Source organism: Rhizobium sp. Leaf371, assembly GCF_001424045.1.
Taxonomy (GTDB): Bacteria; Pseudomonadota; Alphaproteobacteria; order Rhizobiales; family Rhizobiaceae; genus Ferranicluibacter.
Genome location: NZ_LMQB01000028.1, coordinates 1 through 57,671, shown reverse-complemented (window position 1 = coordinate 57,671; position 57,671 = coordinate 1). Strand labels below are relative to the sequence as shown.

The following is a 57,671-nucleotide window of genomic DNA, read 5'->3' as shown; positions in this document are numbered from 1 at the left end:
TACAAGGGTCGGCGAGACGTCTGCCTGTCGTCCCGAGGAGCTCCCGGTGCACAACGTCGCCTTTCCCAACAAGATACTGCCCTACCTGCTGGTCGCCCCGCAGATCATCCTCACGGTGATCTTCTTCTTCTGGCCCGCAAGCCAGGCGCTCTATCAGTCCGTGATGCGCGAGGACCCGTTCGGCCTGAAAAGCGGCTTCGTCGGCCTTGCCAATTTCCGTTCCGTGCTGTCGGATCCGAACTATATCCACGCGCTGCAGGTGACCGTGGTCTTCAGCATTCTCACCGCTCTCGTCTCCATGGGCGTGGCGCTGTTGCTGGCGACCGCCGCGGACAAGGTGGTGCGCGGGCAGACCTTCTATCGCACGCTGCTGATCTGGCCTTATGCCGTGGCGCCGGCCGTCGCCGGCATGCTCTGGCTCTTCATGTTCAACCCGGCCATGGGCACGTTTGCCTATCTCTTGCGCCGAAACGGTTTTGGATGGGACCCCTTGCTGAACGGCGATCAGGCCATGGGGCTCGTCGTGGTCGCGGCCGCCTGGAAGCAGATCAGCTACAATTTCCTGTTCTTCGTCGCCGGGCTGCAAGCCATTCCGAAATCGCTGATCGAGGCGGCATCCATCGACGGTGCCCGTGGCGCACGGCGGTTCTGGACCATCGTCTTTCCGCTGCTGGCGCCGACCACCTTCTTCCTGCTGGTCGTCAACACGGTCTACGCCTTCTTCGACACGTTCGGCATCATCCATTCCGTCACCGGCGGCGGACCGGCAAAAGCCACGGAAACGCTGGTCTACAAGGTCTACAATGACGGCTTCGTCAACTTGAACCTCGGCTCTTCGGCGGCGCAGTCCGTCATCCTCATGGTCATCGTCATCGCGCTGACGGCGTTCCAGTTCCGCTTCGTCGAAAAGCGGGTGCATTATGGTTGAGGCCCCGAGATGATCGAAAAACGCCCCATTGCCAACTTCGTCAGCCATGTCATCCTGATCCTCGGGATCATCGTCGTCGCCTTCCCGATCTATTATACGTTCATCGCCTCCACGGCGACGTCGGAGGCGATCATCCGCCCGCCGATGTCGCTGCTGCCGGGCGGCCATTTCGTCGAGAACTACACCGAGGCGATGACCGGCGGCGTCGAGCGCGTCGTCGGCGTCAGCCTCGAACGGCTGCTGTTCAACTCCTTCGTGGTCGCCGTGGCGATCGCGGTCGGCAAGATCGTCATCTCGTTCCTGTCGGCCTTCGCCATCGTCTTCTTCCGCTTTCCCTTCCGCATGGCCTTCTTCTGGATGATCTTCGTCACGCTGATGCTGCCGGTCGAGGTTCGCATCCTGCCGACCTACAAGGTGATCGTCGATCTCGGGTTGATCGATACCTATGCGGGGCTGACCCTGCCCCTGATGGCCTCGGCAACCGCGACGTTCCTCTTCCGTCAGTTCTTCCTGACCATACCCGGAGAGCTCGTGGAAGCCGCGCGCATCGACAATGCCGGACCGTTCCGCTTCATGCGGGATATCCTGCTGCCGCTGTCGAGCACCAATATCGCGGCTCTGTTCGTGATCCTGTTCATCTATGGCTGGACGCAGTATCTCTGGCCGCTGCTCGTGACCAATGATGCGAAGATGAACACGGTCATCATCGGGCTGCGGCGCATGGTGGATTTCACCGATGCCTCGACGCCGTGGAACTATGTGATGGTCACGGCGATCCTTGCGATCATCCCCCCCATTCTCGTCGTGGTGCTCATGCAGCGCTGGTTCGTCAAAGGTCTCGTGGAGACGGAAAAATAATGGCCAATATCGTCCTCAACGACGTCCGCAAGAAATATGGCAATGTCGATGCCATCAAGGGCATTTCGCTCGATATCGCCGACGGCGAGTTCCTCGTGCTCGTCGGCCCGTCCGGCTGCGGAAAATCGACGCTGCTGCGCATGATCGCGGGCCTCGAGAGCATTACCGGCGGCGAGATCTCGATCGGCGGGCGTGTCGTCAACACGCTGGAACCTTCCGAGCGGGACATCGCCATGGTGTTCCAGAACTATGCGCTCTATCCGCACATGACGGTGCGCCAGAACCTCGCCTATGGCTTGAAGAACCGCAACACGCCGCAGGCCGAAATCGATCGTCGGATATCCGATGCGGCCAAGGCGCTGGAAATCGAGCCCTTTCTGGAGCGCAAGCCCCGTCAGCTCTCCGGCGGCCAGCGCCAGCGCGTGGCCATGGGCCGCGCGATCGTGCGCGAACCCGCTGCCTTCCTGTTCGACGAGCCGCTGTCGAACCTCGATGCCAAACTCCGTGTGCAGATGCGCGTCGAGATCAAGCGGCTGCAGAAATCGCTGAAGACGACGAGCGTGTATGTGACGCACGACCAGATGGAGGCGATGACGCTCGCCGACCGGCTCGTGGTGCTGAACGGCGGCGTGATCGAGCAGGTGGGAACGCCGATCGAGCTTTACGAAAAACCGGCGACCACCTTCGTCGCCACCTTCATCGGGTCGCCCTCCATGAACCTGCTGCCCGGCCTCTCGAGCCCGGCCTGGAGCCTGGGCTCGAACGTCGCGCTGCCAGCGGGAAGCGCGACGCTCGGTATCCGTCCGGAGGACCTGCATCTGTCGGAGGCAGGCACCGCGAATGACGCGTTCCACGCGGATGTGAAGGTTGCGGCCGTCGAACTGGTCGGCGCGGAAAGCTATGTTCACGGACATCTGACGGACGGCCAGCCGATCATCTTCCGCGTCGCCGGCCGGTCCCGCATTCTGATGGACGATATCGTGCCGGTTGCTGCCAGCCGGCAGGCGCTGCATGTGTTCGACGCGATCGGCCGGCGCAAGGACGGCTGAGCCGCGGTTCAGCCGATCCGGGAAAACGCGGCGAGAACGGTTCGCTCCGACTGGGTGAGGTAGACCTCCAGCATGCCGGCAGCCTCCTGCGTCCGTCCGGCTTCCAGATGGTCGAGGATCGCAGCGTTGAGATCGACATAGGGCGCGTGGAGCAGTTCGGGATCGGCGAGCAGGCCGAAGCTCAGGCGAAGCTCGGCGGCGATCTGGGCATAGAACGCGTTGAGCCGCTGGCTATCGGCCAGTTCGACGATGCCGGTGTGGAAGATCATGTTCTGGCTGCCGACCAGTCCCCATTGCTTCTCATCGCGCGCGATTCGTGCCGCCTCGACCGCGCCGCGCATGCGGGCGACCGCCGGATGGTGCGGATAGGCCTTGGCCAGAGCCTGACACTCGATCATCCTCCGGACACGGTAGATATCGATGATCGAGGCCATGCTGGGCGTAGCGACGAACATGCCGCGATTGGGCTCGTGGCGCAGAAGCCCTTCCTTGGTCAACAACCGGAAGGCCTCCCGCAGCGAGTTTCGCGACACGGCGAAATCCGCGCTGAGCGCCGCCTCCGACAGGCGTTGTCCCGGCTTCAGCTCGCCGGCGATCAACCTGCCCCGTATTTTTTCCGCAAGCCGTGGTGCCAGCGCCGATATCGTGTCCTGCTCTGCCATCGAAAATGCGGTCCCCCGGGCGCCCATCCTCTACGGCGCACTTTGGCCGCAGCGATATCGCGGATCCCATCGGAGGGAAACCTCTCCATGACCTTTACAAGGCGCCTTCGCTTCGATTTCGGCGACACGCCATCCAGGTCGCGGAGCCGAGCGGCAGACGACGGGTAACGGAGCGCCTAAAAGATGCGCTTCGACCGTCGTTTCCTGCTCGTTCGCTTGGCACGCTGCCGCGGGAATGAACAGTTTAAGTGAACGAAACAACAAAATCGTTGAACGATATTGACAGGATTGTGAAACGGAGAGACCTTGCTTTTATAACAGCCGCTCGACCCCACGCTCAGGGGGCGAAGTGGTCAACAAAGAGGGTAACAATGGCCGACACATCAGCATCTCCATCCGCGCCGTCCCAAGGCAGTCCCGTGCCCGGAGGCATGTCCGCGAAAACCCGCCGTGCCGCTCTCATCGCCGCCATCTTCCTGATGGCGACATCGGCCATCGGCCCCGGCTTCATCACGCAGACCGCGACCTTCACCACCAAGCTCGGCTCGGCCTTCGCCTTCGCCATCCTCGCCTCGATCGTGATCGACTTCGTCGTCCAGCTAAACATCTGGCGGATCGTCACCCTGACGAAAATGCGCGCGTCGGACATCGCCAATGCGGCCATCCCCGGCACCGGCTATCTTCTCGCCGTCCTCGTCATCGTCGGCGGGCTGTTCTTCAATGTCGGCAATATCGGCGGTGCAGGCCTCGGCCTGAACGCGATGCTCGGATTGGATCCGAAATGGGGCGGCGCCATCAGCGCGTTGATCGCCATCGCCATCTTCCTGTCCAAGAAGGCCGGCGTTGCGATCGACCGCCTCATCGTCGTTGCCGGCATTCTCATGATCGTGCTGACGCTCTATGTTGCGATCGTCTCGGGCCCGCCGGTCGGAGATGCACTGTTCCAGACCTTCCTGCCGAGCACGATCGATTTCGCGACCATCACCACCATCGTCGGCGGAACGGTCGGCGGCTACATCACCTATTCCGGCGCGCATCGCCTGCTGGACAAGGGTACGGTCGGCGTCGAAAATCTCGGTGCGGTCAATCGCGCGGCCCTGACCGGCATCGCCGTCACCGGCCTGATGCGCTACGTGCTGTTCCTCGCGATCCTCGGCGTGGTCGCGAGCGGCACCGTCATCGACATCTCCGGCAAGGGCGCAAATCCGGCGGCACAGGCGTTCCAGGCCGCGGCGGGCGACGTCGGCTACCGCATCTTCGGTGCCGTTCTCTGGTTCGCCGCCATCACCTCGGTCATCGGGGCGGCCTACACGTCGGTGTCGTTCATCACCGTCTTCAAGCAGGACATCACCGAACGCGCCCGCAATATCGCGACCGTCATCTTCATCGGCGTCTCGTTGATCGCCTATGTGCTCATCACGACCCCGCCCGCACAGATGCTGGTGTTCGTCGGCGGCCTCAACGGTCTCATCCTGCCCATCGGCCTGTCGATCTTCATCTACGCCGCCTGGGCGCGGTCGGACCTCATGGGCGGCTACCGCTATCCGCGCTGGCTCCTTGTGCTGGGCGTGCTCGCCTGCGCGCTCACATGGTACATGGGCTACAAGTCGATCGGCCCGATCTTCGCGCTGCTGACCGCGTAAGCCCGTGACTTTTCCGGGCGAAACACGATTTTCGCCCGGACCCGAGCGGGCTGCTCATGAACAAGGGAGAGACTGACATGAAATCCATCGATCTCAACAGCGATCTCGGCGAAAGCTACGGCGCCTGGGGCATGGGCGACGATACGGCGATGCTCGCCATCGTCTCCAGCGCCAATGTCGCCTGCGGCTTTCATGCGGGCGACCCCTCGGGAATCCTGAGGACCGTTCGCGCCGCCGCCGAAAAAGGCGTCGCGATCGGCGCTCATGTCTCCTATCCCGACCGCGTCGGCTTCGGCCGGCGCGATATGGACGTGACCTCCGACGAGCTTATCGCCGATGTCATCTACCAGATCGGTGCACTGAAGGGCATTGCCGCTGCCGCAGGCACGACGGTGCGCTACGTCAAGCCGCATGGCGCCCTCTACAACCGGATCGCCAACGACGCGAAACAGGGCCAGGCGGTCATCGACGGCATCAAGGCGGTCGATGCCTCCCTCGTCCTGATGGGCCTTGCCGGCACCCCGATCCTCGATCTCGCGAAACGCGCCGGCCTCGCCGTCGTCGCGGAAGCCTTCGCCGATCGCGCCTACACGCCGGAGGGCCAGCTCGTTTCCCGCCGGGAAGCCGGGGCCGTGCTTCACGACCCTGAGACCATCGCGCAACGCATGGTTCAGCTCGCGCGCGACGGCACGCTCACCGCTATCGACGGCTCCACCATCCGCATCGAGGCCCAGTCGATCTGCGTCCATGGCGACAGCCCGGGCGCGGTCTCCATCGCCCGGGAAATCCGCAGCGCCTTCGAGGCGGACGGGCTTCGGGTCACGTCCTTCCTCGCGACCAACGAAGAGACGAGGGTATCGGCATGATCGCCATCGAACATCTCCGCCATGTCGACGCAGCCCCGGCGCGAAGCGCCCGCGCGCAATACCGCGCCGGCAGCGTCGCGCCGACATCGGGCGTGGCGCCCGGCTTTACCCAGGCCAACATGATCGTGCTGCCGCGCGACTGGGCGTTCGACTTTCTGCTCTACGCGCAACGCAACCCGAAAGCCTGCCCGGTTCTGGACGTGTCCGACCCGGGTTCGCACAGGACGCTGCTCGCACCGGACGCCGATCTGCGGACCGACCTGCCGCTTTATCGCATCTGGCGGGACGGGACGCTTGCGGAAGAAACCGCCGATGCCAGCGCCGCCTGGGCCGAACATCCCGATCTCGTCAGCTTCCTCATCGGCTGCAGCTTCACCTTCGAGACGCCGATGCTCGATGCCGGCATCGAGATCCGCCACATCACCGACGGCTCCAACGTGCCGATGTACCTGACCAACCGCCCCTGCCGTCCGGCAGGACGCCTGCACGGCAATCTCGTCGTCTCGATGCGGCCGATCCCGGCCGGTCGTGTCGCGGATGCGGCAACCATCTCCGGCCGCTTCCCGGCCGTCCACGGCGCACCCGTTCATATCGGCGCGCCGGACGAGATCGGCATCGCGGATCTTGCCAAACCGGAATTCGGCGATGCCGTGCGGATCGAACCGGGCGAAGTCCCCGTGTTCTGGGCCTGCGGCGTGACCCCGCAAGCCGCCGTCATGGCCTCCGGCGTGCCCTTTGCCATCACCCACGCGCCGGGGCACATGTTCATCACCGACATTCCGGATTCGGCCTACCACGCCTGAGGTTCACGATGCGCTTTCTTCCCGTCAGCCTGACCACTCTGCTCGTCGAACTTGCCGACCTCCAGGAAACGCTGGCGCTGTTCGCCTCGCTGGAGGCCGACCCGGTGCCCGGCATCGTGGATATGGTGCCGGCCGCACGCACGCTGATGATCCGGTTCCGTCCGGGCGCGACGACGCCCGAGGCGCTGGCGCGCGCGGTGGCGACGCGCGATCTCTCCGCCCGCATCGCGCCGTCCGACAGGCTCGTCGAAATCCCCGTGCGCTACGACGGCGAGGATCTGGCCGACGTCGCCGAACTCACCGGCCTGTCCGTCGCGGAGGTGATCCGCCGGCATGTGGAAAGCGAATTCACCGTCGCGTTCTGCGGCTTTGCGCCCGGCTTCGGCTATCTCGTCGGCGGAGATCCCGCTTTGCAGGTGCCGCGCCGCCAGAGCCCGCGCACGAAAATACCAGCCGGTGCCGTGGCACTCGCCGGAGCCTTCAGCGGCGTCTATCCGCAGGAAAGCCCCGGCGGCTGGCAGATCATCGGCGTGACGCCGGAAAAAATGTGGGACCTCTCGCGCGATCCGCCGGCCCTTTTCCAGCCGGGATACCGGGTGCGGTTCCATGATCTGGCAAAACGCGCCTATGCCGCCGCCTCACCGGCGCCATCGGACATCGCCGCCGCATCGACTGAGGAGACGAATGGCGTTTCCTTCACCGTGCTTGCCGCCCCCATGCCCGCCCTCTTCCAGGACGCGGGCCGCTTCGGCCAAACCGGACAGGGTGTCTCGTCCGCCGGCGCACTCGACCAGGGTGCCTTCAGCGCCGCCAACCGCGTCGTCGGCAATTCCCCCGGCGCGACCTGTCTCGAAATCACGCTCGGCGGCTTCTCGGTTGCGGTTTCCGGCCGCACGGTCATCGGTATCACCGGCGCCCCCTGCCCTATCGAAATCCGCGACGCGGAGGGTCGGGTTCAACAGGCCGAGACATACCGCCCGATTTCCCTCGAGCCCGGCGACACCGTCACGCTCGGCCAGGCGCCCAAGGGCATGCGCAGCTATCTCGCGGTGCGCGGCGGCTTCGATGTCGCGCCGGTTCTCGGCAGCACGTCCACCGATACGCTCGCCATCGTCGGGCCGGACCCGGTTTTAAGAGATGCTGTTCTGAGAGCCAGGGCCGACACGGTCGGTCTCACATCCGTGTCGCTCGAGGAGGCGCCGGCCTTCGCGCATCCCGCAGCCGACGAGGTCGTGACGCTGGACGTCGTCATGGGCCCGCGCAGCGACTGGTTCACGCAGGCGGGTATCGACACGCTCTCGTCCCAGCTCTTCCGCATGACGCCGCAATCCAACAGGGTCGGCATCCGTCTCTCCGCCGATATCCCGCTGGAGCGCAAGGACAAGGCGGAGCTGCCGAGCGAGGGCACGGCAACCGGCGCGATACAGGTGCCGCACAGTGGCCAGCCGGTGCTGTTCCTCGCCGACCATCCGCTGACCGGCGGTTACCCCGTCATCGCGACGGTGGCCGACTATCATCTCGATCTTGCCGGTCAGATCCCGGTCAATGCTCACATCCGGTTCCGGCCGATCGCGCCGTTCGCCGACATCGTGCCGGCCAAGGCCTGACGCGCAGGCTCGTGTCCGCATCGTCGGCCCATCCAAAGGGAGGATACTCATGAAGAAAGTTCTGATCGCCAATCGCGGCGAGATCGCCGTCCGGATCATCCGCGCCTGCCGCGACTATGGCGTCGGCTCCGTTGCGGTCTATGCCGATTGCGATATCGACGCGCTGCATGTGCGTCTCGCGGACGAGGCCCACGGCCTTGACGGAAACCGCCCCGCCGACAGCTATCTCGACATCGACAAACTGATCGCGGTTGCGAAACGGTCCGGTGCCGACGCCGTGCATCCCGGCTACGGCTTCCTCTCGGAGCGTGCCGAGTTCGCGCGCGCCGTGCAGCAGGCCGGCCTCATCTGGATCGGACCCGACCCCCACGTCATCGAGGCACTCGGCGACAAGGTCGAAGCGCGGCGGATTGCGACCAGCGTCGGGGCGCCGCTCGTGGCCGGCAGCGACGGCCCGGTGGAAACCGCGGCGGAGGTCATCGCCTTCGCCGACGCCCATGGCCTTCCCGTCGCCATCAAGGCGGCCCATGGCGGCGGCGGGCGTGGCCTGAAGGTCGCGTGGAAACGCGAGGAGATCGCCGATCTTTACGAGTCCGCCGTGCGCGAAGCCACCGCCGCCTTCGGACGCGGCGAATGTTTTCTCGAACGTTTCCTCGACCGGCCGCGTCATATCGAGGCGCAAGTGCTCGCTGACCGCCACGGCCATGTCGTCGTGCTGGGCACGCGCGACTGCTCGCTCCAGCGCCGCAACCAGAAACTGGTCGAGGAGGCCCCGGCCCCCTTCCTCAGCGACGCCCAGCGCACCGAGATCCATCAGTCCGCGGCAAAGATCTGTAAGGCGGCCGGCTATACGGGTGCCGGCACCGTCGAGTTTCTGCTCGGCGTCGATGGCACGATTTCCTTTCTGGAGGTCAATACGCGCCTGCAGGTCGAGCATCCGGTGACGGAAGAAACCACCGGCATCGACCTCGTGGTCGAGCAACTCCGCATCGCAGACGGGCTTCCGCTCGGCGTGACGGAGACACCCGAGCCGCGCGGCCATTCGATCGAGTTCCGCATCAATGCGGAAGATCCAGGTCGCGGCTTCCTGCCCACCCCCGGCACCATCACCGACTTCAGCCCACCCTCGGGCCCCGGCATTCGCCTCGACAGCGGCGTCGTCACCGGATCGACCGTGCCCGGCACGTTCGATTCCCTCACGTCGAAGCTGATCGTGACGGGTGCGAACCGCGAGCAGGCGCTGGCGCGCGCGCGGCGGGCACTGGCCGAGTTCCGCATCGAGGGCATCGCCACGGTGCTGCCTTTCCACCGCGCCGCCATCGACACCGCCGACTTCCGCGGCAATGACGGCTTCAAGGTGCATACGCGCTGGATCGAGACGGATTTCGCAGCCCTCCCCGACGCCGCCCCCCGCCCCCTGCAGCCGGCGCCTGCGGGCATCCTGCGCACGCATATCGAGATTGACGGCCGCCTCCACGCCGTGGGCCTGCCGATGGCACTGCTTGCGGGTCTGGGCGCGGGAAATGGCGCAGCCGGCGAAACGCCCGCAGCGGCACCGTCCGAGATCGACCCCGCAACCATCTCAGCCCCCATCTCGGGAACGCTGCAGGTTTGGAAAGCGGCGGACGGCGATGCGGTTCGGGAGGGCGATCTGATCGCCGTGCTCGAAGCCATGAAGATGGAGACGCAGGTGACCGCCCACCGCTCGGGCCGCCTGCGCATCACGGCCGAACAGGGTGCCTATCTCGCCTCGGGGACGGCGATCGGTTCGATCGCGTAACGGCCCGCTCGTCATTTTCCGGCACAAACGGCTTCCTCCCTTGCGGGGACGTTGCAGACGTTGCAGGGTCATGCCGGGATAAAGCGTCAGTTCCGGCGAACGCAAGCCTCTGGCGCGGGAACGGACATCGCACGGACGTGAAAGAGACATGGACCAGATGCCTGACGACGACGAGACCGGCAAAAGGCGATCGCATCGTCGTCCGCGACCGGCCTTGGCCGCTGAAGGACGGAAGACATGAGACCGGGGCAGCGGCTGACGCGGCCGAGGCCTCGAAGCTCGGCAACGGAGGAACTCGGGCCCGGTCCGGGCATGAGCCCGGGCGACATCGCCGACCATAATTCGCGTGTGGCGCTGAGCCTCATCAGAACCTTCGGGCCGCTGACCCGGCAGGAACTGGCAACCCGCCTCGGCCTGACCGAGCCGGCGGTAACCGGCATCATGAACCGCCTCGACGCCCAGGGGCTGGTTCTCAAACGCAAGCGCTCCGGCACCGGACGCTACCACGCCGCGGAATTCGCATTGCAGCGCGGCGGCGCCTACGGGCTGGGGATCAGCCTCGCGGGGGACAAGGCAGAGGTGGCGCTTGTCGATCTGCTGGGCACCGTTGCCGCTCGTTCAGACATCCACGGCCCTGACATTCAGGCGCAGCTCCCCGAAGCCGTGGCAGTGCTGCTCGCCGACACGGCTCAATGCATGCCAGTCGGCCTCGGCCTTGCCTTCGCGCCGGAATGCGCACCCGAAGCGGAGATGATCGAGAGGCTCCTGCCGGGGCGACCGATCTTCGTGATGCCGGACACCGAAGCCTGTCTGACCGGCGAGCGACTGCTCGGCCTTGGCGAGCCGGAAGGCGGGTTGGTCGTGGTGCTGATCGACGAGACGGTACGGGCGGGCCTGTTCATCGGCGGCAAAACCTTCCGAGGGATGAACGGGCGGGCGGGGAAGATCGGCGAGATGCGTCCCGGACGCCTGCACCCGAGCCTGACGGAGGTTGCCAATCGCCACGCCTATCGCCGCGCCCAGAAGGCCGGACCTTCCGCCCTTGCCGACTGGACCGAGACCGTGGCCGGCCGCCTGCTGGAGGCCGTCGTCGCCATTGCCGGCTTCGTTTCGCCCGGCGCGCTGCTGCTTGGCGGGGCGCTTCCGGATGCAGTGCTCGACGGTCTCATCGCGCAGATGCAGGTCCAGCGCAACGATCAGGCGCGCACCTTCGTGGCCGCGCCCTGGATTCCCCCCATCCGGCGGGTATCGCTGGACGGCGGCGGCATTGCGATCGGCGCGGCGATGACGCCTATGATGGAGCTTCTGCTGGCGCGATCGGCCTGACGCCGGTCTCGTGTGCCGTCAGCGGCACGCGCTCCCGCTGTGCGGCCTCTGCCGTCGGCAGGCAGAGCCTGTGGGCAAGCGGCATGGTCGCAGCGCCGAGTGCCGCGGCATCCTCCGAGCCTGCGGCCCGGTGCAGGGAGGGCGGCGTAACGCCGCGACGGGTGATTTCTTCGCGGGTATAGACCAGAAGCTCATCGATGATCCGCACCGGAAGACGCCCGCCGATCAGCACGGCATCGGGATCGACGATCATGCCGATATCGATGATGGCTTCCGCAAGCGTGATGCTGATCCTGCGCAGCCAGGCGCTTACAAGACCCCGCGCGGCACCCGTCAGAGCAGCCAGCTCGGCGGGTGTGGAGACGGCAACGCCGTGCTGCCGGAGATGGTCGTAGAGGATGAAGAGCGAAAACATCTCGCCGAGCGGCTGTGTCTTGCCGGCGGCCGGCCCCTCCTCGATCACGACGGGGAGCCAGCCGATTTCGCCCCCGAGACCGCTTGCGCCCTTGTGGCGCATGCCGTCGATGACGAGACTGCCCCCAAGGCACGCGTTGACGAAGATATAGAAGAAGCTGCCGATCTCCGTTCCGAAGCCATATTCGATCTCGCCGAGCGCCGCCGCATTGGCGTCGTTGTCGATGAAGACGGGATGACTGGTAATGCCCGACAATGCGCCGCGCACATCGAAGCCGCTCCAGCGGCCGTAGCTGGCCGGCCGGCCGATCACCGGCACCTCGCCCAGCCAGTCGGGAATGGCAAGACCGATCCCGGCAAGGCGCGGCTCCTGGATTACCTTGCGCCTCAGGAAGGACGACACCGCGTCTCCCATCAGCGCAACGAAGGTTTCCGGCATCAGGAAGCGCTCTTCATGATGGATGCGTCCGCGCACGGCCCCCGTCGCGTCCACGGCGACGACGGTGAGATGATCGCGATCGATGTTGGCGCCGATCGAAAAAACGCCCTCGGGATCGATCTCCAGCTCGATCGCCGGCTGCCCGCGAAGCCCCTGGCGCCGCCGCGCCTCCATCACCAATCCCTCGTCGAGCAGGCGATCGACAATGCGGGTCACGGTCTGCTTGGTCAAGCGGGCGCGCTGGGCCAGTTCCGTGCGCGAAATCGGCGCCTCGCGATAGATATCGCTGAGGATCGTGGCGCGGTTCTGCGCCGCCGCCTGTTCGCCGTTGGAGCCGGCAAAGGTCACGCGACGTCTCCTCTTCTGTTCGGGGGAACGCTTCCATCGTGCTGCATCGTGTTCGTCTCAAGTCGAATGAAAAAGGCCCGCACATCGTGCGATGTGCAGGCCAAGGTAGGCCAAAGAGGCCGGGGGAGAAAGGCTCGAAGGATCAGGTTCTTGTCAGACGCCAGCTTTTGACCTCGAAGGGCAGGAGCCCGGTGGCGGCGACGCCGTCCATCGGTTCCTCGAGGATGGTCACCGGTCCGCTCGTCGCCCAGCCATCAGGCAGGGAGACGGAGAAATCCCCCCGACGGCCGGTTGGCTCGAAAACGCGCAGGACAAGGTCGTCGCCCTCTTCGCTCGGCTTGAGACCGGAAAGGGCCGCTTCAATGCCCTTGGGCGCAAGCGGCTGCCACGCGCCGACCGCGCGATCCGTGACCGGCAGGGCGATCAGCGGCTGGTTCAGGTCCTCGGCTTCCTCGCGAACGCCGCCCTCGTACCAAGTGCCCGCATGGGGCATCAGCGCATAGGTGAAAGCCTGATGCCCTTCGTCCGCCAGGGGGTCGGGATAGATCGGCGAGCGCAGCAGCGACAGGCCGAGCACGCTGCCGCGCATGCTGTGCCCGTATTTCGCGTCGTTGAGCAGCGCCACGCCGAAATCGGGCTCGGACAGGTCGACAAAGCGGTGCGCCGGCGCCTCGAACATGGCTTCGTCCCAGGAGGTGTTGGAGCCCGTCGGCCGCTCAAGCACGCCATAGGCGCATTCGCAGGTCGCGGTCTTGCTCTTCACCGCAAGCTCGCTGAGGCTGCGCAGCATGACGCGGCGGTCGTGCCAGTCGATCTCCGTATGGATGTCGAGACGCCGTGCATTCGCTCCGAGGCTCAGCGTCTGTACGATGCTCGAATGGCGCCAAGTGCGCTTGATGCGGATCGCCACCCGGTGAGGACCCGTCTCGACGATCTCGATCGCGTCGAAACCGGTAATTTCCTCGGCCTTCTCGATATAGTCGTTCTCGACGTCCCAGGCGTCCCAGTTGCGCGGCTTGTCGGCCGTATAGGCGTAGAGCCGATTGCCGCGCCCGTCGATGGCCTCGCGGCCGGTCGGCTTGTGGAGGAGGCTGGCGATCGATCCGTCCTCGGCGAGCGTCACCTTGATGGTGGCATTCTCGAGCGTGTTCTTCGTGACCGTGAGGCCCGGTGCCGGCGCAAGCGCCGAGGCCGGAAGCACGGCAATGCCGAGCGGGGGCAAGGTGCCCTCTGCCGAAACAGAGCCATCGGGCAGATCGAGCCGGATCGCGCGCGGCGACAGCGACGGATTGACGACCAGGACCGCTCCGCTTTCGCCGCCGGTCGCTGCCGGCAGGCGGCCTGCAAGGGCGGTCATCGCCTGATCGAGCGCTGCCGTTCCCTCGGCAATCGCACCGTCGAGCTCGCGCACGGCATCGACATAAACCTCGGCGATGGAGGAGCCGGGGAGGATATCGTGGAACTCGTTCTTCAGCACGACACGCCATGTCGGCTCCAGGGAAGTGGGACGGCCCGCTCCCATCAGATGGGCAAGGCCTGCGACCGTTTCCGCTGTAATCAGCGTGCGCTCCGCCTTTCGGTGAAGGCGCTTGACCGCGCTCTGGCTCGTCAGGGTCGCACGGTGGAGTTCGAGATAGATCTCGCCCTGCCAGACATGCAGCGCTTTTTCGGCCGCCGTCTCGTGCGCGCCGTCGAAGAAGTCCTCGACGCGCGTCCACTCGGCTTGAGGGATGGCCGGGAAGACGCGAAGCTGCTCTTCGCGCATCACCATCTCCGGCGTTACGCCACCACCGCCGTCGCCATAGCCGACGCACAGCAGCGTCGTCTCGTGCTTGTCCTTCTGGCGGAAATTCTTCCAGGTCGGCACGAAGCAGTCGGGACGCACGAAGCCGTTATAGCCCTGCATCGGGTTGTCGAAGGTATGCGCCAGCACGCGGCTGCCGTCGATGCCTTCCCACCAGAAAAGATCGGCCGGAAAGCGGTTCGACTCCGACCAGTTGACCTTGATCGTGAAGAAGCTCGTCATACCGCCCTGGCGCAGGATCTGCGGCAGCGCGCCGGTAAAGCCGAAGCAATCCGGCAGCCAGCACACCGTGTGGCGCACGCCAAAGGTCTGCTCGAAGTAGCGCTGTCCGTAGAGCACCTGCCGCGACAGGCTCTCGCCGGTCGGCATGTTGGTATCGGGCTCGATCCAGAGGCCGCCGACGGTTTCCCACTTGCCGGCCTTCACCTGCTCCTTGACGCGCTCCAAGAGATCCGGATCGTCTTCCGCGATCTGCGCATAGTAATGCGCGGTCGACTGGTTGAAGCGAAAATCGGCGGATCCTTCCATCAGCGACAAGGCCGTGTGGAAGGTGCGACGGATCTTGCGGCGCGTTTCGTCATAGGGCCACAGCCAGGCGAGATCGATATGGGCATGGCCCGTCAGCGCGATCTTTCCCTGCGGCGGGAAACGCTCGCGAAGACCGGCAAGCCGCGCCATCAGCGCGTCATAGGCCTTGATGACGCTGGCGCGATGATGATCCTCGAGGCCCGCCGGCTCGGCTTTCAGGTCCGGCAGCTGCCAGATCTTCTGCTGCATCAGCGCCATCGACGTGCGCGAGACATAGTCGGCCGTTGCCGACGGCCAGTCGAGCGAGCGAAGCGCGTCTTCGCCGGCATCCAGCAGATGCGGCACGACATCATGGCCTTCCAGAACGGTGATGGCTTCCGCGATCTGGCGGACGAGCAGCCAGAGCTTGTCGACGGACGGTTCCAGCCAGAGCAGTTCGGCCCGCTCCAGATGCGGCTTGCGGACGGGTTCGCCGAAGGGCAGTCGGGCGACGGTCTCCGAGGTCACCGTGAAGCGTGCGGCAGGCACGCCGAATTCGCGGTGGTAGGGATCGAGACCGACGGTTTTGGAAACGCCGTCGTCCGAGGCGATGGTGATCAGGCTTTCGCCGCCGAGATCGACGTAGAGCCGCGTATCCTCCAGCGGCCAGCCGGCCGGCACCGCGGCGGAGCCTGCAAAGTGCTGCGTGCCATGGATCTGCGGCCACGCCTCGCCAAGCGCGATGGGCGTGTCGTTGAAACGCCAGCCGTCGATCTGCGCGGTCTTGTGGACGCGCCAGAATTCGAGTTCGGCCATGCGCACCTGGAAGCGCTCGAGACGTTGGGCAAGTGTGAGTGTCATGATCTTCAAGTCCTGGTCTGTGTCATGAAAGGATCAACCCTTGACCGCGCCGGCGGTCATGGCGCCGAGAATGAGGCGCTGCAGGGAGAGGAAGGCGATGATCGCCGGCACCACGGAAACGAGGCAGGCAGCGGCGAGCAACTGGATGGAGCTATCGTTCTGGGTGCCGGCATACTGGAAGATGCCGACCCCGATCGGCGTCAGGGCTTCGCGGGTGATGAGCAGGAAGGGCACGAGGAACTGCGACCAGCCGGCGATGACCGAGATGATGAAGGCGGACGCGATGCCCGGCGTCGAGAGCGGCAGGATGACCCGCACGAAGACGCCCCACCGAGTGCATCCATCGATCAGTGCGGCCTCGTCGAGGCTTCGCGGGATGCCGTCGATCGAGCCCTTGAGAATCCATGTCACCGTGGGGACGGCGAGCGCGATATAGACCATGACGACCCCGAAATGGCTGTCGGTCAGGCCGATCGCGGCCATGTAGCGATAGAGCGGCACCAGGATGACGAGCGGCGAGATCATCTGCACCGACAGGATGGCCATCATCCAGCCGCCCTTGCCGCGAAACTTGAAGCGCGAGAAGGCATAGGCCGCCGGCAGTGCCACGACGAGGCAGCCGATGGCGCTGAGCGAGGACAGTTTCAGGGCATTCCAGAGGTAGCCGAGGAACTTGTCGGAGGAGAGGATCATGGCGAAGTTGTCGAGCGTCGGCGCCTTCGGGATGAAGCGGCTGACGCCGAGAAAGACTTCCTTGCGGGTGCGCAGCGCCAGCGACAGGAGCCAGAGCAGCGGCCAGGCGAAGAAGACGAAGATCACCAGCATGAACAGGTAGCTGAACGCGTCGCCCAGTCTCTCGCGGGAGGAAGCCGACATCATTCGTCTCCCTTCGGCAGGAACACGGCATAGATGAGCGCAAGCCCCAGGCTGATCGCGAGCATCAGGATCGACAGCACGGCACCGACCGAAAGATCATAGTTCCGGAAGACGATGTTGAACGTGTAGAGCGAGAGCACTTCGGTTGCCCGTCCGGGACCGCCGCCGGTGAGCGAAATGATCGCGTCGAAGGTGTTGAGCGTCTGGATGGTGATCAGGATCATGTTGACGAGGATGGCGGCGCGCAACTGCGGCAGGGTCACGTAGAACAGCTTCTGGCGGGCATTGGCGCCATCGACGGAGGCCGCCTCGTAGAGCACGGGATCGATCGCCTTCAGCGCCGCATACATGACGACCATGGAAAAGGCGGTGCCGCGCCAGACGTTCGACAGCACGACCGACCACATGACGAGGTCCGGATCGGACAACCATTGCACGGGTGCAGCACCCATGAGACGCAGGATACTGTTGAGCCCGCCGAAGGGCGCTTCGTTGAACAGCATCTTCCAGATGATGCCGCCGGCAATGCCGGGCACCACCCAGGCGATCAAGGCCGTCGTGCGGACGATGGTCGTTCCGAACAGCCCGCGCCCCTCCCCGCGCACCACCACGAGGGCGATGACGAGACCGAGCAGCTGCTGGGCGACGACGCTCGAGCCGGTAAAGACGAAGGTGACCCAGAGGATCTGGCCGAGCTCCGGTCGCGACAGCGTTTCGATGAGCGTGGACAGCGTGTAGGTGCCGTCGTTCGCCAGAAGCGTCGCCCGCATGAAGGCCAGTCGCATGACGTCGAAGACGGGATAGAGGTAGAACAACCCGAGCACGAGGATCAGCGGCAGCACCCAAGGAACCACGCGCGGCGCATCGTGCCGTCTGCCGCGGGCGAGCCCGGCGACCATATGGTGTTCAAAGGTTGCGTTCTGCAAGGTCATGATGATGACGGCCTTCTGCGAGACATGTGCGGCGCGGGGACCGACCCCGCGCCGAACCTTGATGCTAGAGGCGGCTGAAGGCTGCGGTCGAGGCCTTGAAGGCTTCGTCCACCGCTGCATCCGTGGTCTCGGCGCCGGTCAGCACCTTGCCCATCATGATCTGGATCTGGTTGGAGATCTCCGGATAGACGGGCGCGCCCGGACGGGCCTGCCCGACCTTCAGGGCTTCGCCGAACGCCTTGTTGGTGTCGCTCGAGAAGATCTTATAGGTCGAGTAGAAGTCGGCGCGGGTTGGCAGCTGTTCCTGCAGCTCGTTGGCCGGGCCCATGTAGATCTCACGGGCGAGATTGGCGCACATCTCGACCTTGGCCGGGTCCTTGGAGAAGGCCGCGACCGTCCAGCCGCCGGTGCCGGTGGAGCGCTCGTCCTTCGTCGGGCCGGGAAGCCGCGAGAAGCTCCATTTCGCAAGCTCTTCCGGCTCGAGGACCGACTTCAGCTGGCTGTACTGCCAGTTGCCGCCGACGAACAAAGCCGAGGTACCGGCGGCGGCGGCCGCGTTGAAGTCGTCGTAATTGCCGATCGTCGCCACCCGCTTCGGTGCCGCGCCGGATTCCACGAGGTCGCGATAGTAGTTGACGGCCTTGACGAATTTCTCCCGGTTCTCACCCTCGCCGAAGATCGGCTTGCCGGCGTCGTCCACGAGCTTTCCGCCCTGGCCCCAGAAGTTGGAGAGCCAATCGAAGGTCGTGCCTTCATAGCGGCCGCCGTTGAAGAGGATGCCCTCCATGCCCTTTTCGACGGAGGCGAGCGCCGCCTTCTTCGTATCGTCCCATGTCTCGGGCGCATCCGGAATGATTTCGGTGTTGCGGTAGAGCACGCGCAGGTCGGTCGACCACCACCAGGCATAGATCTGCCCATCGGCACCGGTCACGCCCTCCCGAATGAACGGGAACAGCTGGTCGATCTCTTCCTTCTTGAAATAGGGCGAGAACGACTGCAGGACGCCGGACTTCTTGAAGAGCGGCAGCACGAAGCTGTCGACCGCGGCGCAATCCGGTGCATTGCCGGACTTGGCCTGTTCGAGCATGCGGGCCTGTTCCTGGCTGATGTCGCCGGACATCATCTGCAACTCGACCTGCCATCCTGCGTGATTGGCGACGAACGCATTGAACAGCTTGCTGTAGCCTTCGGCGAGAACCGGGTCGTTGTTGCGCGGACCATCCGAGGTCATGCGGAAGACGAGCTTGTTCGGCGCATCGGCCGGGCCGACGGTGTCGCCGGTGATGGTATCCTGTGCGAAAGCTGAAACCGGCAGCGTCATGGCGACGGCCGACAGGAGCGTGAGAATTCTGGTGTTCATTTCAAATGTCCTCCCCAAACGTTTTCAGGCGGCCGACCTCGTCTCGCCCAAAGCGATGCCCGAAGCGGCGGTGCGCGTTTACATCCTCGTCTCGCGGATTGCGAATGCCACAAGCCTATTGCCTGCCGCCTCTGCTCCCCTTCCGGCCCTGTCGCCTCCAACAACGATCTTCCCAGGCCGTGGAAATTAGATTAAATCACTTTTGTTTTGTGTCAAGCACTGTGTCGGGCACCGTGTCGGGAGGGATGATGATGGCGCGTTTGGAACTTGAGGAAATCCGAAAGTCCTATGGGGTCTTGGAAGTGCTGTACGGAATTTCCGTGACGGCAGAGGACGGCGAATTCCTCGCGCTGGTCGGTCCGTCCGGCTGTGGCAAATCCACGCTGCTGCGTGCAATCGCCGGGCTGGAGGCGATCACGTCGGGTGACATCCGGATCGAGGGGACACGCGTCAACGACCTTGCACCGCGCGACCGCGACATCGCCATGGTCTTCCAGAACTACGCGCTCTATCCGCACATGACGGTCGAATCCAACATGGGCTTCGCTCTGCGGCTCGCGGGCCTTGCCAAGGACGAGATTGGCAAGCGCGTGGCGTCGGCGGCCGAAATCCTCGATCTTACCCGCTATCTCGACAGAAAGCCGGTGGCGCTTTCCGGCGGCCAGCGCCAGCGTGTCGCCATGGGCCGCGCGATCGTTCGCGCACCCAAAGTCTTCCTGTTCGACGAGCCGCTGTCCAATCTCGACGCGAAGTTGCGGGTGCAGATGCGGGGAGAAATTCGCGAGCTTCAACAGAGACTTGCGACGACGACGGTCTATGTCACGCATGATCAGGTCGAAGCCATGACCATGGCCGACAAGATCGTGGTGATGAACGGCGGCAAGGTCGAGCAGATCGGCCACCCGCTCGATCTCTATCGCAAGCCCGCCAATATTTTCGTGGCAACCTTCATCGGGTCACCGCAGATGAACCTGATGACGGGTCCGTTGGCCGACCGATACCGCGCCGCGACCATCGGCGTGCGCCCGGAACACTTCGACGTGCAGGCCTCGACCGGTACCGCAAACGACGGTGGAGGATGGCAAGGCCGTGTCGTTTCGGCGGAGTATCTCGGCAGCGACACCTATCTGGTCGTGGATGTCGATGGCGCTCCGCGCCTGCAAATTCGCACCCATGGCGGCCTGGTCCTGCCTGTCGGGCAGAGCGTCACCGTGAAACCCAACGAAGAATTCCTGTATCGCTTCGACGACCAGGGCATCGCACTTTAGCCGAACCTCAGGTCGTAGCTCTGCAGCAAACGCCCATCGTCAATCCGCAGACGGATTGACGATGGGCGAATTTTGTCTTACGACTGACGAAATACAGAATTCGTCAGTCGCAAGGTAGTGGTTACATGAACACGGAAACGATGGAGGCAGCGCGGCAGGACACTGTCATGCGCATTCTCGATACCGCGGAGAAGCTCTTCCGACATTACGGCTATGGCAAGACGAATGTTGCCGACATCGCCCGCGAGCTCGGCATGTCCACAGCCAATATCTACCGCTTCTTCGCATCGAAGGTGGAAATCCATCAGGCGCTCTGCAGCCGCATGCTGGGCGCGAGCTATGATCTGGCGCAGAGGATCGCAGCCTTGCCGCTGAGTGCCAGCGAGCGCCTGCGCCGCTACACGCTGGAACAACACAATCTGACGATGGAAACGATGATGGACGAGGAGAAAGTCCATGAGATGGTCGTCGTCGCCATCGAGCGGGAGTGGCATGTCATCGAACGCCACATCGATCGCGTCAACGACCTGACGGCGCGGATCATCGCCGAGGGGATCGCCTCCGGCGAATTCCGCAAGCAGGATCCGCATGTCGCGGCGAAGTGTTTCAGCGCCGCAACCGTCATGCTCTGTCATCCGCAGATGGCCGCTCAATCCGCCGCCAAGGAAAATCGCGCTCAGCCGCACGATCTGGTCGATTTCGCGATCCAGGCGCTGAAGGCATGACCCGCTTTCAAGACCACGCTCACGATCAGGCTGGCGCGGGGCTCCCAACCGCTCGGCCCACACGCACAAGGATTATGGCCATGTCGAAACCATTCGCCGCAGCATTCCGCCATGCAACCGCTTTCGCTCTTGTGGTCGCATCGGGATTGGCCCTTGCAGGATGCTCCGAAGAAAAGGCGGAGGTCAAACCGGACGTCATCCGGCCGGTTCGCGTCATCACGGTGGCGCAGGACCAGACGGTCCGCACGCTGGATTATTCGGGCTCGGTCCGGGCGCGCACGGAGACGGCCCTCGGCTTCCGGGTTGCCGGCAAGGTGACGGAGCGCCTCGTCGATGTCGGCGACCCCGTGAAGAAGGGCGAGATCCTCGCCCGGCTCGACACCACGGACACCGCCCTGTCGGTTCGCGCGGCCGAGGCCAATCTGTCTGCCGCCGAACGGCAGGTCGAGACGGCAGAGCTCTCCCGCAAGCGGGCGGAAGAATTGTTTGCGTCCCAGGTCTCCTCGAAATCACAGCTCGAACAGGCGCAACTGGCCTATAATCAGGCTGTTTCCACACGCGACTCCGCCCACTCGTCGCTCGATCAGGCCCGAAACCAGGTCGCCTACGGTTCCCTGCCCGCCGATCGGGATGGCATCGTCACCGCCGTCAGTGCCGAGGTCGGACAGGTGGTCGCGGCGGGGACGCCGGTTCTTACCGTTGCGGCCGATGGCCAGAAGGAGGTGCTGATCGCGGTGCCGGAAACGGATATCTTTGCCTTTACGCCGGGCAAGGCCGTCGATGTCACGCTCTGGTCGAGCGTCGGCCTGACCCTGCCGGGCAAGGTCCGCGAGATCGCCGGCAGCGCCGATGCGCAATCCCGCACCTTTGCCGTCCGCGTCAGCCTGCCGGAAAACGAGCGTGTTCGCCTGGGCATGACCGCATCCGTCTCTGCTCGACAGGAGAACGGCCCTGCCCTCGCCTCCATCCCCTTGAGCGCACTTGCCAAGGACGGCGACACGACGCTCGTCTGGCTGGTCGATGCGGCAAAGGAAACGGTGCATGCGCGCCCGGTGACCGTTGCCGATTTCAGCGGCGTGGCGGTCACCATCGCCGATGGCCTGAAGCCCGGGGATATCGTGGTGACGGCCGGCACACAGTTCATGCGCGAAGACCTCAAGGTCAAACTGCCGAACGACGCCCTGCCGCATCAGGCAAGCGTTGCGGGACCGGCCCCAGCCGCCCGCTGATCGCTTCCCGGACACCGAACCGACCCCATTGAACCCTTGCCGCAGCGCCCGGCCACGCCGCCTCCTACGCGCCGGCAAACGAAACGGAACGACGCCATGAAACCTCAAGGTCCCCTTTCCGGTCCGAAGAATGCCTTGCCAAGGGAAGCCGGCCTTGGGAATGACGGCGCGCAGCCGTCGTCCAGCACCGACGCACGTCACCGTTTCAATCTCTCGCGCTGGGCGATCGGCCATCCGAGCATCGCGCGGTTTCTGTTCGGCCTGATCATCCTGTCCGGCGTGTTCGGACTGATGAACATGGGCCAGAAGGAAGACCCGGATTTCACCTTCCGCGTCATGGTCATCCAGGCGCTCTGGCCCGGCGCCTCCATCGAGGACATGCAGGATCAGGTGGTCAACAAGATCGAGCGCAAGCTCCAGGAGACCCCGCATCTCGACTTCGTCCGCTCTTACAGCCGCGCCGGAAGCACGATCATCACGCTGCAGGTGAAGGGCGACACGGACGCCCAACAGGTCGCCGATGCCTTCTATCAGGTTCGCAAGAAGGTCGGCGACATCCGCTCCGAGCTTCCCTCGGGCATCATCGGCCCCTTCTTCAACGACGAATTCGGCGATACTTTCGTGACGCTTCATGCCCTGACGGGCAACGGCTACAGCTATCCCGAACTGAAGACCTACGCGATCAGGGCGCGCGACATGCTTCTCGCCACGCCCGGCGTCGAGAAAGCCGTGATCATCGGCGACCAGCCGGAGAAGATCTTCATCGACGTCTCGTCGAAGGCGCTTGCCGAGCGCGGGCTGACGCTGAACGACCTCAGAGATACGCTCGCCGGGCAGAACGCGATCGACCCTGCCGGCAATGTGGATACCGGCGACCGCTCCGTGCGCATCTCCGTCGAAGGCGACGTTCGAAAGGTCGAGGATATCAAGAACCTGCGTCTGCGCTCCGGTAACCAGATCACGCGACTGGGCGATATCGCCGCGGTGTCATCCGGGCTCGAAGATCCCTTTTCCAGAAAATACCGGGTCAACGGGCAGGACAGCGTCCAGATCGGCGTGGTCATGGCCAAGGGTTTCAACGTCATCGATGTCGGCAAGGCGATTGAAGCGACCTATGCACGTTTCGAAGACGCGCTGCCCTATGGCGTGGACATCGAGCAGATCTCCAACCAGCCGGAGGTGGTGACCGAAGCCGTCGGCGAGTTCATGAAGGCGCTCGCAGAAGCGCTCATCATCGTGCTTGTCGTGTCGTTCCTGTCGATCGGCTGGCGCTCGGGACTGGTGATCGCGATCGCGATCCCGCTCGTGCTCGCCGCCACTTTCGCCATCATGTATGAAATCGGCATCGACCTGCAGCGCATTTCGCTGGGCGCCCTCATCATTGCACTCGGCCTCCTGGTCGATGACGCCATGATCGTCGTCGAGTTGATGGAGCGCAAGCTGGACGAAGGGCTCGTCAAGATCGAAGCGGCGAGCTTTGCCTATTCCTCGACGGCCTTCCCCATGCTGACCGGCACGCTGATCACGATCGCGGGTTTCATTCCGGTCGGTTTTGCCGCCTCGACGGCCGGCGAGTACGTCCGCTCCCTGTTCTACGTCGTCGGCATCGCACTTGTGGTCTCCTGGTTCGTGGCGGTCTATTTCACCCCATGGCTCGGCCATATGATCCTGAAGCAACGCAAGCATGCCGGCGGGCATCATGATGTCTTCGACACGCGCTTCTACCGCCGTCTGCGCGCTACCGTCGCCTGGAGCGTGCGCCACCGCCTGATCGTCATTGCTCTGACGCTCGGCACCTTCGTGACCAGCCTTTGGGCGTTTCAGTTCATCCCGCAGAACTTCTTCCCGCAATCGTCGCGTCCCGAGATCATGGTCGATCTCTGGCTTCCCGAGGGCACGAGCATCAAGGAGGTCGAGGCCCAGACCAAGGCGCTTGAAGCCCGCATCATGGATGATCCGGACAAGCGTTTCGTGGCAAGCTATATCGGCGAAGGCGCGCCACGCTTCTTCCTTCCGCTCGACCAGCAGCTGCGCAACCCGAACTTCGCCCAGCTTCTCGTCATGGCAAACGACGAGCCGGCCCGCGAAAGACTGATCCTGAAGCTGCGCGACATGCTTGCGAAGGACTTCCCGTCGATCCGTTCCAAGGTGGACCGCCTCTTCCTCGGTCCGCCGACCGGATGGCCCGTGCAGATGCGCGTCAGCGGCACCGATCGCGCCGAGGTCCGCCGCATTGCGGACGAGGTGAAGAAGCGCTTCCAGGGCAATCCGATGCTGGGCGCCGTCCATGACGACTGGCTGGAGCCCGTGCCGGCCATGCGTCTGATCGTCGATCAGGATCGCGCCCGCGCGCTCGGCGTCACCTCGCAGCGCATTCGCCAGATGCTTCAGACCACGACCAACGGAGCACCCCTTGGGGATTTCCGAGACGGCGAGGAGACGGTGTCGATCGTCGCGCGCGAGCCGGACGAGAACCGCAAGCTGCTGTCGGCGGTGAACTCCGTCTATATCCCGACCGATTTCGGCGGCTTCATCCCCCTCTCCCAGATCGCCAAGGTGGTGCCGGTTCTGGAGCAGGGCGTCGTCTGGCGGCGCGACCGGCTGCCCACGATCTCCGTTCGCGCCACCCTGCCCGACGGCGTGCAGCCGAACGATGTGGTCACCCAGATGTATGCCGGCATGCAGGATCTGCGCGACGGTCTTGCACCCGGCTACAAGGTGGAAATCCAGGGCGGTGCCGAGGATGCCGCGACAAGCCAGGCCTCGATCGCGGCGAAAGCGCCGATCATGCTCATGATCATCGTCATCCTGCTGATGATCCAGCTGCAGCACTTCGGAAAGGCGATGCTGGTGCTCGCCACCGGTCCGCTCGGCATCATCGGAGCGAGCGCGGCCCTGCTGATCAGCGGCGCCCCCTTCGGCTTCGTCGCCATTCTCGGCGTCATCGCCCTGCTGGGGATCATCATCCGCAACTCGATCATCCTCATCGACCAGATCGATCAGGATATTGCGGCGGGCATGAACCGCATGGACGCGATCATCGGCGGCGCCGTGCTGCGGTTCCGCCCGATCATGCTGACCGCACTGACCGCCGTTCTCGCACTGATACCGATCTCGCGCGGCGTCTTCTGGGGGCCCCTCGCCTACGCCATGATGGGCGGTATCCTGGTCGCGACCGTCCTCACCATCTTCGTGCTGCCGGCGGCCTATGCCCTGTTCTTTGGCCGCGAGCCGAAACAGGCCAGGCAGGAACGGGAGCCCGAAAACCAGACGGACGACAACAGGGAGGTGCCCGCGCTTGCGGCGGAGTGAGGCTGCGAGCGCTCGTGCTCGCCGCTGTCTTCAGGGAAACGTCTTCAGATAGGCGATGACATCCCGGATCTCGGCCTCGCTCCACAGGCCCCAAAAACGCATGCTCGTGCCCGGAACCTTCTTTTTCGGGCTGTAGAGAAAAGCTGCAAGCGCCTCGTCATCCCAGACAAGGCCGGCATTGCCCGCGTCCGTCATTGCCTGCGAATAGCGGAAGTCCGGCACCATACCGGCTTTCCGGCCCAAGACGCCCTTGAGATAGGGACCGTATTTGTTGGTCTCCGCATCCGGTACATGACAGGACGCGCATGTCTGGAAAACCCGCCGGCCGTGCTCGATGTCTTCGGCGGAGGCGAAGGGAACCGGGAGAAGAGCCGCGAGCATGATGGAGATCCGGACGGCACGCATGCGTTCACTCCTCAAGCTTCGGTTTCGGTCTGATCGAAATATAGACGGTTGCGCGATGCCATCAAGACGGCCGAGCCAGAGGGTTTGAAGGCAAATCCGCAGTGTCACAAGCGCTCGACGGTGCCGGTTTTGTCAAAAGTGCACAATCTCTTTATGTTTTTCTAATGTCTGGAACTTCTTACCAAATCTCGCGTTCTCTGACCGCTCGCACGTTTGCGATACGCTCTAAAGGACCCGAACAACATGACAATCCCAGCCTCTTCCTATCGTCCGACCGAAACCGTCTACGGTAGCGTGCCTTCAGTAACTGCGTCCTTGCACAAAGTGTCCTGGGGTTCCATTTTCGCCGGCGTCGCGCTGGCGCTCGCCGTGCAGTTTCTTCTCAATCTCCTCGGGGTCGGCATCGGCGCTGCGGTCATCGATCCCGCACAATACGACAATCCTCAGGCCAGCACGTTTTCCATGGCTGGTGGTGCTTGGTTCGTCGTCTCCGGCATCATTGCATCGTTCATCGGCGGTTACGTTGCAAGCCGCCTTTCGGGCCGCCCCAGCAAGTCGACCGGCGGCTATCATGGCGTCACCGCCTGGGCCGTCACAGCTCTCGTCGTCCTCTATCTGCTGACGACCTCCGTCGGCGCAATCGTCGGCGGCGCGTTTAACGGCCTGTCGAGCGTCGTCGGTGGTGTCGGTCGCACGGCCGCCACCGCTGCAACGACAGCAGCGCCGGCACTGTCCGATGTTACCAACCCGATGGCCGGCATCGAGCAGCAGATCCGCAACACCACGGGCAATGATCCGCAGGCCCTCCAGAACGCCGCCGTGTCTGCGATCCAGGCTGTCGTCACCGGTGACGAAGCAAGCGCCGAAGAAGCCCGTACGCGTGCTGCCGAAGCTCTTGCCCGCGCCCAGAATATCCCGGTCGATCAGGCCCGCACCCAGGTTCAGCAGTACGAGCAGACCTATCGCCAGAATATGGAAGCTGCCAAGCAGAAGGCCATCGAAGCTGCACAGACAGCAACCGCTGCCGTCTCGACCGGCGCCATCCTCGGCTTCGTCGCTCTGGTTCTCGGCGCCATCGCCGCCTGGTTCGGCGGCGTTGCCGGCACCAAGCGAGATCTGGACGACGTCCGCGCCTAAAGCCGGCTAAAGAAAGCCACCTGTGCGGCCGCCCGTCGAAAGACGGGCGGCTTTTTCGTGAGCTTCACGGTCCGGCATCGACCGGAAATTGCGAAACCAGCGTGCAGATCAGCCCACCCGGTGTGTAGTCCAGCTTGACGTCGCCCTTGAAATCCGCGGCGAGAACGCGGGTGATCAGCCGCGAGCCGAAACCGGACCGGGTCGGCTGAACGACGGTCGGTCCACCCTGCTCGTCCCAGCGCAACGCGAAGCCCGGCGCATCCGATCCGCTCATGGCTTGCTCCCAACGGACGAGGACTTGGCCGTTCGGTGTGGACAGGGCGCCATACTTTGCGGCATTGGTCGCCAGCTCATGCATCGCCAGGGCCAGCGAAAGCGTCTGCTTGGGCGAGAGTGACAGATCCGGACCGGAAACATCGAACTGTGCCGCAGCCGCGCGATGCGGTGCCAGAGCGGTTTCGATGACTTCGCGAATGCTGCCCTTTTCCTGCGCCTCCCCCATCAGAAGGTCGTGCGCGTGTGCGAGCGTGTGCAGACGCGCATTAAAGGTGTCGCGCTGCTCCAGAATGGCCTCGCCTTTCAGGGTCTGCGACGCGATCGCACTGACCATCGCCAGCGTGTTCTTGATCCGATGCTGAAGCTCGCCATTCAGGAGGGTGTATTGGCTCTCCGCGTCCTTGATCGCCGTGATATCACGCACGGTGCCGATGAGGCGCGTGGTCTGCCCCTCGGCCACGACCTGTGCGCGCGCGTGAATCCAGCGTTCCGGACGATCTTCGCCGGAAAGGACCCGATACTCGACATCGAGATGGCCCTCCCCCAAGGGATCCAGAGCCTTTTCGACGGAGCGATCGAGAGACGGTCGATCATCCGGATGGACATGGGCGACGAATGTCTCGAACGATGGCCGCTCCGCGGACTGCCGCCCGAGAAGAAAGGATGCGCGTGCATCCTCGGACGTCGCGACGACCCGGCCATCGACGATCACGGCTTCCCAGACGCCCATTTCGGCAGAGGAGAGCGCCAATTGCAGCTGCAGCTCACGTTGGCGAAGCGCCAGTTCGGCGCGCTTCAGATCCGTGACATCGTGCCCCTCGATGAACAGACCCGTGATCCGGCCCTGTAGATCGCGGATCGGTTGGATGACGAAGTTCAGGTAGAAATCCTCTTCGGCGTCACCCTCGAAGCGCTTCAAACGGATCAGCTCGCCGCGGCCTGTCAAAGCTTCGCCCGTCGCGTAGACGCGATCGAACAGTTTGAGAACCTGCTGGTCTTCCAGTTCAGGCAAGACGGAGCGGAACAATCGCCCAACCGACGCGCGCGGGCCGATCAGGCGCGAGAAGGCGCCGTTGACGATCTTCACGACGTGATGCGGCCCCTCCAGCGTGCAGAGAAAACTCGGCGCGCTTTCGAAAAGACGGCGCATGCCGTCGGCTTCGCGTATCGCGGCTTCGTGAAGCTCGGCCGACAGATGATTGGCCTCTTCTCGCGCCAGACGCGTTTCGGTGATGTCTCTCGAGATCGACAGGAGGTGGGTCGGCACACCGTCGGCCCCGGCTATGGGCAGAACCTGAACGTCCCAGTATCTTGCGCTGCCCTTCAGGGTGACGGCCGATCCGGAAAATCGGGAGGGAACATCCTGCTTTGCCGAAGCGATCGCCGCCTTCGCGACGTCATTGCCTTTGCCAGCCCAGAAATCCGGCCACGGGCACCCCCGTATCACATTGAAATCATCGACTTCCATGACCTGCTTGCCGCCATCGCTCATGAACTGGAGGTGGCCGTCCAGATCGAGGATCTTGATGCAATCTCCACAGCCTGCAAGAACGGCGGCGAGAAGATCGGCATTTTGAACAAGGCGTGGATCTGCGGCGGCGAGTTCTGCATTCATGCGCAGAACGGCGGGGGAAGAGGCGGCGGGGTTCATAAGCGTCAAGTCCATTTTTACATACAGTAGGCGCGCCGGATCGTTGCTCCAAAGCGCGCCCACTGTATGTTAGCTACCACGAAATGGGCCGAAAGCTGCCTGGATTCGTCGCGAGAGCGGCAGATGGTCAATAATGACGATTCTCTCCGACGAGACGTTTTCTCATGGTCTGCCGCGCATTTCGGTCCTAAACCGTATCCACTAGGCAGGATCGCGGAACTGCTCCTCTTGGATTCATTATTCATTAACCCTATGCTTTTGTTTTATTTTCGGTCCCGCTCTCACTAATCTTCGTTAGCCGGCATGCGACGTCCATTTGCTATTTCACTGGACGCCGCACGAGAATCATGGCGTAGCTTGGCGACGAATGGCCGCTAAAACGCATGCTGGCCGACAAGAGGGACAAATGGCGCTAAGAGATGACGTGCGGCGCGAAACCGCCGGGCAAGAGGATGCCGCTGCCAAAATCATGCGGCATGCCGGAATGCTGTCCAACCAGCTACAGCAGTTGCGCGCCCGCATGTACCCGCCGAAAGCCGAAAAGAACCTGCGTTTCTTTCTGACAAACGAGGTCTCAAAGCTGACATCCATCCCCGATTCGACGTTGAAGCTTCTGTCCATCGAGGGACGTGGGCCAGTTCCAAGCCGTCTCGAGAACAACCATCGCGCCTATACGCTCAATCAGATCAATGAGTTACGGAGCTTCTTCGCGGAGCAAAAGCCATCGGAAGCCCAACGCTTCCTGCCACATCGACATGATGGCGAGCATCTCCAGGTCCTCGCAATATCGAACTTCAAAGGCGGGAGTGCGAAGACCACGACAAGTGTGCATCTCGCGCATTTCCTCGCTCTGCATGGTTATCGGGTCCTTGCCATCGATCTCGATCCGCAGGCCTCGCTTTCGGCAATGTTCGGCGCCCAGCCAGAGGTCGACGTCGGTCCGAATGAAACGATCTACGCCGCCCTGCGCTACGACGATCAGCGCCGTCCGATCCGTGACATTATCCGCAAGACATATTTCGACGGCATCGATCTGATCCCCGGCAATCTCGAGGTCATGGAATATGAGCATGACACGCCGCGCGTGCTTGCACAGCGCGGTGGCAGTGCCGGCGGCATTTTCTTCGAGCGGCTGAAGATGGCGCTGCTGGAAGTGGAGGCGGATTACGACGTCGTCGTTCTCGACACGCCCCCTTCCCTCGGCTTTCTGACGCTTGGTGCGATTTACGCAGCGACCGGAATGATCGTGACGGTCCATCCCGCGATGCTCGATGTCGCGTCGATGAGCCAGTTCCTGCTGATGATGGGAGACCTGATCCAGGTGCTGAACGAAAATGGTGCCGAATTGAGCCAGGATTTCTTCCGATATCTGATCACGCGTCATGATCCGAACGATCAGCCACAGTCGCAGGTCGTTGCCATGCTGCGGCACCTTTTCGGTTCCGATGTTCTCCTCGCGACGGCGGTCGAGAGTACTGCCGTCGAAGCCGCCGGGCTCGCGAAGCGCAGCCTGTACGAACTTGAGATCGGTCAGGTCGGACGCGATACGCATCGCCGCGCGCGCGAAGCGATGGACGCCGTCAATGAGAGCATTCTCGATCTTGTCCGGCAAAGCTGGGGCAGGACATGAGCAAGACGAAGAAGTCGATCATTGCGAATTTCGGGCTGCTGTCTGCTGCGGTGGACGCCGATCCGCAACCTGTCGAGCAGAATCCTGCCGCGAGCCCGCAGTCAGGCCCTGCCCTTCCGCGCGTCGGCGCGGGTGTGATCGGTGCCGCTCAACGCTCGATCGGAGAGCTTCGCGACGAGCGGGACAGGCTGAAAGCCCTGGTTGAATCCGGCACCGGGGCAAGCCTGGAACTCGATGCCTCGCTCATCGATCCCTCCCCCTATCCCGATCGCCTAGCCGACGACAATGATGCGGATTTTGCAGCCTTCAGAGCGACCTTCGAGGCCGAAGGTCAGCGCATTCCGATCCAAGTTCGACCACATCCCGAGCGCGCCGGGCGGTATCAGGTCATCTATGGCCATCGCCGTCTTAAGGCGGCTAAGGAGCTCGGGATTCCAGTGCGTGCGCTCGTCGTCGAGATGTCGGATCGTGACCTCGTCGTCTCGCAAGGGATTGAGAACGCCGCGCGACAGGACCTGACCTGGATCGAACGCGCCCTGTTTACGGCGCGGATGGACGACGCTCAGATCAAGCCGCGCGACATCAAGGCGGCACTTGCGATCGATGATGCAGAGCTTGCCCGCATGCGCGGGGTTTACCGTGCAGTGCCGCTCGACATCATCGAGCTGATCGGTCGAGCACCGAAGGTCGGGCGCCCACGGTGGGGCGATTTCGCCAAGCTTTTTTCCGCATCCGATGGCGGGTCCGTCCTTCTTCAGAAGCGCCTGCGTGCGGATGGCACGTCGACCATGAGTTCGGACGAACGCTTCCGCCTCGCATTGGCCGCTTTAAAGGCTCCCGCGACCATCTCGGATGACGGAAGCAACAATGTTCTCTCGCTGAGAGATCCGAGCGGACAGGATATCGCCCGGGTTAAAATTTCTGCGAAAGAATTGCGTATTGTCCATGCGGGCCCGAAAGGCGCTGCGTTCTCGGCTTTCCTGCAGGCTGAAATGCCGCGCTTGGTCGAGAAGTTCGAGCGCCGGGACGACGAGGACGCTTAAAAACCCTGTCACGTGACAGGGTTGACCCGTTTTAGGGGCTGGCAAAACGATAACTAGGAAAGGATGCAGTATCGGTTAAACGAAAGGCCCCCAAGCGGCGAACCACCTGAGAGCCTTTGTTGTCTTGTAGCAGAGAAACGAATAGCTCCCTTCGAATCACTTGTCAACGTGAGAACGCCGCTTTGGTGACCGGAATCGTTTGCCCTACGCTTGGAGGCAACGAAAATGGACACTTATCTTGTGACGACGCCCTTTGGGCGGCGGCCGATGACGCGTGCCATGCTCACGGGACAGAGCACGGCACGCAGTGATCTTTCGCATTCGGTCGATAAATGGAAGCTCTACCGCGCACTCTGTGAAGCAAGGAGCCGCCTTGGCATCTCCGACCGTACGCTTGCGCTGCTGAATGCTCTCCTCTCCTTCTATCCAAAGACGGAGATATCCGCAGAAACAGGACTCGTCGTCTTTCCGTCGAACCAGCAACTGTCCCTGCGCGCCAATGGCATGGCGGAACAGACCATTCGACGCCACCTCGCCCTGCTCGTCGATGCCGGCCTGATCGCCCGCAAAGACAGCGCGAACGGCAAGCGCTACAGCCGCCGGCACCAGAATGGCGATCTAAGGGAAGCTTTCGGCTTCTCCCTTGCACCGCTGCTCTCCCGCTCGTCGGAAATCGAGACCCTTGCACGCGAAGTTGTCGCCGACCGGCTTCGACTGCAGGAAATTCGGGAGAGCCTCACCATTTGCCGGCGCGATGTTGCAAAGCTCATTGCAATGGCGACGGCGGAAGGGGCGGCCGGCAGCTGGGACGAGCACTACGCGATGTTTCGAGAGATTATCGACAGCATTCCTCGTAACGCTACCGTCTGCCGAATCTCCGCCGCCTACAGCAAGCTTCGTGATTTGCGGGATCTGATCCTCAAAGCCTTGGAAGCATGGAAGAATACGCAAAAACCGAGCGGCAATCCCTGCCAAAATGAGCGGCACATACAGATATCAGAATCCGAATCTTTTCTTGATTCTGAACGGTCATCTCACATGAAAACCAACGACGAGAAACCAGAGCACCCAGCAACGAGCGATACACCGACGCTGCAAAATTCGCTGACCCTCGTGCTTGCGACATGTCCGTCGATATCGAACTACGCTGCGCGCTGTGAAATTCGAGATTGGCGAGACTTGACGTCCGCCGCAAATGTCGTCGGCCGAATGTTCGGGATCAGCCCGTCTGCCTACGAGGCCGCCTGCGCTACGATGGGCGCCGTTCCCGCCGCTGTGGCGATTAGCTGCATTCTCGAACGGAGCGAGACGATCCGTTCGCCTGGCGGATACCTTCGTCATTTGACGCAACAGGCGAAGGTCGGGAAGTTTTCATCGTCGCAAATGTTGATGGGAGTCGTAAAATCGCGGAAGACGGCGCGAACGGCGGAGCCGCATCTTTGATTTGCAAGAGGTCGGTGCATTTCGCGGTGGGGCAACCGGGGCTCCCGTTAAACCCTGTCAGCTGGCAAGGTTTGCATGAGCTTGGCGAGCCAATCGACGAAAACCCGAACCTTATTGCTCAAATGCCGGCGTTGCGGATAGACGACATAGAGGGGAAGAGCCTTCGCGGTCCATCCGGGAAGAACGGGCTTCAAGGTGCCGGAGGCCAAAGCGTCCTCGACCATGAAGCCGGGCGCGACAGCCACGCCCAGACCACCGATTGCCGCGTTGACGTAGGAGCGCGCATCGTTCACGGAGAGAACGTAGTTCGGCGTGATCTCGACGGAGCGCTCGCTATTTTGCAGCTCAAGATCCATCACGCGACCGGATTGCGCAACGAGATAGCCGACGGCAACATGGTCTCGCATGAGATCTTCGGGCTCTTGAGGCTCCCCGAACTTCTCGATGTAGAAGGGAGCGGCGCAGAGCTTCATCGTCATCTCGCCGACCTTACGGGCGATCAAGGATTGGTCACCGGGCGTGCCACCACGAAGGGCGCAGTCCACGTTTTCGACGACATAATCGACGAGCCTGTCGCCAACGCCAATGTCGAGCTTGATCTGGGGATAGCGCTGGTAGAAGTCGCAGAGGGCAGGGATCACGACGAGGTCGGCAAAGGCGCCGGCCATCTCCACCCGCAGCCTCCCACTCGGCTGGGATTGGGAGTTGCTAAGACTGCTGTCGAGTTCATCGAGTTCCGAAAGGATCTGGACGGCGCGCTCATAGTAAAGCGCTCCGTCTGTTGTGACGATGACCCGGCGGGTGGTGCGATTGAGAAGCGTGGTGCGCAACCGCGCCTCCAAGCTCTGGACGAAGTTCGTCACCGTCGTCTTCGGCATGCCCAATGTGGTTGCCGCTCTTGTAAAATTGCCGGTTTCGACGACACGCACGAACACGCGCATTGCGGAGAGTTGGTCCATCGCTTCGGTTTCCTACCATGCACATTATTGTTCGGAAATTCGGAACATTGATACCCGATTGGGGACACTTGTGCGGATGAATGGAACAATACTAGATAAACAGACCGATGGGCAAGATGGCCGTGGGAAGCGGACGATCGATATGACAAGCGCCTGGCAGACAATCGCAATTTCGACGGACCCCGGTCCAGGTCTGAGCGTGCGCATGTACGAGAGCGAGACGCTGCGCAAGCCACGTCCTCTGGTTCTCTACCTTCACGGCGGCGCGTTCCTCGAAAGCGATCGTTCGGATCGGGAGCGGCCTGTTGCGCGGGCGATTGCCGATACCGGCGCTGTCGTCGTGGAAGCTGCCTATGGGGAAATGTCCGATTTCTGTTTTCCCCAGGTCCTCGACCATGCCTGTTCGGCGCTCAGCTACATTGACGAGCATCGCAAGATGCTGGGGGGAACCGCGAAATCACAGCTCTTCGTGGTGGGCGAGGAGGCGGGAGGCAATATCGCGGCCGGTGTTGCGCTGAAGGCGCGGGATCGCTTTCCAGGCCGGCTCACAGGCCAAATCCTCTTCTCGCCGTTGATCGATCCACGCATGACGTCGATCTCGATGCGGGAAGCAGAGGTCACCCTGCGAGAACGGTGGGCGGATGGGTGGAGGCACTATATGCGGGCCGTCTGCGGTGGCCAGCATCCCTATGCGGCGCCTTGCGAGTGTTCACGTCTGATGGGGGTCGCTCCGGCTCTTCTCGTGACGTCGGAGGACGATCCCCTGCGCGATGAGGTGCTGTCCTATGCGGGTCGGCTTCGAAACGCTGGCGTCCGCGTTCGAGAAAGAATTCTCCCCGTCAGCCTAGGGTGGACGGGAATTTACAGGGAATACACGGGTCCATGGATCGAGGCGGTAGGCGCCGGATTCTCGGCCTTTGTCGATGAGCTGCGGTCGGGAGATCCAGCAACAGTCTGAAGAGGCTCTATCAGAGCCAAGGAGTTGATTATGACAGCAAAAACAAGTCGCTGGGCCCTGATGGGCGCCGGCCTGGGCATTGCTGCGTCCGTTGCGGGGGCAGCGTTTTACTTCGAGCGGACCGAAGGTGCCGTGGCTGCAGAACCGGCGGTAGCGGCGGCGCCACAGGCAATTCCCGTCACCGTCGCGACAGTGGAAACACGAAATGTCGCGACCTGGCAGACGTTTTCCGGTCGTCTTGAGGCGGTCGGCCGCGTTCAGATCCGCCCGCGTGTCGCTGGGGCGATACAGTCCGTCGAGTTTCGCGAGGGCGCACTGGTCAAAGCGGGCGATCTTCTCGTGAGGATCGATCCTGAGCCCTACAAGGCGGCCGTGGCGCAGGCGGAGGGGCAGGTTGCCTCTGCGCAGGCTCGGCTTTCCTACGCAAGCTCGGAGCTGGAGCGCGGCGAACGGCTAACATCCAAGAACGTGCTCTCCGATAGCGAGCTCGCGCAGCGCAGCAGCGCCAAAGCCGAAGCGCTCGCTGCCGTCCAGTCGGCAAAGGCCTCGCTGCACGTCGCCCAACTGGAGCTCGGCTATACCGACGTTCGCGCGCCCATCTCCGGCCGCGTCGGTCGCCGCGAAATCACGGAAGGCAATCTCGTCGCGGCGGGCTCCGGCTCGCCGGTTCTGACGACGCTGGTATCCGTCGATCCGATCTATGCAAGCTTCGATGTCAACGAGGATCTCGTCGGACGGACGCTCGCCCAGTTGGGTGACGACGCATCCGCATCCCCGAACCTGTCACGGATTCCCGTCGAATTGGCAACCGGGGAAGGGGAGGGGGCTGCGATCAGCGGCCAGCTTCAGTGGATCGACAATGAGGTCAATGCGCAGAGTGGTACGGTCCGAGTTCGCGCCGTCTTCGGCAATCCGGGCGGGCGCCTGCTTCCGGGGCAGTTCGTTCGTATCCGCATGGGAGATCCTGCGCCTGAAAACCATCTGATGATCAGCGAGAAGGCCGTTGGAACGGATCAGGATAAGAAATTCGTCTTCGTCGTCGATCCACAAAACACGATCGCCTATCGCCAGATCGAGCTTGGAAGTGCGGTCGACGGTCAGCGGATCGTCGAAAAGGGTCTGAGCGCTGGCGATCGTATCGTCGTGAACGGATTGCAGCGCATCCGCCCCGGCGCGTTGGTCGATCCGCAGAGCGAGGCGAAGGTCGCGCAGCAGTAAATCACTTCCTGAAGCCTGCGTGGAGACGGCTGAACCCGGCACGTCCGCCCACGGCATCGGCCTCACCCGAAACCACGTTTCACCGTTTACCCGACCTTGCGGCCGTCAGGCCGCGAGCAGGGCCGTTCGTCTTCTGATCATTCCCGGAGAGGGGTTATGACATGAATATCTCAAGGTTTTTTATCGACAGACCGGTGTTTGCCGGCGTTCTGTCGGTTCTCATCGTCGTCGCGGGCCTGATCGGCATGCGTGCGCTACCGATCTCCGAATATCCGGACGTCGTTCCGCCATCCATCGTCGTGCGCGGCACCTATCCCGGTGCCAATCCAAAAGTCATCGCAGAAACGGTGGCCACGCCGCTTGAAGAGTCGATCAACGGCGTCGAAGACATGCTCTACATGTCGAGCCAGGCGACGGCCGACGGCGTTCTGACGCTGACGGTGACGTTCAAGCTGGGGACCGACCCCGATAAGGCACAGCAACTCGTGCAGAACCGTGTGTCGCAGGCAGAACCGCGACTCCCGGCGGAGGTGCGGGCGCTGGGCGTCACGACGGTGAAGAGTTCGCCCGACCTGATGATGGTCGTCAACCTCGTCTCCGCGGGCGGACGCTACGACCTCACCTATCTTCGCAATTACGCCGTTCTCAACATCAAGGACCGCCTGGCACGCATCGAAGGCGTGGGGCAGGTGCAGGTATTCGGTGCCGGCGACTACTCCATGCGCGTCTGGATCGACCCTCAGAAGGCCGCCGAATACGGACTGGCGGCGAGCGATATCACCACAGCCATTCGCCAGCAAAACGTTCAGGCTGCCGCCGGGATCATCGGGGCGTCGCCAACGCTGCCCGGCGTCGATCTGCAGCTCTCCGTCAACGCGCAAGGCCGTTTGCAAACGCCGGAACAGTTCGGCAACATCATCGTCAAGAGCGGCGCCAGTGGCGAGATAACCCGGCTACGGGACGTCGCCCGGATCGAGATGGGCGCTGCCGATTATACGCTGCGCTCCCTCCTGGACGGCGAGCCGGCCGTCGCCGTGCCCGTTTTCCAATCACCAGGCTCCAACGCCATCGCCATATCCGACGATGTCCGCGCAACGATGGCGGAACTGTCGAAAGCCATGCCGGAAGGCATCCGTTTCGAGATCGTCTACGACACCACGGAATTCGTCCGCGCCTCCATCGAAAAGGTCATCGATACGCTGCTCGAAGCAATTGCCCTCGTGGTCGTCGTGGTCATCCTGTTCCTGCAGACCTGGCGCGCCTCGATCATTCCGCTGATCGCGGTTCCCGTCTCGATCATCGGGACGTTCGCGGTCATGTATGTCTTCGGCTTCTCGGTCAATGCGTTGACCCTGTTCGGTCTCGTGCTCGCCATCGGCATCGTGGTGGACGACGCGATCGTCGTCGTGGAAAATGTGGAGCGCAACATCGAGAACGGCCTTGCACCACGGGAAGCGACCTATCGCGCGATGCAGGAAGTGTCCGGTCCGATCATCGCGATTGCGCTGGTTCTGGTGGCGGTCTTCGTACCTCTGGCCTTCATCACCGGGCTTTCCGGGCAGTTTTACCGTCAGTTCGCGCTTACCATTGCGATCTCTACCGTCATCTCGGCCATCAACTCGCTGACCCTTTCCCCGGCTCTGGCCGCCTTGCTGCTCAAAGGGCATCACGCAAAGAAAGACATTCTGACGATCGCGATGGACAAGGCGTTCGGCTGGTTCTTCCGCGGCTTCAACCGGGCCTTCGGGGCGGCGTCCAACGGCTATGGCCGCAGCATCGGTGGACTTCTCTCACGCAAGAGCGTCGTCATGGTGATCTATCTCGCCCTGGCGGGCGCGACCTACGGCATGTTCAACGCGGTCCCCGGCGGCTTCGTGCCGGCGCAGGATAAGCAGTATCTGATTGGTTTTGCTCAGCTTCCCGATGGCGCAACGCTCGATCGGACCGAAAGTGTGATCAAGAAGATGAGCGATATCGCCCTGAAGCAGCCCGGCGTGAAGAACGCGATCGCCTTTCCCGGGCTGTCGATCAACGGTTTCACGATCGGCTCGAATGCGGGCATCGTTTTTGCCATTCTCGACGACTTCGAGAACCGAACGACACCGGAGCTTTCGGGCGGCGCCATCGCCATGCAGCTGAACCAGAAATATGCGGGCATCCAGGACGCCTTCATCGCCATGTTCCCGCCGCCGCCGGTCAATGGTCTCGGCTCCACGGGTGGCTTCAAGCTGCAGATCGAGGATCGCGCCGGCTTCGGCTATCAGGCGCTGGATGAAGCGACCAAGGCCTTCATCGCCAAGGCCTACCAGACGCCGGAACTCGCGGGCATCTTCTCGAGCTTCCAGATCAACGTCCCCCAACTCTTCGCAGATCTCGACCGGACGAAGGCCGAACAGCTCGGCGTGTCTGTCACCGATGTCTTCGATGCGCTGCAGATTTATCTGGGTTCACTGTATGTCAATGATTTCAATGCCTTCGGCCGCACATACAGCGTGCGGGTGCAGGCGGATGCGAAGTATCGGGCCAAACCCGAGGATATCGGGCAGCTGAAGGTTCGCTCGCAGACGGGCCAGATGATCCCGCTGTCGGCCCTCCTCAAGGTCGAGGCCACCACCGGGCCGGAGCGGACGACCCGCTACAACGGCTTCCTGGCGGCCGACGTCAATGGCGCACCGGCACCGGGGTTCTCCTCCGGCCAGGCGCAGGCGGCAATCGAGCAGATCGCAGGGGAAACGCTGCCCTCCGGCATCGACTTCGAATGGACCGATCTTACCTATCAGCAGATTCTTGCAGGAAGTTCCGGTTTCCTCGTCTTTCCGCTCGCTCTGCTGCTCGTCTATCTCGTGCTTGCAGCCCAGTATGAGAGCCTGACGCTCCCCGTCGCCATCATCATGATCGTGCCGATGGGCGTGCTCGCTGCCCTTACCGGTGTGTGGCTGACCGGTGGGGACAACAACATCTTTACCCAGATCGGTCTCGTTGTCCTTGTCGGCCTGTCGGCGAAGAACGCGATCCTGATCGTCGAGTTCGCGCGGGAGCTGGAGTTCGAAGGGCGAACGCCCGTTCAGGCGGCCGTCGAGGCGAGCCGGCTGCGGCTGCGTCCCATTCTGATGACCTCGATGGCCTTCATCATGGGCGTGGTGCCGCTGGTCATCTCCACGGGGGCAGGGGCCGAAATGCGCGCTGCCATGGGTATTGCCGTGTTCTCCGGCATGGTCGGCGTCACCGTCTTCGGTATCTTCATGACGCCGGTCTTCTACGTGCTGGTGCGGAAACTCGCCGGAAACCGGCCGCTGAAAAGCTCTGCGGAGGCGCATGACGCGCATCTTCTGCCGGCGGAGTAAACAAAACACCGAGGGTATCTCCCGCACATAGACGCGCCGCCGAGCCCTGAGGTCCGGCGGCGTTTTGTATTGGCGTAGACGTTGGGTGACAAAATGCGAGAAAGGGTGTTTAATCCGTCAATCTTCCGGGCAGATGGAATAGCATCCTGTGAAATATTCCAAGAACGCGGCGCTTGCGACTTATGTGCCTGACGATCTCGACCGGCGTATCATCGCCCATCTCCGGGTCGATGGCCGGGCATCGTTGTCCAAACTGTCGGACGCACTGGGTGTCGCCCGTGGCACCGTTCAGAATCGGTTGGACCGGCTTCTGGAGACCGGAACCCTGCTCGGCTTTACCGTGCGCATGCGCGAGGATTTCGATGCGCAGACCATCCATGCAGTCATGATGATCGAGGTCGTGGGCAAATCGACGACGCAGGTGATCCGTCGCCTGCGCGGCATTCCGGAGATTTACGCGCTCCACACGACCAACGGCAACTGGGATCTGGTGGCGAACATGCGCTCGGCCACCTTGTCCGATTTCGACCGCGTTCTTCGCGAGGTCCGGATGATCGAGGGCGTCGCAAACAGCGAGACGAGCCTGCTCTTGAGCAGCGTTTGAGAAGGGGAGGGGTGCGATGAGCTGCTACCGACGGCTGGAGGAATTGGGGTTGGTGCTGCCGGCTCCGCTGGCGCCGGGCGGGAATTATGTGCCGGCTAAGAGAGCGGGTGACATGCTGTATCTGGCAGGGCAGGGCGCGGCACGCGCCGGCGGAGGTTGGCACACCGGAAAGGTCGGACGCGATGTCTCCCTCGAGGAGGCCCGCAGCCACGCCCGGCTCGTCGCGCTGCAGGTTCTCTCGACGGTACAGCATGCGGTGGGGGACCTCGACGCGGTCGAGGTGATCAAGGTGTTCGGCATGGTCAATGCCGTTCCCGACTTCACCGAGCATCCGTTCGTCATCAACGGTTTTTCGGACCTGTTGATCGAGGTGATGGGCGAAGACGGTCGCCACGCCCGATCCGCCATCGGCATGGGATCGCTTCCCAACGGGATGACGGTGGAAATCGAGACGATCCTGCGCATCAAGCGCTAACCGGTGAAACGTCAGCGTCAGGTCTGGCAGACGATCCTTGCGATCTCGGTTGCCAGCTGGTCCTGCGAATAGGGCTTGCCGAGCCTTGGAATGTTCAGCTCCGTTCCCGCCGGCAACTCGGCATAGCCGGTTGCAATCAGGATCTTGAGATCCGGCCGCAGGGCCAGCCCCTTGCGGGCAAGCTCCGCCCCGTTCATGCCCGGCATCGAGAAGTCGGTGATCATCAGATCGAAGGCATCGCCGCCTTCCAGAATGCCGAGAGCCTGCCGTCCGGAATTGGCTTCGACCACGCTGTGGCCGAGATCCTCCAGCATATCCACGGTGCTCATCGCGATCAGGGCATCGTCATCGACCATCAGGATGCGCAGCGACGCCGATCGCTCGGACTTTCCGACGGGCAGAACCTCCGGTGGTGCCGCCTTTTCGCCGATCTCGCTCGGCTTTGCGACGGGAACGCGCAGGATGGCTGTCGTGCCCTGTCCCGGACGACTCGACAGGTGCAGCGCGCCTTTAAGCTGGATGGCAAGGCCATGGATCATCGACAGACCGAGACCGGTGCCCTTGCCAAGCTCCTTGGTCGAGAAGAACGGATCGATCGCCTTCCGTAGCGTTTCCGGGTCCATGCCGATGCCGGTGTCGGTCACCGAGAGCACGAGATAGCGACCGGCCGAGAGCACGTCCGTGGCGGTGGGGCGGTCTTCCATGTCGAGGCGAATGGTGATCGTACCGCCGTTGGGCATCGCGTCGCGCGCGTTGACGACAAGGTTGAGAAGGGCAAGTTCCAGCTGATTGCTGTCGGCCTCGGCGGGCGGCAGATCGTCCGCAATCTCGCTCTGCAGGGTGATGGCCGAGCCGACCGAGCGGCGCAGCAGATCCTCCATTTCGGCCACCAGCTTCTGGAGATCCACCGGCCCGACCTGCAGATCCTGCCGTCGGGCGAAGGCAAGCAGGCGCTGGGTCAACGATGCGCCGCGGCGTGCACCCTGCACGGCGCCGTCGATCAGGCGAACCGCCTTCGCGTCGCCGTCGACATGCTTTCGCAGAAGTTCGAGGTTACCGAGCACGGCCATCAGCAGATTGTTGAAATCATGCGCCACACCGCCGGTCAGCTGCCCGATCGCCTCCATCTTCAGCGCCTGGCGCAGTTGTTCCTCGGCTTTCTCGCGCTGCGCCACCTCGCTCATGACAGCGGCATGGGCTTCCTCAAGCTCGGCCGTCCGTTTCGTCACGCGCTCTTCCAGAGTCTCGTTGATCTGTCGCTGCTGTTCCTCCAGTCGCCGCCGCTCGGTGATGTCGGCGGATACGCCGACGAGCTTTGCCGGCCGGCCGAGCCCATCCCGATAGACCTGCGCCCGGATTTCGGCCCAGTGCAGCGAGCCATCCGGCCAGATGACCTTGTACTCGATCGAATAATCCTGCCCGGTCTCGAGCGTGTGCCCCACCGCGGCGATCATTCGCTCGCGATCTTCCGGGTGAATGGTGGAGATCAGGTCGTCATAGCTTAGCGTCTCCGCCGCCTCGCGCCCGAAGATCGATCGACAGGTAACGGACGTGGTCAGCGTTTGCGTGGCAAGATCGAGCTCCCAGGCGCCGAGCCTTCCGGCCTCGAGTGCCGTTGCCAGCCGCCGCTCGCCATCATCGAGCGCCTGCATGCGCAGCCGCGCATCGAACTGCCGGCGTCGTCCGCGCATGGCCGTGCGCGCGACGCTGATGAAGGTCGTCGCGTGAAACGGCCGCTCGATGAAGCTGACATTGCCGAGCACTTCCGAGAGCCGTGCAGCCGCCGGATTGCGCTCGGGCCCGCCGCCACGCTGGGTCAGCACGATGAAGGGCAGATCCGACCAGCTTGGCTGTGCCGAGATCCAGCCGGACAGCGCCTTGAGATCTGTGGAGCGCAGCGCCTCCTCGGTGATGACCCCGAAGGCGACGTCTTCGCTGAGCCCTTCGACGAACTGGACCATGCTGTCTGCGGACACGCACGCCATCCCGGCTTCGGCAAGCAGGGATGCCGCAATCTGGGCATCGCGCCCGGCGGGCGCGAGAACGAGAACGGTCGCCATGCGATCAGAAATTGTCGCCACTCCCATCGGCAAGCGGCATCAGGGGCGGCATCAGGGCCTGGGCCCCTGTGGTCAGGACCGGCACGCCGCGAAGCACCCCCTGGAAGCCGGCCAGCGGCTCGCCGAGGCTCAGGCCATCCGCTCCGATACGGTATTCGCGGATCGTGTCCTCGTGGCGCCCCGTCCGCTTCTTGATCACGGAGACGGCGCGCCGCACTTTCCCCATCGCCTCGAAATACCGCAGCAGAATGACCGTATCGGCGAGGTACGTGACATCGACGGGTGACTTCATGTCGCCGACCAGACCATGCTGGGCAACCGTCAGGTAGGTGTTCGCGCCCTGCCGGTTGAGATACTGCAGCAGCTCGTGGATATGAAGGATGAGGGCGTTTTCCTCCGGCATCGCAGCCTGATAGCCGTTGACGCTGTCGATCAGCACCGTTTTGGCGTTGAAGCGCGTCACACTCTCGCGGACACGCTGGGCGAATTCGCCGGGAGAGAGTTCGGCGGCATCCAACTGCTCGATATACAGTTTGCCGGCGTCGCGCATTGCCTCCAGGTCGATGCCCATGCTTCGTATACGGGCAAACAGCAGCCCAAGCTCCTCATCGAAGACGAAGATGGCCGCGGTTTCGCCCCGCTTGACGGCGGCGTCCACGAACTGCAGACCGAATAGGCTCTTGCCGGTGCCGGCCGGCCCGATCAGGAGCGTGCTCGATCCGCGGGAGATGCCGCCGCCGAGAAGGCCGTCGAGGGCAGGAATGCCGCTGCTGAGCACCGTCCGCTCGAAGTCCGTCCGGTGTTCCGTCGCGCGAAGACGCGGAAAGACCACGACACCGCCGGTCTCGATGATGTAGTCGTGATACCCGCCGCGATAGGCTCTGCCGCGATACTTGATGACGCGCAGCCGACGCCGCTCGGCACCGTAGTTCGGCGACAGTTCCTCAAGGTGGATGACGCCATGAACGACGCTGTGCACCGTCTTGTCGAGCGTATCGGCGGTGAGATCGTCCAGGAGAAGAACGGTCGCGCCGGATTTTGAGAAATAATGCTTGAGCGCGAGGATCTGGCGCCGGTAGCGCAGCGAACTCTGCGCCAGAAGGCGGATCTCCGATAGGCTGTCGATGACGACGCGGCTCGGGCGCACGCGCTCGAACGCTTCGAAGATCAGCTTGGTGGTTTCCCCGAGTTCGAGATCGGACGAATACAGCAGGCTCTGCTGCTGCTCGGCGTCCAGCAGGCTTTCCGGCGGGACAAGTTCGAAGATCGTGATCGCCTCGCCGATTTCCATGCCGTGAGACTCAGCACTGCTGCGCAGTTCGTCTTCCGTTTCGGAAAGCGTGATGTAGAGGCAGCGCTCGCCGCGGGCCGCACCTTCCAGCAGGAATTGCAGGGAAACCGTCGTCTTACCGGTGCCGGGAGATCCCTCCAGCAGAAACACGTGCCGCCGCGACAAGCCGCCGGCCAGCACGTCATCGAGGCCTTTCACGCCGGTCATCGCCGTCGAAGCCAGGTCAGTTGTCATCGTCTCTTCCGTTCCTCGCCGGCGCGTCTGCCGACGTTGATCCTACCTGCGGCGTCCTGAGAACGAAAATCCGGCTGTGCACTGTTTTCGACTGAAATCGCTGCGTTCGTCACCTGCAAATTATCCGTTACGCGTTGAAAGGTCTAATCATATTCGTCAGCGACCACTGTGAAATGGACGAGAGAAGCCAACGATTATCCGCGGCGGCCGGCCGCCTCTGCCAAAGGTCTCAGTAACCCGTCATCTCCAGATAGCCACGGCCGCTCTGGCTGCCGGAAAAGGTAATCGGGCCCTCCCAGTAGGGTGTGCGGGTCGCCATCCACGCCTGCGGGTTGACGGCGGTGGTGGTGATATCCAGACCGCGCGCGGGAAGGGACAAGCGCCACCCGACCGGGACCGTTCGACCAGCAACATGCGCTGTGGCGAGGGGGGCGACGGTCAATGCGCCCGGTGGAAGCGGCGAGGGCGTGCCGTCCGCGGCGATCCAGGTGGCCGAGGTATAGCCGGCCCCGCCATCGCGCAGACGAAACCCCATCAGTTTCTCGCCGCTGTCGAGATGGAGGGAAAACCAGTCCCATCCGGTCTGATCGGCTGCCAATGGCTGCGACGACCATTCCCGGTCCAGCCAGGCCTGACCAGTGACCGAAACGTCGCCGCCGGGGAGGGAGAGCGTGCCGCGCACGGCGTAGAAGGGTTGGGAGTAGTAATAGCTTGCCTGCCCGGCTGCGGACTTGACCGAATAGCCACCTTGCCCCTGGAGAACGATCGGCTGCTTCGCCGTGAGGTCGAGCGCGTAGCCGAAATCCGCTCCGGAAGCCTTGAGGGCGACATGCGCCACGGCGTCGCCACCCGTGACCGGTGCCGTCGCCTGCATGCGCCAATCATCGATCCACGCATCGAACGGCTCTGCTGTCACGCCAGCCTGCCCGATGCCGCCGCGGGCAAGGCGCTCGGCCACGAAATGCCGATCGGGCGTCGTCAGGCCCGCATGACCCATCCAGATCTGCGGACTGCTCCAACCCTCGCGATCGCCGGGCTGCAGGGCCGAGCGGAAAAGTGTCCACTGGACGCCATAGGCCTTGCCGTCGGCGCCTGTCAGGTTAGCCGTGACGTACCACCACTCGATGCGGAAATCGGGATGCGCGCCGTGATCGCGCGGAAATGTCAAGACTTTGCCCGGCTGCGGCACGGCGAAGCCTTCTGCGGTCGTGCCGAGACCCGCAAATCCCTGCGCTGCCGATGCAAATGGCGAGCAGAGGCCGAGCAGAAGCGACAGCAGGAGTAAGGGCACGGCTTTGGTAGAGACGGGCTTACCGTTCATTGGCGAACACTTTCAGAAGATCGGATGGCGCCGTGGCGGCCAGCTGGCGAAGGGGGATGATGGCCGAGAGCAGGCTTGCGCCAAGGGCAAGCGCCGCAAGACGGACCCAGTCGGCCGGGAAGATGTGCATGGGAAGCTGCCAGCCGAAGGCCTCGACGTTGACGACGGAGAGCAGGACCCAGGCGAGCCCGAGCCCGACGGGCAAAGCCGCCAGCAGCGTGATTGCTGCAAGGATCAGCGTTCGTGCGAGCTCGAGACCGACAAGCTGCCGGCGCGTCAGTCCCATGGCCCAGATCGGCGCGAGTTGGGGCAGGCGCATGGTGGACAGCGTCATCAGGCTGGCAAACATCGCAAGACCCGCGACGCCGAGGGTGAGAACGTTGAGTGCGGCCGTGACCGAGAATGTCTGCTCGAAGATTTCGAGCGAGCGGCGCTTGAGGCTCGCCTGATCGACAAGGTTTTCCGGCGGCAGGCCGAACCGCTCGCGCACGGCCTCCGACACTGCGCCGACATTTGCCGGGGCAAGCCGGAGCCCGTAGCGCAGGCGCGCGACGTCCGGGTAGTGCGTCGTCAGGGCATCGATGCCGATCATAACCTGGGGGAGGGGGTTGCCGTAATCGGAATAGACACCGGCGACCGTCGTCATCCAGCCGCCCGGAAGCGTCAGGCTGTCGCCGACCGCAAGGCCGTCCCGCCGCGACAATTGCTCGTTGATCAGCGCGCCGGTTCCCTCGGCCACGCGGTCCCAGGTGTCCGGTGTGCGGGCGAGCAGGGGCCAGTTGTCGCGGTAGGTCCGATCGTCTGCAACACCGTAGACCTCTGCCGGCGCGCCGCCGATATCGCCGGAGACGCTCCAGATCGGCAAGATCGCATCGACACGGCCTGTGAGCCAGGCGCGCAGGTCCGCCGCTTCGCGCTCTTCGCGCGCAGTGACATAAAGTTCGGCCGCGAGCCGCTGGTCGAGCCAGCCGGTAAAGGTCAGCCGGAAGCTCGAGACCATGGTTCCCACGCCGATATTGGCGGAGAGGGCGAGGAGCAGGGCCATGAGGGCAAGCGACAGACCCGGCAGTTGCTGGCGCGTATCTGCCCAGAACCATTCCGCAATCGGACGGGCGGTCAGCCGCTGCATGAGCGCCAGAAACAGTGCCATCAGCACCGGCAGCAGCAGCGCGGCACCGAGAAGCAGGCCGCCGAGCACAGAAAAACCGACGACGAGACCCGAGCCGAAGGCCGCAAGGCCGATCGTCACAGCAAACAGGGCAATGGCCGCTGCGGCCTGTATGCGAAGCCCCGACTCGGACGCGCGTGCCCAGGCCCGTGGCTGGGCCGGCGCCAGAAGCGGCATGCGCCAGACACGCCAGAGGCTTTGCGCGGCCGCCGCAAGCGTTCCGAACAGCGCGATGGCGAGGCCGGACGCCCACCATTGCGGCCGCAGGGTGAGCGTGCCGGGAACACTGGCGCCATAAAGCCCCTGGAGGGTCGCGGCAACGCCGGGCAGAAGGACGGAGCCGACGATATAGCCGAGCAGAACGCCCGCAATGCCGGCGATGACCGCGAAACTCACCAGCTCTGCCAGAAGGAGGCCGGTCAGCGTGGCTGCCGGCAGGCCGAGCGAGCGGAGCGTGCGAAAGGTCGCCCGCCGCTGCTCGAAGGCCAGGCCGATGGCGGAATAGACGATGAACAGGCCGACAGCGAAGGCAAGGAACCCGAAGGCGGTGAGGTTGAGATGAAAGCTGTCTGTCAGGCGCGCGAGATCGCCCTGGGCATCCGGCGCTTTCACCACCAGTCCGGGTGCGATCTCTCCGACTGCGGGGAGACCGGGCCGCTGACCGGGCGCGACGATCAGCTGGCTGATCTCGCCGGGCCTGCCGAGAAGCTGCTGGGCAATGCCGATATCGGTCATGCCGATGCCCGCGAGAAGCGACGAGGTGCGTTTCAATGGCGGGAGCGACGGCCCGGAGAGCGTGTCCGCGGTTTCGGAGGAGACGTAGAGCAGACCGGGGCGCGTGAGAAAGGCAAGAAGATCACCATCGCGGCCGATCTCAGGGTCCAGCCCCTCGGCCGGCATGGTAAGGGGATCGATGCCGATGAGGTGCAGGCGTGTCGGCCCGAGGCGGAGCGTTCCCTCGACCACCGGGGAAACCAGCCAGCCGGCGCGGCGAAGCGCGATGTAGTCGGATTGCGTGATTGGCGCGCCCGTTCCGTTAACGATCCGGTCGAGGCGATCCTGCCCGAGCGTTGCCGCCGCGCGATCGTAGCTCGCGCGAGCCTCGGCATTGATCGCCTGAACGCCCGACCAGAGTGCGGTTGCCAGCGACAGACCGAGAAGGAGCATGACCAGCTGGAGCGGCCGTCGGCGCCAGTGCGACAGGAGCGCCGCCATCGCCGTGCGGCGCATCATGGCGACCTTTCCATCGTCTGGTCGATGCGGCCCGAGCGCAGATGGATGCGCCGATCGAGCTGCCCGGCCAGGCGCTGCGAATGGGTGACCATCAGAAGCGACGATCCGGTTTCCGCGACCAGCGACAGCATCAGCGCCATCACGGCATCGCCCGTCGCCTCATCGAGATTGCCGGTCGGCTCGTCGGCGAGCACCAGTTTCGGCCGCGCGGCGAGCGTTCGCCCGATCGCGACGCGCTGCTGCTGCCCGCCCGACAATTGCTCGGGGTAGCGTGCGAGAAGCGGTTCGAGCCCGAGCCTCGCCGTCAGCTGCTGCTGCCATGCCGCGTCGAAACGGCCGGCAAGGCGCGCATGAAAGGCGAGATTAGCGGCGACGGTGAGGGACGGGATGAGGTTGAACTGCTGGAAGACCAGTCCGACCGTCGACCGGCGCAGTGAGGCGCGCGCCTTGTCGTCGAGCCCGCCGATCTCCCGTCCGTCGATCGCGATCCGGCCCTGGTCCGGATGATCGAGGCCGGCGACGAGATGCAGAAGCGTGCTCTTGCCGCTGCCGGATTCCCCCGTGAGCGCCAGGGTCTGGCCGGCACCGAGCGAGAGGTCGATCCCTTGCAGGACCGAAAGCGGCCCTTCTGCGGTCCGGTAGCTTTTCGACACGTCTTCTAGAACGACCAGCATGTCTGTCCGATCGCAAAACTTAGGCAGGTCATGCGCGTCTCGTTCCTTCCGTGCGGTGCGTCGGGCCGTGGTCCGCGTGGTCATCAACTAGATGACGCCACGATCTTGTCCATGTCGATGGCAGTTTTTCTCAGTCCCGACCGCTCGCGCCAGAGATGCAGGAATGATCCAAATCGACCGGAGTTTTAATATTGACAAAAGCACTCATGTTTTCTAGCTGTCAGAACCGGGGGCAGGCATTCGTCTGTCGGTTCATTGTGTCGGCCACGTCATGTCATCTCCGCGGAAACCCCTGCGGCGAAAGGCCTTGGCGTGTCTGCTGAAAGGAAACAACATGGTATCCCGGGGCTTGCGATCCGTTCTTCTTGCCTATTCTTCGCTCATCGGCATCGCGTCGATTGCACCTTCGACGCCGGCCGTCGCTCAGGACGGATCGGCCACGCAAGGCTCCACCGCATCGGGGGATGCGACGGCGCTGCCGGCGATCATCGTCAAGGGCAAACGCGTTCAGAAGGGCGCGCCGGAGGATAGCCCGCTTGCGACACGCACGACCGCCGAGCAGATCGCCGAAAAGGACATCGACGACCTTGACGATCTCGGCGATACGACAGAGCCGGGCGTCAGCTTCGTATCCGCCACCAAGAGCGTCAACATCCGTGGCCTGGAAGCCGACCGCGTTCTAACGACCATCGACGGCATCCCGGTACCCTACCTCTCGGACGGCGTGCGCGGCTCCCAGGGCGGCGTCGATACCTATGATTTCTCGTCGCTGGGGACCGTCGATATCCTGCGCGGGGCGGATTCGAGCCGGGCCGGTTCCGGCGCGCTCGGTGGCGCCGTCATCCTGCGCACGCTGGAGCCCGAAGACCTGATTGCCGAGGGTGCAACGGTCGGCGGTGTGGCCAAGCTCGGTTATGACAGCGCCGATCGCTCGCTGGTCGGTGCCGCGGCGGTCGCCCGGCGCTTCGACAGGACCTCCGTGCTCTTCCAGAGCTCGTACAAATACGGACATGAAGAAGAGACGGGCGGCGATGTCGGAGGCTACGGCCCGACGCGAACCGAGGCCGATCCCATGGATCTCAACCGACGCAACATCCTCTTCAAGGTGCGCCAGTCGCTCGAAGGCGGCCACACGATCGGATTGACGGCCGAGCATTACGATCAGAACACGGCCACGGACCTGCGCCAGACGCAGGGTTCGACCTACGAGGCCAATGGCTATGACCGGGAGTCCGACAAGAAGCGCGACCGTGTATCGCTCGACTATGTCTTCGATGCGGAGAGCGGCGACAGCTGGATCGACAGCGCATTTGCGACCATCTATTTCCAGCGTGCCGAGCGCATCGAAGGCACGCACGGCACGCGTCTGACGGGTCCGGTCGGTTATTACATGCGGTCGAGCACAAACGACGCCCGCTCCTATGGCGCCAGCGGCTTTGCGAATTCCAGCTTCGACACCGGGCTGCTCACCCATCAGGTCACCTTCGGCGGCAATCTCGACCTGACCCGGACGACCCAGTACCAGCAGGGCGAAGACACCTGCGACATCGTGTTTGCGCCAGCCTGCATCAACTACCATAACAACCAATCCGACATGCCGGACACCGATAGCGTGACGGTCGGCGTGTTTGCCGAGGACAAGATCGGCCTCGGGAATAGCGGCGTGTCCCTGACCCCCGGCTTCCGCCTCGACTGGTACCGCCACGATCCGCAGGAAACCTCGACCTATACGAGCATCGGCAACAGCGCGGATCTTCCCGAAGGGCAGAGCGATTTTCGTCTCTCCCCGAAGCTGCGCGCCGCCTGGCAGGTTCGCCCGGATGTCGAACTGTTCGCGCAGGTCACCACAGGCTTCAAGGCACCGAACGTCTCGCAGCTCTACAGCAATTATGACAATGCGCCGCTCTACAGGCAGATCGGCAATCCGGATCTCGACCCGGAAACGAGCTATGGCTTCGAAGCGGGCGCCAACTTGGGCGATGAGGATTTCGGTGGGCGGATTTCGGCCTATACCACGCGCTACAAGAATTTTATCGATACCGAAACCACGCCCGAGGCAGGCTACGCTTTCGGAAGCATCGAATACTTCAACCGCGACCGCGTCCGGATTTCGGGCGTCGAAGCCCGCGCGCAAAAGACCTTCTCATCCGGCATCGACGTCCATGGATCGCTCGCCTATGCCCGGGGAACAGATCTCGACACCGACGAACTGCTCGCCTCCGTCGCGCCGCTGAAGGCGATCGTCGGCGTCGGCTATAACACCGAATTCTGGGGAACGGATCTCAGCCTCGTCACCGCCGCGGCGGTCGATGAGGACTCCGTGGCCGGAACCCGACCAGGCGGCTACGGCATCGTCAACCTGACGGGCTGGTGGGAGCCGGAACAGGTAAAGGGTCTGCGCATCCAGGCGGGTGTCTACAACATGTTCGACAAGACCTATCTCGACGCGCTTGAAGTCAAGGATCTCGCCAACGCCTCCCAGTTCTATTCGGAAGCCGGCCGCTCCTTCAAGATTTCCCTGACCCAAAAGTTCTGAGCCTCCTTCCCCTCCTCAACGTGCCTTCGATGACACAGGGGAGGGGAAACTTGCGGGCGAGCCATCGGCTGGCCCGCATAGGATTTCCATCGCGGGTCTTCCGTCGCTAGAGTCGTGGTCCACACCGCGTCGCGTCGCCCCAAGCCGCGACTGCGTTGCGGGCGACATGCGGTTGCAATATGCATCGGCGCGAGCCGGCGCATCCTTGCCTTTCTCGAGTTGCGGCATGAATGATCTTCTTAGGCGGTTTGCGGCCTACTACCGGCCGCATCGCCGGCTCTTTCTGCTGGATTTTTCCTGCGCGATCTCAGCCGGTCTGCTCGAACTCGTCTTTCCGCTTGCCGTCAAGCTTTTCATCGACCGTTTGCTGCCGACCAACCAGTTCGGTCTGATCGGTCTCGCGGCCCTCGGCCTTCTGCTTATCTATGTCGTCAATGCGGGGCTGCAAATCGTGGTGACCTATTGGGGCCATATGCTCGGCATCCGCATCGAGACGGAGATGCGGCGGAAGGCATTCGACCATCTGCAGAAACTCTCCTTCGGCTATTTCGACAACCAGAAGACTGGGCATCTCGTGGCGCGGTTGACGAAGGATCTCGACGAGATCGGCGAAGTCGCTCATCACGGGCCCGAGGACGTCTTCATCGCAGTGATGACGCTGGTCGGCGCCTTCGTCCTGATGATGTTCGTGCATGTGCCGCTTGCGCTGATTACCGCGATCATCGTCCCGCTCGCCGCGTTCGTGACAACGCGCTACGGGACGCGCATGACGGTGAACTCCCATGCGCTGTACGGCAGGATCGCCGAGTTCAACGCGCGCATCGAGGAGAATGTCGGCGGCATCCGCGTCGTCCAGGCCTTCGCCAATGAAGATCACGAGCGCGCGCTGTTCGCGCAGAACAATGCCGGCTATCAGCGCACCAAGCTCGAAGCCTACAAGCTGATGGCGGCGTCCACCTCCCTGTCCTACCTCTCGATGCGCTTCGTGCAGGTGGCCGTCATGCTGGCGGGCGCCTGGTTCGTCGTGCGCGGAGAGCTGACGGCGGGTGGCTTCGTCGGCTTTCTGCTCCTCGTCGGCGTGTTCTTCCGGCCGATCGACAAGATCAACTCCGTCATCGAGACCTATCCGAAGGGCATCGCCGGGTTTCAGCGTTACCAGCAGTTCCTGCAGACCGAACCGGACATCGCGGATCGCCCCGATGCGGTGGCGGCCGATCGCTTGAAAGGCGATATCGTCTATTGCAATGCCGGCTTCGGCTATGACGATGGACGCCCGATCCTGCGCGAACTCGATCTGACGGTGCGTGCCGGCGAGACCGTCGCCTTCGTCGGCCCCTCTGGCGCGGGCAAGACCACCATCTGTTCGCTTCTGCCGCGCTTCTACGAGGTGACGTCCGGTGCGATCACGATCGATGGGATCGACATTCGCGACATGACGCTGCGGTCACTGCGCTCCAACATCGGCATCGTCCAGCAGGACGTCTTCCTCTTCGCCGGAACCATCCGCGAGAACATCGCCTACGGCCGCCTTGAGGCATCCGAGGCCGATATTCTCGATGCCGCGCGGCGTGCGCGTCTCGACGCGGTGATCGCAGCCCTTCCGGAGGGACTGGATACGGTCATCGGCGAACGCGGTGTCAAGCTGTCCGGGGGGCAGAAGCAGCGCCTCGCCATCGCGCGCATCTTTTTGAAGAATCCGCCGATCCTCATCCTCGACGAGGCGACTTCGGCACTCGATACCGAAACCGAACGCGCCATCCAGCAGTCGCTGAGCGAGCTGGCCGAGGGCCGCACGACCCTCGTCATCGCCCACCGGCTGGCCACGGTCGCCAGTGCCGACCGGATCATGGTTGTGGAAGATGGCCGGATCGCGGAAGAGGGGACGCATGCCGCGCTTCTCGCCGTGCCCGACAGTCGTTACCGCCGGCTTCAAGCGCCGCATGCCGGCGGCGCATGACGAACATGCCCTCGCCTCGGGCGCGATCGACCCTGCTCACGCGAGATATCGGTTGAACCACGCGATCGTCCGGTCCCAGGCGAGCTTCGCTGCCGCTTCGTCGTAACGCGGCGTCGAGTCGTTATGAAATCCATGATTGGCACCGGGATAGATATAGGCCTCATAGGTCTTGCCGGCGGCCTTCAAAGCAGCCTCATAGGCCGGCCAGCCTTCGTTGACGCCCGTGTCGAGTTCGCCATAGTGCAGGAGCAACGGCGCTTTGATCCGTGGAACGTCCTCGGCTTTCGGCTGTCGGCCGTAAAAGGGCACGGCCGCCGCCAGCTCCGGATAGGCGACCGCTGCGGCATTGGACACGCCGCCACCATAGCAGAAGCCGGTCATTCCCACCTTCCCGGTGGTGGCCTCATGCGCCATCATGAACTCCACCGCGGCGAAGAAATCGTTCATCAGCTTCGTCGGGTCGACGCTCTTCTGGAATTCCCGACCCTTTTCGTCATTGCCGGGATAGCCGCCGACCGACGTCAGACCATCGGGCGCCAGCGCGATGAAGCCGGCCTTGGCGACACGCCGTGCCACGTCTTCGATGTAGGGATTGAGGCCGCGATTCTCATGCACCACCACCACGGCTGCGACCTTGCCTTCGACTTTGGCGGGACGCACGAGATAGCCGCGGACCTCTCCGTGCCCTCTCGGCGAGGGGTAGGTGATGTATTCGGCAACGATCTCGGGATCGGTAAACGCCACCTGCTGCGCCAGGGCGTAATCCGGGCTCATCGAGGAAAGGATGGCCGCCGCCGTCAGTCCTCCGACGGCGAACTTGGCCGCGCGATCGAGGAACTCGCGCTTGGAGATTTTTCCATGCGCGTAATAATCGTAGAGTTCCAGCAGTTCCTGGTCGAAATCCCTCGCTGTCAGACGCGTCATTGCATGCTCTCCCGCTTATCCTGTCGCTCCCGAGGGTAGACGGCAACCGATGGAGCGTCGCCTCACAAGTTCGGCAACGGGATTGCCTGACTTACTTTTCGGACTTCGCCTTGTTGACGAAATGGGCATTGCCAAGCCCGGTGCCGATGGTCAGCACCGCCCATTTAGCGATGTCCGTCATGAAGGGAATCTGCGACAGGCCCTGAACGACCGCATCATTGTGCATCATCACGAAGGTTTCGTGGCCGCCGATCTGCGGAATGGCTTTCTTGATGGCGGCGGGCAGGTTGAAGCTGTCGCTCTCCCAATTACCGCCCGGAAGGTTCTGCCCGCCGCGCTCGATCGATCCGTCTGCCTGAATGATGCCGGGGCAACCGATGCCGATCAAAGGCGCTGGCGCCAGTTTTTCCTTTTCGGCGCGGGCGATCAGGTCTTTGAGCATCGCGATCAGCCGCTCGACGGCCGCACTCCGGCTGGGGCGATCGTCGGAGTGCCGCCAGATCTCGGATTGCCAGACGGTCGCCTCCTCAAGATAATGCTTGTCGTCGGACTTCGCCTTTCCCAGATCGACGACGCCGGCGCGGATGTTGGTGCCGCCGATATCGACGGCGAAGATCGCTTTGTGCCCCTTCAGCATCCAGGCCGGCATCAGGTGCACCGCGCCGATGAGGCCGGCATCGTCAGGGTGCTGGACGATCGGAACCAGATGCACGCGGACGCCACGCTGGGCGAGCAGCATCTCGGTGCGGGCAATGGCGAGTTCGCCCGAGCGGCTCTGCCGAAAGCCGCCACCAACGACGATCCGTTCGGTGCCCGCCCAGTGCTTCTGCTTCAGGAAGCGCGTGACGACATCGGCGAATTCCTGCGCGAAATCTTCCACCGCGCTCCAGATCAAGGCCGATGCCTGGGCATCCTTGCCCTTGAGCAAGGCATCGATCTCCCGTTTGGGAAGATCGGCCGTCGGCACCTTGCCGATCGGGTCGATGTCGACGTCGCGCATGATCTTGCGCCAAGTGTCCAGCTTCTCCCGAAACTCGGCTTTGGTCGCCTTGTCGCCGATAAAGCCCTCTTTGTCGCGGATCTCGATATTGTAGTCGTCAATGGTGAGGGCGGGAAGGTCGAGGGCTCCATTCGTCAGGGGGCCGGCGGCCTGGTCCTGTGTCGCAGTCTTTGACATGCCCATCAATCATCGATCCCTTCATCTGCAGTGGGTTCGCAACGTGCCGTGGCTGTGGATGTTCCAAGCAGACCCGCATGGCCCGGTGCAAAACCCCTGAAATGGGATGAAATCGCCCCCGTTTCGACCGTTTCGCAAGCCTTGGGCAAGCCGGTCACGTTAACCTTTCATTAACCGTCCCAGCGTTAAACATTGTAAACGAATCCTTAACTCAGATGAACACTGTGTCCACAGACGCCCGCTCGATCCGTATCAAGGGCCGCTCCTTTCTTGCGGTCGTTCTCTCTCCGGACCTGCCGCTCGATGCGTGGCTGATCCGGCTGGACGACCTCGCCGCGCGCTCTGCGGGCTTCTTCTTCGGTCGCCCGGCTGTCCTGGATGTTGCGGACCTGAAGCTCGACCGGGCGCAATTGAAAGAGCTTGTCGATGCGCTCATCCAGCGCAATGTCAGCATCATGGGCATCGAAGGCGCGCGTCCCTCGGCGATCGCGCCGGGCATGCCGCCGGCATTGAAGGGTGGACGCCCGGCGTCCGATTTCGAGGTCGCGACCAGCGATCCGACGGATGCCGAGACACAAGGTGATGCCGTCCCGGAAGCCGCTGCCGTTCAGGCGGACGAACCGCGGCCTGCGCTGCAGTCGCTCGTTATCCGGGAACCGGTCAGATCGGGGCAATCCGTCGTCTTTACGGACGGCGATGTGACGGTCGTCGGTTCGGTGGCCTCGGGTGCCGAGATCATCGCCGGCGGCTCGATCCACATCTACGGCGCACTGCGCGGCCGCGCCATGGCGGGCGCCGTCGGCAACGCGACCGCACGAATTTTCTGCCGGAAGCTCGAGGCCGAACTGGTCGCGATCGATGGCGTCTACAAAATGGCCGAAGACATGGCCCCCGGCTTCCGCGGACAACCTGTCCAGCTGTGGCTGGAGGACGATGCGATCATGGCAGAGAAACTCAAGTGAGCCGTGTCCGGCCAAAACAGGAGAGCAAGATGGGGAAAGTCATCGTCGTTACGTCAGGCAAGGGTGGGGTCGGCAAGACCACGTCCACGGCCGCCCTCGGTGCCGCCCTGGCTCAGAGGAACGAGAAAGTCGTCGTGGTCGATTTCGATGTCGGGCTGCGCAATCTCGATCTGGTGATGGGCGCCGAGCGCCGCGTCGTCTACGATCTGATCAACGTCATCCAGGGCGATGCCAAGCTGCCGCAGGCGCTGATCCGCGACAAGCGGCTCGAAACCCTGTTCCTGCTGCCGGCATCGCAGACACGCGACAAGGACAATCTGACGGAAGAGGGCGTCGAGCGCGTCATCGCCGAACTGAAGCAGCATTTCGATTGGATCATCTGCGACAGCCCCGCCGGGATCGAACGCGGCGCGACGCTCGCCATGCGCCATGCCGACGTCGCCGTCGTCGTCACCAATCCGGAAGTCTCGTCCGTGCGCGACAGCGACCGCATCATCGGCCTGCTCGACTCCAAGACGCTCAAGGCCGAGAACGGCGAGCGCATGGAGAAGCACCTGCTGCTCACCCGTTACGACCCCGTTCGTGCCGAGCGTGGCGACATGCTCAAGGTCGAGGACGTGTTGGAAATTCTGTCCATCCCGCTGCTCGGGATCATCCCCGAAAGCATGGATGTGCTGCGCGCCTCCAATATCGGCGCACCGGTCACGCTCGCCGATGTACGCTGCCCGCCGGCCATGGCCTATTTCGATGCCGCCCGTCGTCTGGCCGGCGAAACCCTGCCGGTGACGATCCCCGGCGAAAAGCGCAGCCTGTTCGGCAAGATCTTCGCACGGAGGGCTGCATGAGCATTTTCCGCCTTTTCACCAAACAGAGGTCCGCGCCGATGGCGCGCGAGCGGCTGCAGGTTCTGCTTGCGCATGAACGCGGTGCCGCCGGCTCCGACCTCGTCGCCATCCTGCGTGAGGAAATCCTCGCCGTCATCGCCAAGCATGTGCAGATCGACAGCGACAAGGTTCATGTGAAGATGGATCGGGACGAACATATGTCGATCCTGGAGATCGATGTCGAAATCCCGCTGAACGCGACCAAGCAGGCAGCCTGAGACCCTCAAAAGCGTTTTCATCGGCGCGGCCGCGACAAGATCGCAGCCGCGCCGATCTCGTTTCGGAAGCGGGTACATCCTGCCCGGGAGCTTCCAGCCCTCCACGACGCCCGCGCCTTTGCTGCGAGCGTCGTTTTCGTCTGTGGAATCGAGGCTTGCGGGTTTGCGTTTCGAGTTCTCGTAAGATTACAGGTACTTGTCAGTTTTATGAAGTTTTTCGAACACCCCCTGTTGACGAAGCGGTGAAGTGGGATCTATAAACCGCACACCAACGAGGGCGGCGGCGCTGCTG

At 63.3% G+C, this 57,671-nt stretch carries 43 protein-coding genes; 27 read left to right on the top strand and 16 right to left on the bottom strand.

The window, feature by feature from the left end; all coding sequences use genetic code 11:
* The first annotated feature begins 46 nt into the window (after window positions 1–46).
* Genes ugpA through ASG39_RS20345 form a run of 3 tightly spaced genes read left to right on the top strand, consistent with a single transcriptional unit; the run spans window position 47 to window position 2,835 of the window.
* Entirely contained in the window at window positions 47–928 is an 882-nt protein-coding gene (gene ugpA / locus ASG39_RS20355; RefSeq protein WP_062596791.1) for a sn-glycerol-3-phosphate ABC transporter permease UgpA, read from the top strand.
* Window positions 929–937: 9 nt separating this feature from the next.
* On the top strand, window positions 938–1,786 hold the full coding sequence (gene ugpE / locus ASG39_RS20350; RefSeq protein ID WP_062596790.1) for a sn-glycerol-3-phosphate ABC transporter permease UgpE: 849 nt from the start codon (window positions 938–940) through the stop codon (window positions 1,784–1,786).
* Entirely contained in the window at window positions 1,786–2,835 is a 1,050-nt protein-coding gene (locus tag ASG39_RS20345; protein ID WP_062596789.1) for a sn-glycerol-3-phosphate import ATP-binding protein UgpC, read from the top strand. Before ugpE ends, ASG39_RS20345 begins: the two co-directional genes overlap by 1 nt.
* 8 nt (window positions 2,836–2,843) lie before the next feature.
* On the opposite strand, the gene ASG39_RS20340 is transcribed toward ASG39_RS20345, so the two are convergent.
* On the bottom strand, window positions 2,844–3,497 hold the full coding sequence (locus tag ASG39_RS20340) for a GntR family transcriptional regulator (RefSeq protein ID WP_062596788.1): 654 nt from the start codon (window positions 3,495–3,497) through the stop codon (window positions 2,844–2,846).
* Between the two features lie 431 nt (window positions 3,498–3,928).
* Here ASG39_RS20340 and ASG39_RS20335 point away from each other — a divergent pair, with 431 nt between their 5' ends.
* The 6 genes from ASG39_RS20335 (at window position 3,929) to ASG39_RS20310 (ending at window position 11,522) form a co-directional block, all read left to right on the top strand.
* A complete protein-coding gene (locus tag ASG39_RS20335) occupies window positions 3,929–5,140 on the top strand; it encodes an NRAMP family divalent metal transporter (RefSeq protein WP_062596787.1) in 1,212 nt (403 codons plus the stop codon).
* 77 nt (window positions 5,141–5,217) lie between these two features.
* Entirely contained in the window at window positions 5,218–6,006 is a 789-nt protein-coding gene (locus tag ASG39_RS20330; protein WP_062596786.1) for a 5-oxoprolinase subunit PxpA, read from the top strand.
* Window positions 6,003–6,809 carry a putative hydro-lyase gene (locus ASG39_RS20325; RefSeq protein ID WP_062596785.1) on the top strand — a complete coding sequence of 269 codons (807 nt, stop codon included), beginning with the start codon at window positions 6,003–6,005 and terminating at the stop codon, window positions 6,807–6,809. Before ASG39_RS20330 ends, ASG39_RS20325 begins: the two co-directional genes overlap by 4 nt.
* A gap of 8 nt (window positions 6,810–6,817) precedes the next feature.
* Window positions 6,818–8,416, top strand: a complete 1,599-nt coding sequence (locus ASG39_RS20320; RefSeq protein WP_062596784.1) for a 5-oxoprolinase/urea amidolyase family protein — start codon at window positions 6,818–6,820, stop codon at window positions 8,414–8,416.
* A gap of 49 nt (window positions 8,417–8,465) precedes the next feature.
* Entirely contained in the window at window positions 8,466–10,196 is a 1,731-nt protein-coding gene (locus ASG39_RS20315; protein ID WP_062596783.1) for a biotin carboxylase N-terminal domain-containing protein, read from the top strand.
* A 237-nt stretch (window positions 10,197–10,433) separates the two neighbouring features.
* Window positions 10,434–11,522, top strand: coding sequence for an ROK family transcriptional regulator (locus ASG39_RS20310; RefSeq protein ID WP_156468219.1), 1,089 nt, complete (start codon window positions 10,434–10,436; stop codon window positions 11,520–11,522).
* Here ASG39_RS20310 and ASG39_RS20305 read toward each other — a convergent pair.
* The 5 genes from ASG39_RS20305 to ASG39_RS20285 form a co-directional block, all read right to left on the bottom strand.
* Window positions 11,488–12,723: an ROK family transcriptional regulator gene (locus ASG39_RS20305; RefSeq protein ID WP_062596781.1), complete on the bottom strand. Its 1,236-nt coding sequence runs from the start codon at window positions 12,721–12,723 to the stop codon at window positions 11,488–11,490. The two genes, ASG39_RS20310 and ASG39_RS20305, sit on opposite strands and share 35 nt — an antisense overlap.
* A 142-nt stretch (window positions 12,724–12,865) precedes the next feature.
* Window positions 12,866–15,895: a glycoside hydrolase family 38 C-terminal domain-containing protein gene (locus ASG39_RS20300; protein WP_062597041.1), complete on the bottom strand. Its 3,030-nt coding sequence runs from the start codon at window positions 15,893–15,895 to the stop codon at window positions 12,866–12,868.
* 33 nt (window positions 15,896–15,928) lie between these two features.
* Complete coding sequence (locus tag ASG39_RS20295) at window positions 15,929–16,771, bottom strand: carbohydrate ABC transporter permease (RefSeq protein WP_062596780.1); 843 nt, start codon at window positions 16,769–16,771, stop codon at window positions 15,929–15,931.
* Window positions 16,771–17,670: a sugar ABC transporter permease gene (locus ASG39_RS20290; protein ID WP_062596779.1), complete on the bottom strand. Its 900-nt coding sequence runs from the start codon at window positions 17,668–17,670 to the stop codon at window positions 16,771–16,773. Before ASG39_RS20290 ends, ASG39_RS20295 begins: the two co-directional genes overlap by 1 nt.
* Window positions 17,671–17,767: 97 nt before the next feature.
* Window positions 17,768–19,063, bottom strand: a complete 1,296-nt coding sequence (locus ASG39_RS20285) for an extracellular solute-binding protein (protein ID WP_062596778.1) — start codon at window positions 19,061–19,063, stop codon at window positions 17,768–17,770.
* A gap of 251 nt (window positions 19,064–19,314) precedes the next feature.
* On the opposite strand from ASG39_RS20285, the gene ugpC reads away from it, so the two are divergent.
* From ugpC to ASG39_RS20265, 4 genes are all read left to right on the top strand, one after another.
* Complete coding sequence (ugpC, locus tag ASG39_RS20280) at window positions 19,315–20,331, top strand: sn-glycerol-3-phosphate ABC transporter ATP-binding protein UgpC (RefSeq protein WP_062597040.1); 1,017 nt, start codon at window positions 19,315–19,317, stop codon at window positions 20,329–20,331.
* 125 nt (window positions 20,332–20,456) lie between these two features.
* Window positions 20,457–21,056, top strand: a complete 600-nt coding sequence (locus tag ASG39_RS20275) for a TetR family transcriptional regulator (RefSeq protein WP_062596777.1) — start codon at window positions 20,457–20,459, stop codon at window positions 21,054–21,056.
* An 80-nt stretch (window positions 21,057–21,136) separates the two neighbouring features.
* The gene (locus tag ASG39_RS20270) at window positions 21,137–22,285 is read left to right on the top strand and encodes an efflux RND transporter periplasmic adaptor subunit (protein ID WP_062596776.1); all 1,149 of its coding nucleotides are present in this window, start codon (window positions 21,137–21,139) and stop codon (window positions 22,283–22,285) included.
* 96 nt (window positions 22,286–22,381) lie between these two features.
* The gene (locus ASG39_RS20265) at window positions 22,382–25,597 is read left to right on the top strand and encodes an efflux RND transporter permease subunit (RefSeq protein WP_082477393.1); all 3,216 of its coding nucleotides are present in this window, start codon (window positions 22,382–22,384) and stop codon (window positions 25,595–25,597) included.
* A gap of 30 nt (window positions 25,598–25,627) precedes the next feature.
* Here ASG39_RS20265 and ASG39_RS20260 read toward each other — a convergent pair whose 3' ends face one another.
* Window positions 25,628–26,002, bottom strand: a complete 375-nt coding sequence (locus tag ASG39_RS20260) for a cytochrome c family protein (RefSeq protein ID WP_062596775.1) — start codon at window positions 26,000–26,002, stop codon at window positions 25,628–25,630.
* Between the two features lie 243 nt (window positions 26,003–26,245).
* Between ASG39_RS20260 and ASG39_RS20255 the strand changes: the two genes are divergently transcribed.
* Window positions 26,246–27,139: a hypothetical protein gene (locus tag ASG39_RS20255; protein ID WP_062596774.1), complete on the top strand. Its 894-nt coding sequence runs from the start codon at window positions 26,246–26,248 to the stop codon at window positions 27,137–27,139.
* Window positions 27,140–27,203: 64 nt separating this feature from the next.
* Here ASG39_RS20255 and ASG39_RS20250 read toward each other — a convergent pair whose 3' ends face one another.
* Complete coding sequence (locus ASG39_RS20250) at window positions 27,204–29,081, bottom strand: PAS domain-containing protein (protein WP_062596773.1); 1,878 nt, start codon at window positions 29,079–29,081, stop codon at window positions 27,204–27,206.
* A gap of 391 nt (window positions 29,082–29,472) precedes the next feature.
* Here ASG39_RS20250 and repA point away from each other — a divergent pair, with 391 nt between their 5' ends.
* The 3 genes from repA to repC all read left to right on the top strand — a co-directional run bounded on the left by repA (window position 29,473) and on the right by repC (window position 33,182).
* Window positions 29,473–30,696, top strand: a complete 1,224-nt coding sequence (repA, locus tag ASG39_RS20245; RefSeq protein WP_062596772.1) for a plasmid partitioning protein RepA — start codon at window positions 29,473–29,475, stop codon at window positions 30,694–30,696.
* Window positions 30,693–31,739 (top strand): plasmid partitioning protein RepB, encoded by a 1,047-nt coding sequence (gene repB, locus ASG39_RS20240; RefSeq protein WP_062596771.1) that lies wholly within the window; start codon window positions 30,693–30,695, stop codon window positions 31,737–31,739. Before repA ends, repB begins: the two co-directional genes overlap by 4 nt.
* A 225-nt stretch (window positions 31,740–31,964) precedes the next feature.
* The gene (repC, locus tag ASG39_RS20235; RefSeq protein ID WP_062596770.1) at window positions 31,965–33,182 is read left to right on the top strand and encodes a plasmid replication protein RepC; all 1,218 of its coding nucleotides are present in this window, start codon (window positions 31,965–31,967) and stop codon (window positions 33,180–33,182) included.
* A gap of 47 nt (window positions 33,183–33,229) precedes the next feature.
* Here the strand turns inward: repC and ASG39_RS20230 are convergent, their stop codons facing one another.
* Entirely contained in the window at window positions 33,230–34,141 is a 912-nt protein-coding gene (locus ASG39_RS20230; RefSeq protein ID WP_062596769.1) for a LysR family transcriptional regulator, read from the bottom strand.
* Window positions 34,142–34,283: 142 nt separating this feature from the next.
* Between ASG39_RS20230 and ASG39_RS20225 the strand changes: the two genes are divergently transcribed.
* The 5 genes from ASG39_RS20225 to ASG39_RS20205 all read left to right on the top strand — a co-directional run bounded on the left by ASG39_RS20225 (window position 34,284) and on the right by ASG39_RS20205 (window position 40,740).
* Window positions 34,284–35,099, top strand: a complete 816-nt coding sequence (locus ASG39_RS20225; RefSeq protein WP_062597038.1) for an alpha/beta hydrolase — start codon at window positions 34,284–34,286, stop codon at window positions 35,097–35,099.
* A gap of 30 nt (window positions 35,100–35,129) precedes the next feature.
* Entirely contained in the window at window positions 35,130–36,317 is a 1,188-nt protein-coding gene (locus ASG39_RS20220; RefSeq protein ID WP_062596768.1) for an efflux RND transporter periplasmic adaptor subunit, read from the top strand.
* Window positions 36,318–36,478: 161 nt separating this feature from the next.
* Window positions 36,479–39,661 carry a multidrug efflux RND transporter permease subunit gene (locus ASG39_RS20215; protein ID WP_062596767.1) on the top strand — a complete coding sequence of 1,061 codons (3,183 nt, stop codon included), beginning with the start codon at window positions 36,479–36,481 and terminating at the stop codon, window positions 39,659–39,661.
* Window positions 39,662–39,809: 148 nt separating this feature from the next.
* The gene (locus ASG39_RS20210; RefSeq protein WP_062596766.1) at window positions 39,810–40,265 is read left to right on the top strand and encodes an Lrp/AsnC family transcriptional regulator; all 456 of its coding nucleotides are present in this window, start codon (window positions 39,810–39,812) and stop codon (window positions 40,263–40,265) included.
* 16 nt (window positions 40,266–40,281) lie between these two features.
* On the top strand, window positions 40,282–40,740 hold the full coding sequence (locus ASG39_RS20205) for a RidA family protein (RefSeq protein WP_062596765.1): 459 nt from the start codon (window positions 40,282–40,284) through the stop codon (window positions 40,738–40,740).
* 17 nt (window positions 40,741–40,757) lie between these two features.
* Here ASG39_RS20205 and ASG39_RS20200 read toward each other — a convergent pair whose 3' ends face one another.
* The 5 genes from ASG39_RS20200 to ASG39_RS20180 form a co-directional block, all read right to left on the bottom strand.
* Window positions 40,758–42,800 carry a hybrid sensor histidine kinase/response regulator gene (locus ASG39_RS20200; protein ID WP_162242462.1) on the bottom strand — a complete coding sequence of 681 codons (2,043 nt, stop codon included), beginning with the start codon at window positions 42,798–42,800 and terminating at the stop codon, window positions 40,758–40,760.
* Window positions 42,801–42,804: 4 nt separating this feature from the next.
* Window positions 42,805–44,325, bottom strand: a complete 1,521-nt coding sequence (locus tag ASG39_RS20195; protein WP_062596763.1) for an ATPase domain-containing protein — start codon at window positions 44,323–44,325, stop codon at window positions 42,805–42,807.
* A 229-nt stretch (window positions 44,326–44,554) separates the two neighbouring features.
* Complete coding sequence (locus ASG39_RS20190; RefSeq protein WP_062596762.1) at window positions 44,555–45,646, bottom strand: lipocalin-like domain-containing protein; 1,092 nt, start codon at window positions 45,644–45,646, stop codon at window positions 44,555–44,557.
* A complete protein-coding gene (locus ASG39_RS20185; protein WP_062597037.1) occupies window positions 45,636–48,044 on the bottom strand; it encodes an FtsX-like permease family protein in 2,409 nt (802 codons plus the stop codon). Before ASG39_RS20185 ends, ASG39_RS20190 begins: the two co-directional genes overlap by 11 nt.
* Window positions 48,044–48,721 (bottom strand): ABC transporter ATP-binding protein, encoded by a 678-nt coding sequence (locus ASG39_RS20180; protein ID WP_062596761.1) that lies wholly within the window; start codon window positions 48,719–48,721, stop codon window positions 48,044–48,046. The genes ASG39_RS20185 and ASG39_RS20180 overlap by 1 nt, the downstream gene beginning before the upstream one ends.
* A gap of 334 nt (window positions 48,722–49,055) precedes the next feature.
* On the opposite strand from ASG39_RS20180, the gene ASG39_RS20175 reads away from it, so the two are divergent.
* Together ASG39_RS20175 and ASG39_RS20170 are read left to right on the top strand one after the other, a co-directional pair.
* Window positions 49,056–51,257, top strand: coding sequence for a TonB-dependent hemoglobin/transferrin/lactoferrin family receptor (locus tag ASG39_RS20175; RefSeq protein ID WP_062596760.1), 2,202 nt, complete (start codon window positions 49,056–49,058; stop codon window positions 51,255–51,257).
* Between the two features lie 226 nt (window positions 51,258–51,483).
* Window positions 51,484–53,214, top strand: coding sequence for an ABC transporter ATP-binding protein (locus tag ASG39_RS20170; RefSeq protein ID WP_062596759.1), 1,731 nt, complete (start codon window positions 51,484–51,486; stop codon window positions 53,212–53,214).
* Between the two features lie 36 nt (window positions 53,215–53,250).
* Here the strand turns inward: ASG39_RS20170 and yghX are convergent, their stop codons facing one another.
* Window positions 53,251–54,138 carry a YghX family hydrolase gene (gene yghX, locus ASG39_RS20165; protein WP_062596758.1) on the bottom strand — a complete coding sequence of 296 codons (888 nt, stop codon included), beginning with the start codon at window positions 54,136–54,138 and terminating at the stop codon, window positions 53,251–53,253.
* 91 nt (window positions 54,139–54,229) lie between these two features.
* Window positions 54,230–55,321 carry an ROK family protein gene (locus tag ASG39_RS20160; protein WP_062596757.1) on the bottom strand — a complete coding sequence of 364 codons (1,092 nt, stop codon included), beginning with the start codon at window positions 55,319–55,321 and terminating at the stop codon, window positions 54,230–54,232.
* 209 nt (window positions 55,322–55,530) lie between these two features.
* Between ASG39_RS20160 and minC the strand changes: the two genes are divergently transcribed.
* Genes minC through minE form a run of 3 tightly spaced genes read left to right on the top strand, consistent with a single transcriptional unit; the run spans window position 55,531 to window position 57,379 of the window.
* Entirely contained in the window at window positions 55,531–56,277 is a 747-nt protein-coding gene (gene minC / locus ASG39_RS20155) for a septum site-determining protein MinC (RefSeq protein WP_062596756.1), read from the top strand.
* A gap of 29 nt (window positions 56,278–56,306) precedes the next feature.
* A complete protein-coding gene (gene minD / locus ASG39_RS20150) occupies window positions 56,307–57,122 on the top strand; it encodes a septum site-determining protein MinD (protein WP_062596755.1) in 816 nt (271 codons plus the stop codon).
* Window positions 57,119–57,379 (top strand): cell division topological specificity factor MinE, encoded by a 261-nt coding sequence (gene minE, locus ASG39_RS20145; protein ID WP_062596754.1) that lies wholly within the window; start codon window positions 57,119–57,121, stop codon window positions 57,377–57,379. Before minD ends, minE begins: the two co-directional genes overlap by 4 nt.
* Window positions 57,380–57,671 lie beyond the last annotated feature (292 nt).

Coding starts and splice junctions, on each gene's coding strand:
- ASG39_RS20265 (WP_082477393.1), top strand. CDS start 22,382: ATGAAACCTCAAGGTCCCCTTTCCGGTCCGAAGAATGCCTTGCCAAGG.
- ASG39_RS20205 (WP_062596765.1), top strand. CDS start 40,282: ATGAGCTGCTACCGACGGCTGGAGGAATTGGGGTTGGTGCTGCCGGCT.
- ASG39_RS20290 (WP_062596779.1), bottom strand. CDS start 17,670: ATGGTCGCCGGGCTCGCCCGCGGCAGACGGCACGATGCGCCGCGCGTG.
- repC (WP_062596770.1), top strand. CDS start 31,965: ATGGACACTTATCTTGTGACGACGCCCTTTGGGCGGCGGCCGATGACG.
- repB (WP_062596771.1), top strand. CDS start 30,693: ATGAGCAAGACGAAGAAGTCGATCATTGCGAATTTCGGGCTGCTGTCT.
- ASG39_RS20250 (WP_062596773.1), bottom strand. CDS start 29,081: ATGGACTTGACGCTTATGAACCCCGCCGCCTCTTCCCCCGCCGTTCTG.
- ASG39_RS20255 (WP_062596774.1), top strand. CDS start 26,246: ATGACAATCCCAGCCTCTTCCTATCGTCCGACCGAAACCGTCTACGGT.
- ASG39_RS20175 (WP_062596760.1), top strand. CDS start 49,056: ATGGTATCCCGGGGCTTGCGATCCGTTCTTCTTGCCTATTCTTCGCTC.
- ASG39_RS20170 (WP_062596759.1), top strand. CDS start 51,484: ATGAATGATCTTCTTAGGCGGTTTGCGGCCTACTACCGGCCGCATCGC.
- ASG39_RS20215 (WP_062596767.1), top strand. CDS start 36,479: ATGAATATCTCAAGGTTTTTTATCGACAGACCGGTGTTTGCCGGCGTT.
- ASG39_RS20260 (WP_062596775.1), bottom strand. CDS start 26,002: ATGCGTGCCGTCCGGATCTCCATCATGCTCGCGGCTCTTCTCCCGGTT.
- ugpE (WP_062596790.1), top strand. CDS start 938: ATGATCGAAAAACGCCCCATTGCCAACTTCGTCAGCCATGTCATCCTG.
- ASG39_RS20190 (WP_062596762.1), bottom strand. CDS start 45,646: ATGAACGGTAAGCCCGTCTCTACCAAAGCCGTGCCCTTACTCCTGCTG.
- minC (WP_062596756.1), top strand. CDS start 55,531: ATGAACACTGTGTCCACAGACGCCCGCTCGATCCGTATCAAGGGCCGC.
- yghX (WP_062596758.1), bottom strand. CDS start 54,138: ATGACGCGTCTGACAGCGAGGGATTTCGACCAGGAACTGCTGGAACTC.
- ASG39_RS20320 (WP_062596784.1), top strand. CDS start 6,818: ATGCGCTTTCTTCCCGTCAGCCTGACCACTCTGCTCGTCGAACTTGCC.
- ASG39_RS20200 (WP_162242462.1), bottom strand. CDS start 42,800: ATGGCGACCGTTCTCGTTCTCGCGCCCGCCGGGCGCGATGCCCAGATT.
- ASG39_RS20225 (WP_062597038.1), top strand. CDS start 34,284: ATGACAAGCGCCTGGCAGACAATCGCAATTTCGACGGACCCCGGTCCA.
- ASG39_RS20180 (WP_062596761.1), bottom strand. CDS start 48,721: ATGCTGGTCGTTCTAGAAGACGTGTCGAAAAGCTACCGGACCGCAGAA.
- ASG39_RS20340 (WP_062596788.1), bottom strand. CDS start 3,497: ATGGCAGAGCAGGACACGATATCGGCGCTGGCACCACGGCTTGCGGAA.
- ASG39_RS20345 (WP_062596789.1), top strand. CDS start 1,786: ATGGCCAATATCGTCCTCAACGACGTCCGCAAGAAATATGGCAATGTC.
- ASG39_RS20295 (WP_062596780.1), bottom strand. CDS start 16,771: ATGTCGGCTTCCTCCCGCGAGAGACTGGGCGACGCGTTCAGCTACCTG.
- ASG39_RS20160 (WP_062596757.1), bottom strand. CDS start 55,321: ATGGGCATGTCAAAGACTGCGACACAGGACCAGGCCGCCGGCCCCCTG.
- ASG39_RS20285 (WP_062596778.1), bottom strand. CDS start 19,063: ATGAACACCAGAATTCTCACGCTCCTGTCGGCCGTCGCCATGACGCTG.
- ASG39_RS20185 (WP_062597037.1), bottom strand. CDS start 48,044: ATGCGCCGCACGGCGATGGCGGCGCTCCTGTCGCACTGGCGCCGACGG.
- repA (WP_062596772.1), top strand. CDS start 29,473: ATGGCGCTAAGAGATGACGTGCGGCGCGAAACCGCCGGGCAAGAGGAT.
- ASG39_RS20315 (WP_062596783.1), top strand. CDS start 8,466: ATGAAGAAAGTTCTGATCGCCAATCGCGGCGAGATCGCCGTCCGGATC.
- ASG39_RS20195 (WP_062596763.1), bottom strand. CDS start 44,325: ATGACAACTGACCTGGCTTCGACGGCGATGACCGGCGTGAAAGGCCTC.
- ASG39_RS20325 (WP_062596785.1), top strand. CDS start 6,003: ATGATCGCCATCGAACATCTCCGCCATGTCGACGCAGCCCCGGCGCGA.
- ASG39_RS20230 (WP_062596769.1), bottom strand. CDS start 34,141: ATGGACCAACTCTCCGCAATGCGCGTGTTCGTGCGTGTCGTCGAAACC.
- ugpC (WP_062597040.1), top strand. CDS start 19,315: ATGGCGCGTTTGGAACTTGAGGAAATCCGAAAGTCCTATGGGGTCTTG.
- minD (WP_062596755.1), top strand. CDS start 56,307: ATGGGGAAAGTCATCGTCGTTACGTCAGGCAAGGGTGGGGTCGGCAAG.
- ASG39_RS20300 (WP_062597041.1), bottom strand. CDS start 15,895: ATGACACTCACACTTGCCCAACGTCTCGAGCGCTTCCAGGTGCGCATG.
- ASG39_RS20220 (WP_062596768.1), top strand. CDS start 35,130: ATGACAGCAAAAACAAGTCGCTGGGCCCTGATGGGCGCCGGCCTGGGC.
- ASG39_RS20270 (WP_062596776.1), top strand. CDS start 21,137: ATGTCGAAACCATTCGCCGCAGCATTCCGCCATGCAACCGCTTTCGCT.
- ASG39_RS20310 (WP_156468219.1), top strand. CDS start 10,434: ATGAGACCGGGGCAGCGGCTGACGCGGCCGAGGCCTCGAAGCTCGGCA.
- ASG39_RS20275 (WP_062596777.1), top strand. CDS start 20,457: ATGAACACGGAAACGATGGAGGCAGCGCGGCAGGACACTGTCATGCGC.
- minE (WP_062596754.1), top strand. CDS start 57,119: ATGAGCATTTTCCGCCTTTTCACCAAACAGAGGTCCGCGCCGATGGCG.
- ASG39_RS20335 (WP_062596787.1), top strand. CDS start 3,929: ATGTCCGCGAAAACCCGCCGTGCCGCTCTCATCGCCGCCATCTTCCTG.
- ASG39_RS20330 (WP_062596786.1), top strand. CDS start 5,218: ATGAAATCCATCGATCTCAACAGCGATCTCGGCGAAAGCTACGGCGCC.